The organism is Lysinibacillus fusiformis (genome assembly GCF_003049525.1).
Lineage (GTDB): Bacteria > Bacillota > Bacilli > Bacillales_A > Planococcaceae > Lysinibacillus > Lysinibacillus fusiformis.
The window spans coordinates 1-57,671 of the sequence record NZ_PYWL01000009.1; the positions used below are offsets into that span (position 1 = coordinate 1).

At 38.6% G+C, this 57,671-nt stretch carries 49 protein-coding genes, 1 rRNA gene and 2 riboswitches (1 of these 52 running past the window's edge); of the genes, 46 read left to right on the top strand and 4 right to left on the bottom strand.

The genetic code is table 11. From position 1 onward, the window contains the following. Nucleotides 1-133: 133 nt before the first annotated feature. The 14 genes from rrf (at nucleotide 134) to purD (ending at nucleotide 14,427) form a co-directional block, all read left to right on the top strand. Nucleotides 134-249: ribosomal RNA gene (gene rrf / locus C9J29_RS17740) — 5S ribosomal RNA — on the top strand. A 578-nt stretch (nucleotides 250-827) separates the two neighbouring features. Beyond that, the gene (locus tag C9J29_RS17750; protein WP_107922547.1) at nucleotides 828-1,031 is read left to right on the top strand and encodes an NETI motif-containing protein; all 204 of its coding nucleotides are present in this window, start codon (nucleotides 828-830) and stop codon (nucleotides 1,029-1,031) included. 83 nt (nucleotides 1,032-1,114) lie between these two features. Then, nucleotides 1,115-1,213: riboswitch (purine riboswitch) on the top strand. Nucleotides 1,214-1,421: 208 nt separating this feature from the next. Beyond that, the gene (purE, locus tag C9J29_RS17755) at nucleotides 1,422-1,910 is read left to right on the top strand and encodes a 5-(carboxyamino)imidazole ribonucleotide mutase (RefSeq protein ID WP_008173674.1); all 489 of its coding nucleotides are present in this window, start codon (nucleotides 1,422-1,424) and stop codon (nucleotides 1,908-1,910) included. Continuing rightward, the gene (purK, locus tag C9J29_RS17760; protein ID WP_008173673.1) at nucleotides 1,907-3,031 is read left to right on the top strand and encodes a 5-(carboxyamino)imidazole ribonucleotide synthase; all 1,125 of its coding nucleotides are present in this window, start codon (nucleotides 1,907-1,909) and stop codon (nucleotides 3,029-3,031) included. The genes purE and purK overlap by 4 nt, the downstream gene beginning before the upstream one ends. Before the next feature lie 13 nt (nucleotides 3,032-3,044). Beyond that, nucleotides 3,045-4,340, top strand: a complete 1,296-nt coding sequence (gene purB, locus C9J29_RS17765) for an adenylosuccinate lyase (RefSeq protein ID WP_107922548.1) — start codon at nucleotides 3,045-3,047, stop codon at nucleotides 4,338-4,340. A gap of 130 nt (nucleotides 4,341-4,470) precedes the next feature. Next, the gene (purC, locus tag C9J29_RS17770) at nucleotides 4,471-5,181 is read left to right on the top strand and encodes a phosphoribosylaminoimidazolesuccinocarboxamide synthase (protein WP_008173669.1); all 711 of its coding nucleotides are present in this window, start codon (nucleotides 4,471-4,473) and stop codon (nucleotides 5,179-5,181) included. 2 nt (nucleotides 5,182-5,183) lie between these two features. After that, the gene (gene purS, locus C9J29_RS17775; protein WP_008173668.1) at nucleotides 5,184-5,432 is read left to right on the top strand and encodes a phosphoribosylformylglycinamidine synthase subunit PurS; all 249 of its coding nucleotides are present in this window, start codon (nucleotides 5,184-5,186) and stop codon (nucleotides 5,430-5,432) included. Nucleotides 5,433-5,434: 2 nt separating this feature from the next. Next, entirely contained in the window at nucleotides 5,435-6,118 is a 684-nt protein-coding gene (gene purQ, locus C9J29_RS17780) for a phosphoribosylformylglycinamidine synthase subunit PurQ (protein ID WP_107922549.1), read from the top strand. Next, on the top strand, nucleotides 6,105-8,339 hold the full coding sequence (gene purL / locus C9J29_RS17785) for a phosphoribosylformylglycinamidine synthase subunit PurL (protein ID WP_089986787.1): 2,235 nt from the start codon (nucleotides 6,105-6,107) through the stop codon (nucleotides 8,337-8,339). Before purQ ends, purL begins: the two co-directional genes overlap by 14 nt. Then, nucleotides 8,315-9,739, top strand: a complete 1,425-nt coding sequence (gene purF, locus C9J29_RS17790) for an amidophosphoribosyltransferase (protein ID WP_008173665.1) — start codon at nucleotides 8,315-8,317, stop codon at nucleotides 9,737-9,739. Before purL ends, purF begins: the two co-directional genes overlap by 25 nt. 92 nt (nucleotides 9,740-9,831) lie before the next feature. After that, complete coding sequence (gene purM / locus C9J29_RS17795) at nucleotides 9,832-10,887, top strand: phosphoribosylformylglycinamidine cyclo-ligase (protein ID WP_008173664.1); 1,056 nt, start codon at nucleotides 9,832-9,834, stop codon at nucleotides 10,885-10,887. Continuing rightward, entirely contained in the window at nucleotides 10,887-11,456 is a 570-nt protein-coding gene (gene purN / locus C9J29_RS17800) for a phosphoribosylglycinamide formyltransferase (RefSeq protein ID WP_089986788.1), read from the top strand. Before purM ends, purN begins: the two co-directional genes overlap by 1 nt. Before the next feature lie 114 nt (nucleotides 11,457-11,570). Next, nucleotides 11,571-13,097, top strand: a complete 1,527-nt coding sequence (purH, locus tag C9J29_RS17805; protein ID WP_008173662.1) for a bifunctional phosphoribosylaminoimidazolecarboxamide formyltransferase/IMP cyclohydrolase — start codon at nucleotides 11,571-11,573, stop codon at nucleotides 13,095-13,097. Nucleotides 13,098-13,170: 73 nt separating this feature from the next. Then, nucleotides 13,171-14,427: a phosphoribosylamine--glycine ligase gene (purD, locus tag C9J29_RS17810; protein ID WP_089986789.1), complete on the top strand. Its 1,257-nt coding sequence runs from the start codon at nucleotides 13,171-13,173 to the stop codon at nucleotides 14,425-14,427. A 113-nt stretch (nucleotides 14,428-14,540) separates the two neighbouring features. Here the strand turns inward: purD and C9J29_RS17815 are convergent, their stop codons facing one another. After that, entirely contained in the window at nucleotides 14,541-14,966 is a 426-nt protein-coding gene (locus tag C9J29_RS17815) for a YgaP-like transmembrane domain (RefSeq protein ID WP_089986790.1), read from the bottom strand. A gap of 199 nt (nucleotides 14,967-15,165) precedes the next feature. On the opposite strand from C9J29_RS17815, the gene C9J29_RS17820 reads away from it, so the two are divergent. From C9J29_RS17820 to C9J29_RS17930, 23 genes are all read left to right on the top strand, one after another. Continuing rightward, entirely contained in the window at nucleotides 15,166-16,887 is a 1,722-nt protein-coding gene (locus C9J29_RS17820) for an adenine deaminase C-terminal domain-containing protein (protein WP_008173659.1), read from the top strand. Between the two features lie 58 nt (nucleotides 16,888-16,945). After that, nucleotides 16,946-18,001 (top strand): DUF3048 domain-containing protein, encoded by a 1,056-nt coding sequence (locus C9J29_RS17825; protein ID WP_089986791.1) that lies wholly within the window; start codon nucleotides 16,946-16,948, stop codon nucleotides 17,999-18,001. A gap of 15 nt (nucleotides 18,002-18,016) precedes the next feature. After that, entirely contained in the window at nucleotides 18,017-18,334 is a 318-nt protein-coding gene (locus C9J29_RS17830; RefSeq protein ID WP_008173656.1) for a YerC/YecD family TrpR-related protein, read from the top strand. A 114-nt stretch (nucleotides 18,335-18,448) separates the two neighbouring features. Beyond that, nucleotides 18,449-19,138 (top strand): heptaprenylglyceryl phosphate synthase, encoded by a 690-nt coding sequence (gene pcrB / locus C9J29_RS17835; RefSeq protein ID WP_107922550.1) that lies wholly within the window; start codon nucleotides 18,449-18,451, stop codon nucleotides 19,136-19,138. A gap of 32 nt (nucleotides 19,139-19,170) precedes the next feature. Then, a complete protein-coding gene (pcrA, locus tag C9J29_RS17840) occupies nucleotides 19,171-21,423 on the top strand; it encodes a DNA helicase PcrA (RefSeq protein ID WP_008173654.1) in 2,253 nt (750 codons plus the stop codon). Nucleotides 21,424-21,437: 14 nt separating this feature from the next. Next, nucleotides 21,438-23,441, top strand: a complete 2,004-nt coding sequence (ligA, locus tag C9J29_RS17845; RefSeq protein ID WP_089986793.1) for an NAD-dependent DNA ligase LigA — start codon at nucleotides 21,438-21,440, stop codon at nucleotides 23,439-23,441. A 107-nt stretch (nucleotides 23,442-23,548) separates the two neighbouring features. After that, nucleotides 23,549-24,688: a CamS family sex pheromone protein gene (locus C9J29_RS17850; protein WP_089986794.1), complete on the top strand. Its 1,140-nt coding sequence runs from the start codon at nucleotides 23,549-23,551 to the stop codon at nucleotides 24,686-24,688. Nucleotides 24,689-24,922: 234 nt separating this feature from the next. Beyond that, entirely contained in the window at nucleotides 24,923-25,210 is a 288-nt protein-coding gene (gene gatC, locus C9J29_RS17855) for an Asp-tRNA(Asn)/Glu-tRNA(Gln) amidotransferase subunit GatC (protein WP_008173651.1), read from the top strand. 24 nt (nucleotides 25,211-25,234) lie between these two features. After that, a complete protein-coding gene (gene gatA, locus C9J29_RS17860; RefSeq protein WP_107922551.1) occupies nucleotides 25,235-26,698 on the top strand; it encodes an Asp-tRNA(Asn)/Glu-tRNA(Gln) amidotransferase subunit GatA in 1,464 nt (487 codons plus the stop codon). 1 nt (nucleotide 26,699) lies between these two features. Beyond that, nucleotides 26,700-28,127 carry an Asp-tRNA(Asn)/Glu-tRNA(Gln) amidotransferase subunit GatB gene (gene gatB / locus C9J29_RS17865; protein ID WP_008173646.1) on the top strand — a complete coding sequence of 476 codons (1,428 nt, stop codon included), beginning with the start codon at nucleotides 26,700-26,702 and terminating at the stop codon, nucleotides 28,125-28,127. A gap of 160 nt (nucleotides 28,128-28,287) precedes the next feature. After that, a complete protein-coding gene (locus C9J29_RS17870) occupies nucleotides 28,288-28,851 on the top strand; it encodes a thioredoxin family protein (protein WP_090002987.1) in 564 nt (187 codons plus the stop codon). Between the two features lie 72 nt (nucleotides 28,852-28,923). Further along, nucleotides 28,924-29,838: a diacylglycerol kinase gene (locus tag C9J29_RS17875; protein ID WP_025115774.1), complete on the top strand. Its 915-nt coding sequence runs from the start codon at nucleotides 28,924-28,926 to the stop codon at nucleotides 29,836-29,838. A 431-nt stretch (nucleotides 29,839-30,269) separates the two neighbouring features. Further along, nucleotides 30,270-31,616, top strand: coding sequence for a cytochrome ubiquinol oxidase subunit I (locus tag C9J29_RS17880; RefSeq protein WP_089986797.1), 1,347 nt, complete (start codon nucleotides 30,270-30,272; stop codon nucleotides 31,614-31,616). Then, nucleotides 31,613-32,638 carry a cytochrome d ubiquinol oxidase subunit II gene (locus C9J29_RS17885; RefSeq protein ID WP_090002986.1) on the top strand — a complete coding sequence of 342 codons (1,026 nt, stop codon included), beginning with the start codon at nucleotides 31,613-31,615 and terminating at the stop codon, nucleotides 32,636-32,638. The genes C9J29_RS17880 and C9J29_RS17885 overlap by 4 nt, the downstream gene beginning before the upstream one ends. 14 nt (nucleotides 32,639-32,652) lie before the next feature. Beyond that, the gene (cydS, locus tag C9J29_RS24980) at nucleotides 32,653-32,775 is read left to right on the top strand and encodes a cytochrome bd oxidase small subunit CydS family protein (protein WP_012292033.1); all 123 of its coding nucleotides are present in this window, start codon (nucleotides 32,653-32,655) and stop codon (nucleotides 32,773-32,775) included. Between the two features lie 109 nt (nucleotides 32,776-32,884). After that, a complete protein-coding gene (rlmD, locus tag C9J29_RS17890; RefSeq protein ID WP_107922578.1) occupies nucleotides 32,885-34,249 on the top strand; it encodes a 23S rRNA (uracil(1939)-C(5))-methyltransferase RlmD in 1,365 nt (454 codons plus the stop codon). Nucleotides 34,250-34,362: 113 nt separating this feature from the next. Further along, nucleotides 34,363-35,331, top strand: coding sequence for a tRNA dihydrouridine synthase (locus C9J29_RS17895; protein WP_107922552.1), 969 nt, complete (start codon nucleotides 34,363-34,365; stop codon nucleotides 35,329-35,331). Between the two features lie 207 nt (nucleotides 35,332-35,538). Continuing rightward, a complete protein-coding gene (locus C9J29_RS17900; RefSeq protein ID WP_089986800.1) occupies nucleotides 35,539-37,182 on the top strand; it encodes a glycerol-3-phosphate dehydrogenase/oxidase in 1,644 nt (547 codons plus the stop codon). Between the two features lie 71 nt (nucleotides 37,183-37,253). Continuing rightward, nucleotides 37,254-37,811 (top strand): glycerol-3-phosphate responsive antiterminator, encoded by a 558-nt coding sequence (locus tag C9J29_RS17905; protein ID WP_008173630.1) that lies wholly within the window; start codon nucleotides 37,254-37,256, stop codon nucleotides 37,809-37,811. 162 nt (nucleotides 37,812-37,973) lie between these two features. After that, complete coding sequence (locus C9J29_RS17910) at nucleotides 37,974-38,777, top strand: MIP/aquaporin family protein (protein WP_107922553.1); 804 nt, start codon at nucleotides 37,974-37,976, stop codon at nucleotides 38,775-38,777. A 3-nt stretch (nucleotides 38,778-38,780) separates the two neighbouring features. After that, a complete protein-coding gene (glpK, locus tag C9J29_RS17915) occupies nucleotides 38,781-40,292 on the top strand; it encodes a glycerol kinase GlpK (protein WP_107922554.1) in 1,512 nt (503 codons plus the stop codon). Between the two features lie 534 nt (nucleotides 40,293-40,826). After that, nucleotides 40,827-42,188 carry a trypsin-like peptidase domain-containing protein gene (locus C9J29_RS17925; protein ID WP_043989613.1) on the top strand — a complete coding sequence of 454 codons (1,362 nt, stop codon included), beginning with the start codon at nucleotides 40,827-40,829 and terminating at the stop codon, nucleotides 42,186-42,188. A gap of 313 nt (nucleotides 42,189-42,501) precedes the next feature. Next, the gene (locus tag C9J29_RS17930) at nucleotides 42,502-43,698 is read left to right on the top strand and encodes an MFS transporter (protein ID WP_008173625.1); all 1,197 of its coding nucleotides are present in this window, start codon (nucleotides 42,502-42,504) and stop codon (nucleotides 43,696-43,698) included. A gap of 75 nt (nucleotides 43,699-43,773) precedes the next feature. Here the strand turns inward: C9J29_RS17930 and C9J29_RS17935 are convergent, their stop codons facing one another. Beyond that, on the bottom strand, nucleotides 43,774-43,977 hold the full coding sequence (locus C9J29_RS17935; RefSeq protein WP_008173624.1) for an alpha/beta-type small acid-soluble spore protein: 204 nt from the start codon (nucleotides 43,975-43,977) through the stop codon (nucleotides 43,774-43,776). A gap of 187 nt (nucleotides 43,978-44,164) precedes the next feature. Between C9J29_RS17935 and C9J29_RS17940 the strand changes: the two genes are divergently transcribed. The 6 genes from C9J29_RS17940 to C9J29_RS17965 all read left to right on the top strand — a co-directional run bounded on the left by C9J29_RS17940 (nucleotide 44,165) and on the right by C9J29_RS17965 (nucleotide 50,199). Further along, nucleotides 44,165-44,659 carry a YehS family protein gene (locus C9J29_RS17940; RefSeq protein ID WP_090002983.1) on the top strand — a complete coding sequence of 165 codons (495 nt, stop codon included), beginning with the start codon at nucleotides 44,165-44,167 and terminating at the stop codon, nucleotides 44,657-44,659. A 147-nt stretch (nucleotides 44,660-44,806) separates the two neighbouring features. Continuing rightward, nucleotides 44,807-45,001 (top strand): hypothetical protein, encoded by a 195-nt coding sequence (locus C9J29_RS17945; protein WP_043989610.1) that lies wholly within the window; start codon nucleotides 44,807-44,809, stop codon nucleotides 44,999-45,001. Nucleotides 45,002-45,177: 176 nt separating this feature from the next. Next, a riboswitch (cyclic di-GMP riboswitch) is annotated at nucleotides 45,178-45,263 on the top strand. Between the two features lie 106 nt (nucleotides 45,264-45,369). Then, entirely contained in the window at nucleotides 45,370-47,121 is a 1,752-nt protein-coding gene (locus C9J29_RS17950; protein ID WP_089986802.1) for a methyl-accepting chemotaxis protein, read from the top strand. Beyond that, nucleotides 47,111-47,863 (top strand): SDR family NAD(P)-dependent oxidoreductase, encoded by a 753-nt coding sequence (locus C9J29_RS17955; protein ID WP_008173618.1) that lies wholly within the window; start codon nucleotides 47,111-47,113, stop codon nucleotides 47,861-47,863. Before C9J29_RS17950 ends, C9J29_RS17955 begins: the two co-directional genes overlap by 11 nt. A gap of 21 nt (nucleotides 47,864-47,884) precedes the next feature. Then, complete coding sequence (locus C9J29_RS17960; protein ID WP_089986803.1) at nucleotides 47,885-49,375, top strand: sodium:solute symporter family protein; 1,491 nt, start codon at nucleotides 47,885-47,887, stop codon at nucleotides 49,373-49,375. A gap of 143 nt (nucleotides 49,376-49,518) precedes the next feature. Next, a complete protein-coding gene (locus C9J29_RS17965) occupies nucleotides 49,519-50,199 on the top strand; it encodes a hypothetical protein (protein ID WP_089986804.1) in 681 nt (226 codons plus the stop codon). 62 nt (nucleotides 50,200-50,261) lie between these two features. Here the strand turns inward: C9J29_RS17965 and C9J29_RS17970 are convergent, their stop codons facing one another. Together C9J29_RS17970 and C9J29_RS17975 are read right to left on the bottom strand one after the other, a co-directional pair. Further along, nucleotides 50,262-51,956, bottom strand: a complete 1,695-nt coding sequence (locus C9J29_RS17970; RefSeq protein ID WP_089986805.1) for a methyl-accepting chemotaxis protein — start codon at nucleotides 51,954-51,956, stop codon at nucleotides 50,262-50,264. A gap of 261 nt (nucleotides 51,957-52,217) precedes the next feature. Beyond that, nucleotides 52,218-53,213 carry a M23 family metallopeptidase gene (locus C9J29_RS17975; RefSeq protein WP_089986806.1) on the bottom strand — a complete coding sequence of 332 codons (996 nt, stop codon included), beginning with the start codon at nucleotides 53,211-53,213 and terminating at the stop codon, nucleotides 52,218-52,220. A 215-nt stretch (nucleotides 53,214-53,428) separates the two neighbouring features. On the opposite strand from C9J29_RS17975, the gene C9J29_RS17980 reads away from it, so the two are divergent. The 3 genes from C9J29_RS17980 to C9J29_RS17990 all read left to right on the top strand — a co-directional run. After that, a complete protein-coding gene (locus tag C9J29_RS17980) occupies nucleotides 53,429-55,324 on the top strand; it encodes a PrkA family serine protein kinase (RefSeq protein ID WP_025115792.1) in 1,896 nt (631 codons plus the stop codon). 173 nt (nucleotides 55,325-55,497) lie between these two features. Next, entirely contained in the window at nucleotides 55,498-56,655 is a 1,158-nt protein-coding gene (yhbH, locus tag C9J29_RS17985; protein WP_089986807.1) for a sporulation protein YhbH, read from the top strand. A gap of 45 nt (nucleotides 56,656-56,700) precedes the next feature. Beyond that, a protein-coding gene (locus C9J29_RS17990) for a SpoVR family protein (protein WP_089986808.1) crosses the window boundary here: on the top strand, nucleotides 56,701-57,671 show its 5' portion. The gene runs 433 nt beyond the window's last position; only the first 971 of its 1,404 coding nucleotides appear in the window; the start codon lies at nucleotides 56,701-56,703; the stop codon falls past the right edge of the window.

Below are 57,671 nucleotides of genomic sequence, written 5' to 3' on the forward strand. Positions count from 1 at the left end.
TTTATGAAGGGTTTCAAGATACGAGTAGTTCGAGGAAGCAATAGAGAGAGGGAAGGAGCGTACTCAAGTACGTGACTGACTGAACGACAGCAGCTGACGAAGAAATGCGATGTATATTGAAAGCCGAAAATAGTCTAGTGATGATGGCAAAGAGGTCACACCCGTTCCCATACCGAACACGGAAGTTAAGCTCTTTAGCGCCGATGGTAGTTGGGGGCTTCCCCCTGTGAGAGTAGGACGTCGCTAGGCACTTATGAAGTCATGGATATCTTCCATGGCTTTTTTATTTTATCAACTAAAAAATCATGGTCTCATACACTACATATTAAATTTATACAGATGAAAAGATAACTAACATAGATAGCATTTCCTACTTATACTTGAACAGAATAACGGAGGAATGAAAATGAGGCATACTATTTTTTCGTCTCTTTCGATTTTTTGCCTACTCCTCACACTCTTAATGTTTGGTTATGATTCTACGAAAGGGTATGGGCGTTTTTTAAAATTCCTTAATGACATCAGTATGTTAATGCCATTTATATTAGGTGGAATAGGTATTGTGAGTGCCCTTTTAGGTATTAAAGGAGAGTTTCGTTTCATTCTTGTTGTCCTACATTCATTTTTATTGCTACTATTTCTAGGCATCTATATAAAAGCCTTGTATGGGTTTAGCTGAACGGTAATCCAAACTGCGGATATCCATCCGCAGTTTTTTTATATTTAATAAACAATTAATTTGTTCTTACACACTCCTAAGGCATCTCAAGGTATAATGAAGGAACAAGTGCTAGGAAATAAATTAATGTATTGAAAGGGAGAAACAGTTGGGAAAGAAGCAAATTTGGTATGAAGTAAAAGAAAACGAGTCCATAGAAGAATGTTTAGAAAGAATGCGACACGATGGGTACATGGCTATTGGTCGAAAAGAAGAGCCCCTTTTTCACTTAGTCGATGGTGAACCCACGTTATTACGTCAAAAAATTCAATTTAAAGCTATACCTACTCAAGATACGAATGATTTTAACTAAAATCCGAACGTTTTTTTTGAGCTTATAAAAAATGTTCGCATTTTTGCATTGACGATAATACGATCCCTTGTTAAAATGTGATAAGGAAAAACAAATAAATCCCACATATATGCTAGAGGATTGGCTCTAGTGTCTCTACCCGGCACCGTAAATGCTGGACTATGCGGGAAAGCACTTTTGGCTTTTATGAGAAGATCAATGTACGGTTTGTACATTGACAAATTCTTGCCCTAATAAGTCCTCAAGTAAGCTGCTTTCACGCGTAAAGGTAGAGAGTAGTTTATTTGAGGATTTTCTTTGTAAAAAGGTAAAAAAAATTGCAGAGCTATTCATATAGAGGCTTGCACAATAATTGATCATTTTTCTATCGTTTAAAAGGAGCGACAATTTATGAATCCGAAAATCGGTGTCATTATGGGTAGTTCAAGTGACTGGGAAACAATGAAACATGCATGTGATATTTTAGACGAATTACAAGTACCGTACGAAAAGAAGGTTGTATCTGCACATCGAACACCAGATTTAATGTTTGAGTATGCCGAAACAGCACGCAAACGGGGAATACAAGTAATTATAGCTGGGGCAGGTGGAGCCGCACATTTACCTGGAATGGTAGCAGCTAAAACAACTTTACCTGTAATCGGTGTACCAGTTCAATCACGTGCGCTGAATGGGCTTGATTCACTGTTATCCATCGTTCAAATGCCTGGTGGTGTGCCTGTAGCAACTGTAGCTATTGGGAAAGCGGGAGCAACAAACGCTGGTTTACTAGCCGCTCAAATTTTGTCAACGACAGATGCAGAACTTGCTGAAGCATTAGATGCTCGACGTGAAGCTACAAAGCAGCAAGTATTAGAAAGCACAGGTGACTTAGTGTGACAAAAATTATTTATCCTGGACAAACGATAGGTATTATAGGTGGGGGACAGCTTGGTCGAATGATGGCTCTTGCTGCAAAGGAGTCTGGTTTTAAAATTGCGGTACTTGAACCAGCAATGGACTCACCTTGTGGGCAAGTGGCAGATGTTCGTATTGTAGCTCCATATGATGATGAAGCTGCTTTAGAAGAACTTGCAGAAGTCAGTGATGTTATCACATATGAATTTGAAAATATTGATTATGAAGGCTTAAAACGTTTATCACAAATGGCTTATGTTCCTCAGGGGGCCGAGTTAGTACGCATTACACAAAACCGTATAACCGAAAAAGAAGCCATTGTGAAAGCTGGTTGCCCAGTAGCACCATATATTGTTGCAAAAACTTATGAAGAATTAGTAGCCAATATTGATTCGATTGGTTATCCTTGTATAGTCAAAACAGCAAGCGGTGGTTATGATGGCAAGGGACAGCAGCTGTTAAAATCAACTGAAGATCTTCCATTAGCGAAAGAACTCTTCACGCATTCTTCATGTATTGCAGAAGGATTCGTGCCCTTCGTAAAAGAGGTATCGGTCATTGTTCAAAGAAATGGTAGTGGTGAATCGTATTGTCAGCCAGTTGGAGAGAACATTCATGTTCATCATATTCTGCATGAAACAATTGTGCCTGCTCGCATAACAGAAAGCACAGCTCAGGCTGCGGAACGAGAAGCTTTAAAAATTGCTGATTACTTACATTTAGTAGGAACGTTAGCGGTAGAAATGTTCGTGTTAGAAGATGGTGGCATTGTTATTAATGAATTAGCACCAAGACCTCATAATTCAGGTCACTATTCAATAGAGGCGTGTAATGTTTCACAATTCCATCAGCATATACGAGCTGTGTGTGGTTGGCCATTACGTAAGCCAGAACTTTGGGCACCATCCATTATGATCAATGTATTAGGGCAGCATGTCGTGCCATTGAGTAACTCCATTGCTAAATATCCTGAATGGTCTATCCATCTTTATGGGAAAGCTGAAGCTAAGGTCAACCGTAAGATGGGCCATGTAACGATTATGACAAAAAACTTAGAAGAAACATTACAACAAATCGAGAGTTCTGGCATTTGGTCAGAATAGAAGGAGATACGCAATGATTGAACGTTACACAAGACCCGAAATGGGCGCAATATGGACAGAACAAAATAAATATCAAGCTTGGCTAGAAGTAGAAATCCTAGCTTGTGAGGCGTGGGCAGAAATAGGTGATATTCCGAAAGAGGATGTTGCTAAAATTCGTGAAAATGCTTCATTTGATGTGAACCGTATTTTAGAAATTGAACAAGAAACTCGTCATGACGTAGTGGCCTTTACACGTGCCGTTTCGGAAACACTTGGTGAGGAACGTAAATGGGTACATTATGGACTAACTTCTACAGACGTAGTTGACACAGCACTTTCTTATTTAATCAAACAAGCAAATGATATTTTACGTAAAGATATCGTGAATTTCATTGATATTATTGCTGCTAAGGCAAAAGAACATAAACATACAGTGATGATGGGCCGTACACATGGCGTCCATGCAGAGCCAACAACTTTCGGTTTAAAGCTTGGTTTATGGTATGAGGAAATGAAGCGTAACCTGGAACGTTTTGAAGCAGCCGCTAAAGTTATTGAAACAGGGAAAATGTCTGGCGCTGTTGGAACATATGCCAATATCGATCCTCGCGTTGAGCAATATGTTTGTGATCAACTAGGTCTGGCTGCATCACCAATTTCAACACAAACTTTACAGCGTGATCGTCATGCGCAATATTTAGGTGCATTAGCTTTAATTGCTACTTCCATTGAAAAATTTGCAACAGAAATTCGCGGTTTACAGAAATCTGAAACGCGTGAAGTGGAAGAAGCTTTTGCAAAAGGTCAAAAAGGATCATCAGCAATGCCACATAAACGTAATCCAATCGGTTCTGAAAATATGGTTGGAATGTCGCGTTTAATGCGTGGATACATGGTGACAGCTTATGAAAATGTCGCTTTATGGCATGAACGTGATATTTCTCATTCTTCTGCAGAACGCGTTATTTTACCGGATGCAACAATTACTCTTAACTATATGTTAAGTCGCTTCGGTAATATAGTGAAAAACTTAACAGTATTCCCTGAAAACATGAAACGTAATATGACTCGCACATATGGCCTTATTTACTCTCAGCGCATTTTGTTAGCATTAATTGATAAAGGATTAGTACGTGAGGAAGCGTATGATACTGTACAGCCTTTAGCTATGCAAGCGTGGGACGAACAGGTACAGTTCCGCACATTAGTCGATGGAAGTGAAAAAATCACATCTTATTTAACAAAAGAAGAGCTGGATGAGTGCTTCGATTACAACTACCACTTACAGCATGTCGATATGATTTTTGAACGTCTAGGACTTAACTAATATTTATTTCGCCAATAAAAAAATAAATGTTAGTGCCACCAGTAAATGCTTCAGAATTGAACCGTGGAGAACACGGTTCGATTCTGATCATTCATAAAAGCGTATCTCATAATATCAGGGGGAAAAACGAATGACTAAAGGTCAACTTTTGTATGAGGGTAAAGCAAAAAAATTGTATACAACGGAGGAGCCAAATGTGCTGCTTGTTGAGTACAAGGATAGTGCGACTGCATTCAATGGTGAAAAGAAAGAGGAAATAGAAGGTAAAGGCATTTTAAATAATCGCATTACTTCATTAATTTTCGAAAAATTACAAGGAAACGGAATTGCGTCACATTTCGTAAAACAATTATCTGATACGCAACAACTTGTAAGAAAAGTAGATATTATCCCGATTGAAGTAGTCGTTCGTAATATAGTTGCAGGAAGTTTAGCAAAACGTATTGGACTTGAAGAGGGCACACCTTTAAAACGACCAATCGTTGAGTTTTACTATAAAGACGATGAGTTAGGTGATCCATTCATCACAACAGAGCATATAGACATTCTGGAGCTTGCAACGTCTGCTGAAGTATCGGCTATTTACGAGAAGGCACTAGCTATTAACAAAGTTCTACAGCCAATCTTTGCTGATGTTAATGTGACACTAATTGATTTTAAATTAGAGTTTGGCCGTGATGCAGATGGCCATGTATTATTGGCAGATGAAATTTCACCAGATACATGTCGACTTTGGGATGCAACAACGAAGCAAAAGTTAGACAAAGATGTTTTTCGTAGAGACCTTGGTAATTTAACTGAAGTTTATACTATTATACTTTCTAGACTCGGAGGCAAATAACAATGAAAAAAGTAAAAATCTATGTAACATTACGTGAGAGCATTCTTGATCCACAAGGCTCTGCAGTACAGGGTTCTTTAGCTAAAATGGGCTACGGTGAAGTAGAGGATTTACGTATCGGTAAATATCTTGAACTATCAATTAAAGATTCAGAGCGTGACATTGATACTCTAGTAAAAGAAATGTGTGAAAAGGTTTTAACGAACGTTGTAATTGAGGACTACCGTTATGAAGTCGAGGAGGCTAACTAATCATGAAATTCGCAGTACTCGTATTCCCTGGGTCAAACTGTGATATCGATATGTATCATGCGATTAAAGACGAGCTAGGTGAAGAAGTAGAATATGTATGGCATACAGCAACAGATCTAAGTGGCTTTGATGGCGTATTAGTACCTGGAGGATTTTCATATGGAGATTATCTTCGTTGTGGTGCAATGGCTAATCAATCTAACATTATGGCAGAAGTTAAGAAAGCAGCAGACGCTGGTAAACCTGTACTAGGTGTATGTAATGGATTCCAAATTCTAACAGAAACAGGGCTATTGCCAGGTGCTTTATTACGCAATAAAAACTTGAAATTTATGTGCCGTACAGTGAAGCTAAAAGTGGAGAACAACAATACATTATTCACAAACCAATACGAGCAAGATCAAATTATTCATATCCCAATCGCACATGGTGAAGGGAATTACTACTGTGATGAGGAGACTTTACAATCACTAAAAGATAATAATCAAATCGTATTCACATACTCAGGCGACAATCCAAATGGTTCTTTAGAAGATATCGCAGGGATTATAAACGAGCGCGGCAATGTATTAGGGATGATGCCTCACCCAGAACGAGCTGTTGATGCACTGGTGGGTGGCGCAGACGGTTTAGCAGTATTTAAATCAATTGTGAAGCAGTGGAGGGAAAATCATGTCAACAACTAAGTTTGAGCCAACAGCACAGCAAATTAAAGACGAAAAGCTATACGCTGGTATGGGGATGTCAGACGAAGAATTTGCATTGGTAGAAGGTATTTTAGAACGTCTACCTAATTGGACAGAGACAGGTCTTTTCTCAGTAATGTGGTCTGAGCACTGCTCATACAAAAATTCAAAGCCGGTATTACGTAAATTCCCTACAAAGGGGCCACAAGTTTTACAAGGACCTGGTGAAGGTGCAGGTATTGTTGATATCGGTGACGAGCAAGCCGTAGTGTTTAAAATGGAGTCTCATAACCATCCATCTGCAATTGAGCCATATCAAGGGGCTGCCACTGGTGTTGGCGGTATTATCCGTGATGTTTTCTCTATGGGGGCACGTCCTATCGCCATGCTGAACTCATTACGCTTTGGTGAATTAAAATCAGCGCGAGGTAAATATCTATTTGAAGAAGTCGTAGCTGGGATCGCTGGATATGGTAACTGTATCGGTATCCCTACAGTAGGTGGCGAAATTCAATTTGATCCTTGCTATGAAGGCAATCCACTTGTTAATGCCATGTGTGTAGGCTTAATTGATCATAAAGATATTCAACGAGGTATTGCAGCAGGTGTTGGAAATACAGTTATGTACGTGGGTGCGAAAACAGGACGAGACGGAATTCATGGTGCGACATTTGCTTCTGAAGAATTAACAGAGGAATCAGAAAATCAACGTCCAGCGGTACAAGTAGGGGACCCATTCATGGAGAAGCTTTTACTTGAAGCATGTTTAGAAGTTGTAAAATCTGATGCTCTAGTTGGGATTCAAGATATGGGCGCAGCTGGTCTTACTTCTTCTTCAGCAGAAATGGCTTCAAAGGCTGGTTCTGGTGTAGAAATGAATTTAGATTTAGTACCTCAACGTGAGACAGGTATGACAGCATACGAAATGATGCTATCTGAATCTCAAGAACGAATGCTATTAGTTGTGAAAAAGGGTCGCGAAGATGAAATTAAGGCGATTTTTGATAAATATGATTTAGATGCGGTAGCAATTGGCCGTGTAACAGATGATAAAATGCTTCGTCTTTTACACAATGGACAAGTAGTGGCAGAAGTACCTGCTGATGCGTTAGCTGAGGATGCACCAGTTTACCATAAACCATCTGCTGAACCTGCTTACTATGCTCAGTTCCAAGCAATTGACAATACAGAGCCAGCTGTTATGGATTATAAAGAAACATTAAATGCTTTATTAAAAGCACCGACAATTGCTTCGAAAGAATGGGTTTACGATCAGTACGATTATCAGGTTCGTACGTCAACTGTTGTTAAACCAGGCTCAGATGCTGCCGTTATTCGTGTACGTGGTACAAATAAAGGGTTAGCCATGACAACAGACTGCAACTCTCGCTATATTTATTTAGATCCAGAGGTGGGCGGAGCTATTGCAGTGGCTGAAGCAGCTCGTAATATTGTTGCTTCTGGTGGTACACCACTTGCAATTACAGACTGCTTAAACTTTGGTAATCCAGAGAAGCCAGAAATCTTCTGGCAAATTGAAAAATCTGCTGATGGTATTTCGGCTGCATGTACAGCATTGAATGCACCAGTGATTGGCGGTAACGTATCGCTTTATAATGAGCGTTCAGGTGAAGCCGTTTATCCAACACCAACAATTGGTATGGTAGGTCTAATTGAAGACTTAGCACATGTTACAACACAGGAAGTAAAAGCTGCAGGAGATATCGTATTTGTCATTGGTGAAACAACGACTGAGTTCGGTGGTTCAGAGCTTCAAAAATTATTAAATAATGGCGTTATTTCTGGGAAAGCACCAGCTATCGATCTAGAGGTGGAAGCAGCCCGTCAGCAGGCTTTATTAAAAGCTATAAAAGCTGGTCTTGTACAGTCTGCACATGATGTCGCTGAAGGTGGTCTTGCAGTGGCTATTGCAGAAAAAACTTTCAGTGCAAATGGACTTGGTGTTGATGTTACATTAACGGGTTCTGCTACAACTGTGTTATTCAGTGAAAGTCAATCACGTTTTGTTGTTACAGTTAAAGAAGAACATGCAGCTGCATTTGTCGAAATCATCAAAGATGCTCATAAAATTGGTGTCGTAACAAACGATGCACTTGTTAAAATCAACGGGGACAAAGGTGTGCTTGTAGAAGGTACAGTGGAGGAATTCCGTTCTAATTGGAAAGGAGCAATCCCATGCTTGCTGAACTCAGAGGCTTAAACGAAGAATGTGGGGTGTTTGGCATTTGGGGTAACCCAAATCCAGCGCACCTTAGTTATTACGGGCTTCATGCTCTTCAACACCGTGGTCAAGAAGGCGCAGGTATCGTCGTTTCTGATGGTCAGCACCTTCGCGCGGTAAAAGGCGAAGGACTAGTTAATGATGTTTTCAACGAAGATAAATTAAAGGCAGTGAACGGCAAAGCAGCAATTGCCCATGTTCGTTATACAACTGCTGGTGGTGGTGGTATTGAAAATGTACAGCCATTATTATTCCATTCCTCAACTGGTAGCCTTTCCATTGCCCATAACGGTAACTTAGTCAATGCGACACATCTGAAACAGTATTTAGAGCGACAAGGTAGTATTTTTCATTCTAGCTCTGATACAGAAGTGCTGGCGCATCTTATTAAGAAAAGTTCGCATTCACCATTTCGGGCTAAGGTGAAAAATGCCCTTTCATTATTAAAGGGTGCGTATTCTTGCTTAATTATGACAAAGGATGAAATGCTTGTTGCACGTGATCCACATGGTTTACGCCCGCTCTCTCTTGGAAAGTTAGGAGAAGGCTGGGTAGTAGCTTCTGAAACTTGTGCATTTGATTTAATAGGAGCAGAATTCGTTCGTTCTGTAGAACCAGGTGAATTATTGATTATTAACGATGAGGGCGTTAAGTCAGACCGCTTTGCTGATATGGAAAAGCGTTCTATGTGTGCGATGGAATATGTATATCTGGCACGTCCTGATTCGGATATTGATGGTATTAATGTCCATATGGCACGTAAACGTATGGGGAAACAGCTTGCTCGTGAATGTGCACATATTGAGGCTGATGTTGTAACTGGGGTACCAGATTCTAGTATTTCAGCTGCCATCGGTTTTGCAGAAGAAAGTGGTATACCTTATGAACTTGGTCTGATTAAAAATCGTTATGTAGGACGTACTTTTATTCAACCGACACAGGAATTACGCGAACGTGGTGTGAAAATGAAGCTTTCACCAGTTGTTCAAGTTGTCAAAGGTAAACGCGTAGTTATGGTGGACGATTCTATTGTACGCGGAACAACTTCACGTCGAATTGTCAAAATGTTAAAAGATGCTGGTGCAGCAGAGGTTCACGTGGTTATTTCGTCCCCACCTATGACAAATCCTTGTTATTATGGCATTGATACGTCAACACATGAGGAACTTATTGCATCTAGTCATAAAGTAGATGAAATTCGTGAAGTAATTGGTGCAGATTCTCTGACTTTCCTTTCTGTTGAAGGCATGGTTGAGACCATTGCACGTCCATATGAAGATGAAAACCGTGGACTATGCCTTGCATGCTTTACAGGTAAATATCCAACTGAGATATTCCCGGATACCATCTTACCACATGAAAAGGAACTATTACGTTAAGAAATACATCGCAATGAATGAGTCTCTTCTAGGAGATTATAAAAAGTTCTAGGATACTCGTAGGCGATTTAGATGATAAGGAGGAACTCTGCGTGTCAAAGGCATATGAACAAGCAGGTGTAAATATTGAAGCGGGCTATGAAGCTGTAAAACGAATGAAATCTCATGTAGAACGTACGAACCGACTAGGTGTCATGGGAACGTTTGGTGGCTTTGGTGGTATGTTTGACTTGTCAGAACTAAATCTAAAAGAACCTGTTCTTATTTCAGGAACTGATGGTGTAGGGACAAAGCTAAAGCTAGCATTCATGGTAGACAAGCACGATACTATTGGTGTGGATTGTGTAGCAATGTGCGTGAATGATATCGTTGCACAAGGAGCGGAGCCGCTATACTTTTTAGATTACGTAGCACTTGGGAAAGCAGAGCCTGCAAAAATTGAGCAAATTGTTAAAGGGGTTGCGGATGGCTGTGTGCAATCTGGTGCAGCTCTAATTGGTGGCGAAACAGCAGAAATGCCAGGTCTATATGAAGAAGATGAATATGATTTAGCTGGCTTTGCGGTGGGGGCTTGTGAAAAGTCTGCCATTGTGACAGGAGAAAAAATTGTCGAGGGCGATGTACTTATTGGTATTGCTTCGAGTGGTGTGCATTCAAACGGTTATTCTTTAGTACGTAAAATTGTTTTTGCAGATCATCAATATGCGGTGGATGCCATTGTAGAAGACTATGAAGATTTAGGTCCAATCGGCGAGGCACTATTAGTCCCAACAAAGCTTTATGCTAAGCCTGTATTAGCGGCTTTAAAAGCAGCAGATGTACACGGCTGTGCCCACGTTACTGGTGGAGGTTTCTATGAGAATTTACCACGTATGATGCCTGAAGGATTAGCTACAGAAATTGACTTAGGTTCATGGCCAGTATTACGTATCTTTGAATTCCTAAAGGATAAAGGTCAGTTAGATGATAAGGATTTATATAATGTGTTTAATATGGGGATCGGTTTTGTCATAGCTGTTCCAGCAGTAGAAGCTGATAAAGTTATGGCAGCAGTAGAAGCAAATGGTGAAAAGGCTTATACAATCGGTCGTGTCATTCAAGGCGACGGAGTAGTGTTTAATGGAACACATGATGGGAGTTTAGTGTAATGACTGCACCAACAAAAATTGCCGTGTTCGCATCAGGAAGCGGTAGTAATTTTCAAGCCATTCAAGAGGCTATTAAACGTGGGGAACTGCATGCAAAGGTTGAGCTAGTAGTGACAGATAAGCCCAGTGCATATGTAGTGACACGTGCTGAACACTTTGAAATTCCAGTGTTAGCCTTGAACCCGAAAGATTTTACCTCGAAAGCCGCTTACGAGACAGCAATTGTCGATGCTCTACATGAGTGCGATGTGAAATGGATTGTGCTTGCAGGATATATGCGTTTAATCAGTGATGTATTATTAGCGGCTTTTCCACAAAGAATTGTTAATATTCATCCTTCCTTATTACCAGCCTTTCCTGGGAAGGATGCTATCGGACAAGCGTTGAATCATGGGGTGAAAATAACGGGCGTAACGGTGCATTTTGTTGATGAAGGAATGGATACTGGCCCAATTATCGCACAGGCTGCTGTACCTGTTATTGAAGGAAATCGAGAGGCAACAGAAGCTGCTATCCATAAGCAAGAGCATTTATTATATACAAAGGCTTTACAGCAATTATTACAATAACAGAAGGAGGAGTTAGGTCGAGAACCTTACTCAACACTCAACACCTAACTCTATGAATCTTTGACAGCAAGTTAGTTCGTGCAAGAGCACGATAAAAATTAGGAGGATATTGTTGTGACAAAACGTGCATTAATCAGTGTTTCCAATAAAGATGGTATTTTAGAATTTGCAAAAGAATTAGTAGCATTAGGTTATGAAATTTTATCAACTGGCGGTACTAAAAAAATGCTACAGGACAATGCAGTAGCTGTAACAGCAGTAGATGAAGTAACGAAGTTTCCTGAAATTTTAGACGGCCGTGTTAAAACATTAAATCCTATGATTCACGGTGGTTTATTAGGGAAATTTGATGATGACTCTCATCAGGCACAAATGAATGAGCATGGAATTGAGCCAATAGAAATTGTTTGTGTCAATCTTTATCCTTTCGTTGAAACAATTTCAAAGCCTAATGTAACATGGGATGATGCAATTGAAAACATTGATATCGGTGGCCCTACAATGTTACGATCCGCTGCAAAAAACCATCAATATGTAACAGTCATCGTAGACAGCAATGACTATGCAACAGTATTAGAGGAACTAAAAGCTGGTGGTGCAACAACAATTGAGACACGTCGTAAATTGGCTGCAAAGGTTTTCCGTCACACAGCCGCCTATGATTCGTATATCTCGAACTATTTGACAGAAGAAGAGTTCCCAGAGAGCTTAACAATGACGTATGAATTAAAGCAGAACTTACGCTATGGTGAAAATCCGCACCAAAAAGCGGCATTTTACCAAAAACGTCTTGGCTCTGATTTCTCATTAGCTTATGCAACACAATTACATGGTAAAGAGTTATCCTATAACAATATTCAAGATGGGAATGCAGCTTTGCAAATTGTGAAAGAGTTTGAAATGCCAGCTGCAGTTGCTGTAAAGCATATGAATCCTTGTGGAGTTGGAACAGGTGTCACACTAGAGGAAGCATTTGATAAAGCGTATGAAGCAGATCCAACATCTATTTTTGGTGGAATTATCGCTCTGAATATGGAAGTGGATGCAGCAACTGCTGAGAAGCTAAGTCATATTTTCCTAGAAATTATTATTGCTCCGGCTTTCTCACAAGAGGCACTCGATATTTTAACGAAAAAGAAAAATATTCGCTTATTAACAATTCCGTTCGAGCAAGCGAAGCAAGATCAATTTAATGTAGTATCTGTAGAGGGCGGTCTTCTTGTACAGGAACCGGATCGCTACGGTTTTGCCAATGCAGATATAAAGGTAGTAACAGATCGTGAACCAACAAAACAGGAATGGGAAGCATTGCAACTTGGTTGGTCTGTTGTTAAGCATGTTAAATCAAACGCGATTGTTGTAACGGATTCTCAAATGACACTTGGTGTAGGCGCTGGTCAAATGAACCGCGTTGGTGCTGCGAAAATTGCCTTTGAGCAAGCTGGTGAAAAAGCAAAAGGTGCTGCATTGGCATCAGATGCATTTTTCCCAATGAGTGATACTGTTGAGGCTGCAGCCACAGCTGGTATTACAGCTATTATTCAGCCAGGTGGATCTATTAAAGATCAAGATTCAATCGATAAAGCAAATGAATACGGCATTACTATGGTATTTACAGGCGTACGCCATTTTAAACATTAATTAATAATGACATAAAACAGACCGAGATGTGGGTTCATCTCGGTCTTACTCACAAAGAGGAGGATTCTCTAAAATGAATGTATTAGTAATCGGAAGTGGCGGTCGTGAGCATGCAATCGCTAAACAATTTAGCATTTCTCCATCCGTTAACCAAGTATTTGTAGCACCTGGAAATGACGGAATGCGAGGCGAGGTAGAGGTTGTTAATATTGACACTATGGATTTTGCAGGACTTGCCCAATTTGCCAAGGAAAATGATATTGCTTTAACATTTGTCGGCCCAGAACAACCACTTGCTGAAGGCATTGTCGATTTCTTCACAGCTCGTGGATTACGTATCTTTGGTCCGACAAAGACAGCAGCTCAAATAGAAAGTAGTAAGTCGTATGCAAAAGAAGTGATGAATAAATACAATATACCAACAGCAGCCCATCAAACATTTACTGTAGCAGAACAAGCTATTACTTATATTAAAGAACAAGGCGCACCCATTGTTATTAAAGCGGATGGCTTAGCAGCTGGTAAGGGTGTTGTTGTGGCGATGACAGAGAAAGAAGCTATTGAAGCTGTACAAGATATGATTGGCAATCAACGCTTTGGTGAATCATCTTCTCGCGTTGTCATCGAGGAATTTTTAGACGGGGAAGAATTCTCCTTTATGTCCTTTGTGCATAAAGGACAAATTTATCCTATGGTGATTGCACAGGACCATAAACGTGCGTATGACGGTGATAAAGGACCTAATACAGGTGGGATGGGTGCTTACTCACCAGTACCACAAATCTCACAAGAAGTTATAGATATCGCTTACCAAACGATTGTTGAGCCAACTGTTAAAGGGATGGAGGCGGATGGCGCTTCCTTTACAGGTATTTTATATGCAGGCTTAATTTTAACGAAGAAGGGCCCTCAGGTTATTGAGTTTAATGCACGTTTTGGTGATCCAGAAACACAAGTAGTTTTACCTCGAATGGTTTCCGACTTTGGTGCATTTATGATGGCATTAATGAACGAGCAGCCATTTGAATTACAATGGTCGGAAGATGCTATGCTAGGTGTTGTTATTGCAGCTGAAGGATATCCAGGCGATGTTGAAAAAGGCAAAGCATTACCGAATTTAGAGGAACTATCTAAATCATATGCTGTATTCCATGCAGGTACAAAATTAGTAGATGGTCAATTTGTTGGGAATGGTGGTCGTGTCCTGTTAGTTGGGGCTAAAGCGCCTACTTTACAGGAAGCACAGCAAAAAGTATATGCTGGCATTGCTAAAGAAACATGGGATCACTTTTTCTTCCGCAAAGATATTGGCTGGCGTACATTCAAATAATCATTATTTTCACTAAAATTTAAAATATTTTTACTCCTCTTATGAAACCTCTTAAAGTTTCAAACGTAAGAGGTAAGAGCCGTCTCCAAATTAGATTGGGACGGCTCCTTTGACTAAGAAGGGTTTTGAGCATTATTCGATGTAGAATTGCTCCTTGTTGAGGGATTTTGGGTTGAAGCGCTGCTATCAGATTGCTTTGAAGCAGTAGCTTGTGAACCTGAAGAATTGCCAGCTATTGCAGAAGAGAAATCCTTCATGAGCTTATCGATTTGCTCAGAGGACATAGAATTTTGCCCACTGAACATACTTTGCATAGAGGTATTCATGGCATTTTGCATATTAGTGCTCATGAGAGCCTTGGTTGGACAATATTTAAAGAGTCCCTCTGCCATTTTCATGGCTCCTAATGCAATCATCAATCGACCTTTTGTACAATTAGGATTTCTTGAAACTTTAGCGATACCAAATGCTGTCAAACTTGTACCCATGGCAAAACGACAAAATGCATTTTTTTCGCTTAAATTTGCTTGCTGCATCATAATAGTTCCTCCTTTAGTCATTGTGGAAAAAATAGACGAGGTGCACTTTGCTTTATGAAAGTGCTGTGTTACGATTGAAACAAGATGATTGCATAAAGCATAAATTTTATGAAAGTATGCGATATGCAATAGTAGTATGTGAATCCAAATTGGTTTTACACAATGAAAAATTACGTAATTTTAGGAAGGAGCGAATAGCATGGATCCAGTATGGAAAATAACAAAAATACGTCAGCAATTAGCAGTAATTGATGGAAAAAAGGCACCTGATATTGTGTTGAAAAATACAAGGTATTTGCATAGTATGCTGAAACAGTGGGTAGTAGGAAACATTTGGATTTTAGGGGACCGCATTGTCTATGCTGGTGACAGAATGCCTCCTTTAATAGAAGGAACAGAAGTTGTGGATTGTACAGGGAAAACAATTGTACCAGGCTATATTGAGCCACATGTACATCCTTTCCAGCTGTATCATCCACAATCCTTTGCAGATTTTTGTGGTCAGCTAGGGACAACGACTTTTATTTCCGATAATTTAAGTTTTGTTTTAAATTTAGAAAATAAGAAAGCGTTTTCAATTTTAGATCATTTGAAAAAATTACCGTTTTCTTTTTATTGGTGGACTCGCTTTGATTCGCAAACCGAATTGGAGCAGGAGGAAGAGGTATTCTCTAACACATCTATATTAGAATGGTTAGAGCGAAGTGATGTTTTGCTTGGCGGAGAGTTGACAGGCTGGCCTAAGCTGTTACATGGGGACGATCAAATGCTGTATCGCATGCAAATGGCAAAGGGACTAGGTAAAAAAATCGAAGGTCATTTCCCTGGAGCCTCCGAGAGAACTTTAGCACGTATGAAACTTCTTGGTGCAGATGGCGATCATGAAGCGATGACAGTGGAAGAGGTGGAACGTCGTATCATGCAAGGCTATGCGGTTACATTACGTCATTCATCCATTCGACCAGATTTACCGCATCTATTAAAAGGAATCGTAGAAAAAGAGCTTCCGATTTTTGATCATTTAATGATGACAACAGATGGTTCACCACCTTCGTTCCATGAAGATGGAGTGATGGATAAGTGTATTCAAGTAGCCTTAGATGCGGGAGTTTCTCCAATTGATGCCTACCAAATGGCTTCGTATAATGTAGCACGCTATTATAATATGTCCAATTTACATGGTTTTATCGCGACAGGTCGCTTTGCCTCCCTTAATATTTTACAAGATGAATATCATCCTGTACCAGAAAGTGTCCTATCAAAAGGTGTTTGGCTAAAACGTGATGGAGAACGTGTTCATAGACTGGCAGCCATCGATTATTCTGCTATCCCTGCGTTCAATTTAGATTTTTCCTTAGACTCACAAGATTTCCAGTTTTCAATGCCTTTTGGAATTGAGCTTGTGAATGATGTCATTACAAAACCGTATAATTCATTAATTACTAGAGAAGGGCAACTGGCTAATCACGATGAGTGCTATTTAATGTTAATAAACCGACAAGGTCACTGGCATGTAAATACAATGATTAAAGGGTTTGCAACTGGTGTTCAAGGCTTTGCATCGTCCTACTCAAACACAGGCGATATTTTATTAATCGGAAAAAATAAAGAAGATATGATCAAAGCCTTCGAAGAAATGAAGGCTATGAATGGTGGTATCGTCCTTGTAGAAAAAGGGGAAGTCATTGCAGAAATACCATTATCCATTGGTGGGCTTTTATATGATGGGGATGTATTGACGCTAACAGAGAAAGAAAAAGCTTTAAAGCAAGCTTTAGCAGATCGTGGGTATCAATTAGGGGATGCTATTTACACATTATTATTTTTACAGTCTACTCATTTACCATATATTCGTATCACACCAAAAGGTATTTTCGATGTAATGAAGAATAAGTTATTATTACCTGCTGTTATGCGCTAATGTATGAAAGTGTAAACAGTTGCTTTCATATGTAAATGTTCAAAGGAGAGTAATGCTTGTGTTCAAATCAAGGAAGTTATTAATGGCTATGGCATTTAGCGCTTTAGTGATCGGAGGATGCTCGAAGGATACACCAAAGGTCAAAGAAGAAGATGAGACTGTAGCACAGGAAGAAACCGTAGTTGATGACCAAGTGCAGCAACCTGCATTCGTAGCCCCACTTACAGGAGAGGCAGTGCAAGAAGAAATAACTCAGCGGCCTATTATCGTGACGATTAATAATCATCCAGCCGCACGCCCACAATCAGGGTTAGCTGCAGCTGATATCATTTATGAGATGCTGGCAGAAGGTAATGTCACTCGCTTTTTAGCAGTTTATCAAAGTGAGCTGCCTGAAAATATAGGACCTGTTCGTAGTGCACGCTCCTATTTTATCGATATGGCAAAAGGTTTCGATGCCTTTTATGTAGCTCATGGCTATAGTCCAGAGGCGAAAACGATGCTCGATAATCGTGTAGTCGATAATATCAATGGAATGGCTTATGATGGTATACTTTTTAAACGTTCAAGCGAACGAGTTGCACCGCACAATTCATATATTACATCGGAAAAGATAATAAAAGGTGCTGAAATGGTAGGCGCTTCAATGAATTACAGTGAAAAAGTACTTCAGGCTTTTTATGAACCCGATGAACGTGGTAAAATAGGCATTGAAACAAGTCAAGTTGACATTTACTATGGAAATAATGAAGATTTCCACAATTCGTATGTGTATGATCATCAAAGTAATCACTATGAACGACAATCGGCTGGCGTGGACACAAAAGATATGTTAACCGGCGAAGCATTATCATTGGAAAATGTTCTATTTTTTGAAATGGATCACCAAATAGTGGATGATATTGGTCGCCAAACAATTGATTTAACTTCTGGTGGAAATGCGTATGTATTTCAAAATGGCTATTTGAGGGAAGTCAAATGGGCTAATGTGAATGGAATACCAACGGCTGTTGAGCAATCAGGGGAACCTGTAAAGCTAGTACCAGGAAAGTCTTGGGTCCATTTTGTACCATCTTCACCAGGGTTACAAGCAATGGTGAAAACGCAGCCTTAAAGGGAGGAAAATTGCATGCAAATCGAAAAAATTCGAGGGCATCAAACAGATCAATTATTTAAAGCAGTGTTAGAGCTGAAAGACATCGAAGAATGCTATAAGTTTTTTGATGATTTATGTACGATTAGTGAAATTCAATCGTTGGCACAACGCTTTGAGGTTGCACATTTATTGCGTTTAAAGAAAACCTATGAATCCATTAAAAAGGAAACGGGTGCAAGTACTGCAACGATTTCACGTGTTCGTCGTTGCTTTGATTATGGAAACGATACATATGATGAAATGCTAGGTCGTTTGTATCCTGATGAGAAACCGTTTCAAGCACCAAAATAATAGTTGAAAATGAGACTGGGTAGAAGTTCTACTCAGTCTTTTTCATTTTTTTGTCGTCCATCATAAGCTATACTTGTAAACGAATAGATAGAAAACGATAGGTGGTAAAAATAAATGGATTATTTAGAATGGAGACATGTGTTCAAGTTAGATCCTGCAAAGGACATTTCAGATGAAGACTTAGAAAAAATTTGTGAATCTGGAACTGACGTTATTTTAGTCGGTGGCACAGATAATATTACATTGGATGGGGTATTAGATTTACTAGTTCGTGTTAGAAGATTCGAAGTCCCGATAGCTTTAGAAATTTCCACGATTGATGCGATTACACCGGGCTATGACTATTACTTCATTCCGACGGTCTTAAATAGTGATGATCCAAAATGGATTAAAAATTTGCATCATGCAGCAATTAAAGAATTTGGAGATATCATGGTGTGGGATGAATTAGTTGCAGAAGGTTATTGTATTTTAAATCCTGATTGTAAAGTGGCACAAGTAACAGGTGCTACAACAGATTTATCAATTGACGATATCGTAGCCTATGCACGTATGGCAGAAAATTTCTTTAAACTTCCCGTATTTTATTTAGAGTACAGTGGAATTTACGGGAATCCAGAGGTAGTAAGTGCTGTGAAAAATGAATTAAAGCATACTAAGCTATTTTATGGTGGGGGAATTACATCAGCCAAGCAGGCAGAGGAAATGGCCCAGTTCGCAGATACGGTTGTAGTTGGAAATATTATTTATGATGATTTAAAAGTGGCACTTGCGACTGTTAAGGCTGTTAAAAATACGTTATAATTTTAGAACAAATGTTTGTAAGGCGGTGCGAAATGGAACAGTTAACAAAAAATTTACTAGCAGGGATGAATCCTGAACAAGAAAGAGCGGTCAAAACCACTGAGGGACCACTACTGATCATGGCTGGTGCTGGATCAGGAAAAACCCGAGTATTAACACATCGTATTGCTTACTTAATCATAGAAAAGGAAGTATATCCATCCAAAGTTTTAGCCATTACATTTACTAATAAAGCTGCTCGTGAAATGCGAGAGCGTATTGACGGTATTCTAGGCAATGGAACTGGTGATAGTATGTGGGTATCAACTTTCCACTCCATGTGTGTAAGAATTTTACGTCGCAATATCGATCAACTAGGCATATCTCGTAATTTTTCCATTCTAGATTCTACGGATCAACTTTCGGTGATTAAAAATGTAATGAAGGATGAGAATATCGATCCGAAGCGGTTTGAGCCACGAGCGATTTTAAATGCTATTAGTGCAGCCAAAAACGAGTGCATTACAGCAGATGATTACGCGAGTCAAATGAATGATAAAAACCCTTATGAACAAACCGTTGCACGTGTTTATAAAGGCTATGAAAAAAGATTACGTCGCAACCAATCCCTCGATTTTGATGATTTAATTATGACAACCATTACGTTGTTCAAGCGCGTACCAGAAGTGCTGGAATACTATCAAAATAAATTTCAATATATTCATGTAGATGAATATCAGGATACTAACAAATCCCAATACTTACTTGTGCAATTATTAGCTGAAAAATTTAAAAATATTTGTGTTGTAGGGGATTCTGATCAATCAATATATCGCTGGCGTGGAGCAGATATTGGTAATATCCTCTCCTTTGAAAAGGATTATCCGAATGCTAAGGTGATTATGCTTGAACAAAATTATCGTTCAACTAAACGCATCCTACAAGCAGCAAATGACGTCATTCAAAATAATACAACACGTTATCCAAAAGAACTGCGCACAGAAAATGCAGAGGGTGAAAAAATTGCGCTATACAAAGCTTATAATGAGCAGGAAGAAGCACAATTTGTTGTACAAACCATCCAACAGTTGATGGAAAAGGAAAATCGTACATTTGATGATTTTGCCATATTATATCGTACGAATGCTCAGTCTCGTGTGATGGAGGAAGTACTAGTTAAATCCAATATGGTTTATCAAATTGTTGGCGGAACAAAGTTCTATGATCGAAAAGAAATTAAAGACTTACTTGCTTATTTGCGCCTAATTGCTAATAATGACGATGATTTATCACTTGCACGTATTATTAATGAACCAAAGCGTAGTATTGGTGCCACATCTTTTGAGAAAATGGCCCGCTATGCTATCGAGCAGGATCGCTCCATTTTTGATGCTATGAATGATCTCATTTTCATGGGTCTGTCTGGGAAAGCAGCGAACTCAGCAGAACAATTTTATGCAATGATTAAAGGTTTTACAGGAATGCAAGAATATTTATCGGTCACTGAACTAGTAGAGCAAGTCATTGATAAATCTGGCTACCGCACAATGCTACAAAATGAAAAGACGATAGAGGCTGAAAGTCGTTTAGAGAATATTGAAGAATTTTTATCTGTCACAAAAGCATTTGAGGAGCGCAGTGATGATAAAAGTCTCATAGCGTTTTTAACGGATTTAGCATTAATAGCTGATATCGATGCTCTTGATAAAGAGGATGCATCCAAGGGAAATATTATTTTAATGACGATGCATGCTGCTAAGGGCTTGGAGTTTCCTATTGTTTTTATTATCGGTATGGAAGAAAACATTTTCCCTCATTCACGCTCACTTGATGATCAAGATGAAATGGAGGAGGAACGCCGCCTTATGTATGTTGGTGTGACGCGTGCAGAGGAACGACTATATTTAACATGTGCACAAAGCCGAACGATTTTTGGTCGTTCAAGCTTTAATAATGCTTCAAGATTTTTAGGTGAGATTTCTGAAGATATTACCGAGTCTATTTCTAAAGCTGGTGCTAAAACGAATGTACCGTTTGCTACTAGCAATCGTTCAACAGGTGGTTATCAAAAACGTACACTTGGGTCCGTTCAACAAACTCAGCCTGCCACAGCTCGCTTACAATCAACAGGCGGAGATCAGTATGGCTGGAAGGCTGGAGATAAAGCCGTCCATAAAAAGTGGGGCACAGGTATGGTTGTAAGTGTAAAAGGCGAAGGTGATAGTACTGAGCTTGATATTGCTTTTCCACAACCAATTGGTATTAAGCGATTACTGGCACAATTTGCACCGATTGAAAAAGCGTAAGCGGAGGAACGTAAATGAACGAAATAGAACAGCGAATAGCGGAGTTAAATAAATTATTACATGAATATGGTTATGCCTATTATGTACTAGATAAACCGGTCGTTGCTGACAGTGTTTATGATCAATTATTGCATGAATTGATTGCCTTAGAAGAGGCCAATCCATCACTTATTTTTCCCGATTCACCTACTCAGCGTGTTGGAGGAACAGTTGTAGAAGGCTTTAAAAAGGTGACACATGATTACCCGATGCTAAGTCTATCAAACGCTTTTAACGAAGCAGATTTACAAGAATTTGATCGTAAGGTTCGACAGGCTATTGGGGATCATTTCTCTTATGTATGTGAGCTGAAAATAGATGGTCTTGCCATTTCGTTAAAATATGAAAATGGCGTGTTTGTCCAAGGAGCAACAAGAGGAGATGGTGTTGTAGGGGAAGAAATTACAGCCAATTTAAAGACCATTCATGCCATACCTCTCCGTTTAAAAGAACCGATTACAATAGAAGTACGCGGTGAAGCGTACATGCCAAAAAAATCATTTGAAAAATTAAATGCCCAACGTGCTGACAATGGTGAAGAACTATTTGCTAATCCACGTAATGCTGCTGCAGGCTCTTTACGGCAGTTAGACCCTAAAATTGCAGCAAGTCGCCAACTATCGACTTTCATCTATGCCATTGGTGGTGATGGTGAGGTTTATGGTATCGACGGACATGCAGAAATGCTTGATTATTTAGAGGATCTAGGTTTCCCTTCCAATAAAGAGCGTCAGCGTTGCTCTACAATCGAAGAAGTAATGGCCTTTATTGAGCATTGGACAGAACACCGACCACATTTAGCCTATGAAATTGATGGGATCGTTATAAAAGTCGACCGCTATGCTCAACAGGATGAGCTAGGCTATACGGCAAAAAGTCCACGCTGGGCTATTGCTTATAAATTCCCAGCAGAGGAAGTTGTCACGACACTACTAGATATTGATTTAACAGTAGGGCGTACAGGGGTTGTCACACCAACAGCTATTTTAACGCCAGTTCAAGTTGCAGGGACAACAGTGCAACGAGCTTCATTACACAATGAAGACCTTATTCGAGAGAAAGATATACGCCTCGGGGATACGGTCATTATTCGAAAAGCTGGTGATATTATTCCACAAGTGGTCGGTGTGCTAATCGAGCAGCGTCCTGAAAACTCTGTACCGTTTGAGATGCCCCAAAATTGTCCGGTATGTGATAGTGAATTGATTCGTATTGAGGGTGAAGTTGCTTTACGCTGTGTAAATCCTGCATGCTTTGCTCAAATTGCAGAAAGCATTAAATATTTTGTATCTCGTAATGCTATGAATATTGATGGTCTTGGAGATAAAGTAGTTGAGCAGTTATTACGTGCAGACTTAATACATGATGTTTCTGATTTATATCATTTAACAATAGAGCAATTGGTTGAACTAGAACGGATGGGTGAAAAATCTGCCACCAATTTAGTCAATGCGATTCAAGCTTCGAAGGAAAATTCCATGGAGCGTTTATTGATTGGTCTAGGAATTCGTCATGTTGGTGAAAAGGCTGCAAAAATCGTATCAGAGCAATTTGGTTCCATGGAAGCGGTCATGGCAGCAACAGAGGAACAACTTGTGGCTATTTATGAGATTGGTGATAAAATGGCATCTTCATTAGTTGAATATTTTTCAAATGATGACGCACGTGCAGTCATTGAACGTCTTGCTGAGGTAGGCGTGAATATGACCTTTAAAGGAAAAAAAGTAGAAGTAGTGGTAGGCGATAATCCTTTTGCAGGAAAAACAATTGTTTTAACTGGTAAACTTGAGCAATTGACACGTAACGAAGCAAAGGCGAAAATAGAAGAGTTAGGTGGGACTGTCACAGGCAGTGTCAGCAAAAAAACGGACCTTGTTATCGCAGGCGAGGATGCAGGCTCTAAGCTAGCAAAGGCTGAGCAATTAGGTATTGAAGTTTGGAATGAAGAAAACTTAATTGAACAACTTAACCTTATCTAATAAAAACACTGATGACATACCCTCAAGAAAGGTATGAATTACGCTAATGAATATTATCAGTGATTCGTCGAACCAAATTGATTATGAGTAAAGGAGCACTAAATAAAATGAAGTCTTTTCGACTCATTCCAGCACTTGTAGCAGCTGCAATGTTAGTCGGCTGTGTACCTTCTAATGAAGGGGGAACAGAGCTTACGCAGGAAACACAACAAGATGAAAAAACTGAAACAACTATTATCCCCAGCATACAAATTGATGAATCTTATTATAAGACACTTATTCCTTATAAAGAGAGTGCCAGTAGAGGTCTAGTTGTATCTAATATTTATACGAAATATGATATGAAGGAAGTAGAAGCAGGTTTAATGCGTCTCTCTCACCATGAGTTTGACACTGAAAACTATTACTTTCAAGAGGGTCAATATTTAGCTGAAAGTACAGTCAGCTCTTGGCTGGCTCGAAGCTCTCAGACAGAGGATGGATTAAATCCACCGATAACTGATACAATGACACCCGAAGAGCGAGCAAAAAAGGCACCTATTTACTTATCTCATATTGTTGAGCAAAATTACTTAACAAAAACTAAAGATAATAAAGTAAAATTAGGTGGAATTTCAATAGGACTTGCGCTTAATTCTATTTATTATTATCAAAAAGAACAGTATGGCGAATATTACGAGGAACCAATATCAGAGTCTGAGCTTGTTGAACAAGGCAAAAAAATGGCTGCTGAGATCGTTTCACGTTTACGTACAGGTGATGAGCTAAAGGATATTCCAATTGTAGTTGGCTTGTTTAAGCAACAAGCCCGCAATCAGATTATTCCCGGCGCCTATTTCAGCTATGGTGTAGCAAAAGCTGGACAGAACAACATTGCTGATTGGGAAGGGATAGATGAAAATTATGTATTATTCCCAACAGATGATTCGCAGGATGTTTATCGAGACGTGAGTAAAAACTTCAAAATCTTTAAGCAAGATGTTGATAAATATTTCTCAAATTATACAAGTGTTATTGGTACAGGTTTCTATCGCAATAAAGAAATCCAAAAACTGACGATCGAAATTCCTATTCAATTTTTCGGTAAAGCAGAAATCATTGGATTTACACAATATTTGACAGGTATTCTAATCAATCGATTTAATAATATTCATGTTGAGGTGAGTATTACTTCTGTCAATGGTCCGGAGGCATTAATCAATAAAAAGGCCAATGATACGGATCCTTATGTACATGTCTATGAATAATATAGTCAGCCTTTGTGCTGACTATTTTTTTATGTAGATAGAGATACTTAAAGGAAAACAACTGGTATAGATTAACAACACTTCGTTATAGTAGTGAAAGTTTCTATATTTTTGGTGAAAGTTGTGATTTTTAATAGGAAAAATGTTATGATTATTGGCATGGTTAAAACTTTATCCAACCCTATTGTTATCAATAAAAACAATAAATGGAGCAAGTATTCGGAGGTGTAAAAAATGGCTAAATTAACAAAAGAAGAAGTAAAGCACGTGGCAAATTTAGCACGTCTTGCAATTACTGAAGAGGAAGCTGAGAAGTTTGCTGAACAGCTTGGTAAAATTACTGACTTTGCAGAGCAATTAAACGAACTAGATACAGCGAATGTTGAACCTACAACGCATGTTTTACCATTAGTCAATGTAATGCGAGAAGATGTTGCAGTAAAAGGTCTAGACCGTGAAGTAATGATGTTAAACGTAAAAGAACAAGAAGATGGTCAAGTAAAAGTACCAGCTATCATGTAATACTAAAACATAGGAGGATTCCTCATGACGTTATTTGAACGTTCAGCTAAGGAGTTACAAGCGGAAATTAAAGCAGGTAACTTATCTATCGCTGACTTAACGAAAGAAGCATACGAGCGCATTGCAAAGCTTGATGGCGATGTACAAGCATTCCTTGCTTCAAACGAAGAAAAAGCAACTGCACAAGCTGCTGAAATGGATCATGTACCATTTGAAGAGCGTGGACCGCTATTTGGTCTTCCGATTGGTGTGAAAGACAATATCGTAACAGAAGGCTTAGAAACAACTTGTGCCTCAAAAATTTTGGAAGGCTTTATGCCAATTTATGATGCAACTGTTGTCAACAAGCTACGTGAAGCCGGTATGATTACAGTCGGTAAACTAAACATGGACGAGTTTGCAATGGGTTCATCTAATGAAAACTCATACTACAAAACAACAAAAAATCCATGGAATCTAAATCACGTGCCAGGAGGATCTTCAGGTGCATCTGCAGCTTCTGTAGCAGCAGGAGAAGTTCCATTCTCTCTTGGTTCCGATACAGGTGGTTCAATCCGTCAACCAGCAGCTTACTGTGGAGTTGTAGGGATGAAACCTACATATGGTCGTGTGTCTCGTTTTGGTCTAGTGGCATTCGCCTCTTCTTTAGATCAAATTGGACCAATTACACGCAATGTTGAAGATAATGCGTTATTACTTGAGGCTATTGCGGGCTTAGATCCAAATGATTCTACTTCGGCTGACGTAGAGGTGCCAAACTATGCTGCAGCTCTTACTGGTGATATTAAAGGCTTACGTATCGCTGTACCAAAGGAATTCCTTGGTGAGGGTGTTGGCGAAGCAGCACGTCAATCAGTGCTTGAGGCATTAGAGGTATTAAAAGGCTTAGGTGCGACTGTAGAAGAAGTATCACTTCCTCATTCGAAATATGCGCTTGCAGCGTACTACATCCTTTCTTCATCTGAAGCGTCTTCTAACTTATCTCGTTTCGATGGTATCCGTTATGGTTTCCGTGCAGACAACGTGACAAATTTAATGGACCTTTATAAAGAAACACGTGCACAAGGTTTTGGGGATGAAGTAAAACGTCGTATCATGCTTGGAACTTATTCATTAAGCGCAGGTACGTATGATGCGTATTACAAAAAAGCACAACAAGCACGTACACTGATCAAAGCAGACTATGACAAAGTATTTGAAGACTTCGATGTCATCATTGGACCTACATCACCAACACCAGCTTTCAAAATTGGTGAAAATGTGGATGATCCGATGACAATGTATGCAAATGATATTTTAACAATTCCGATGAACCTAGCGGGTGTACCTGCTATTTCCATTCCATGTGGTTTGGACAACGGACTACCACTTGGTTTACAAATAATTGGTAAATACTTCGATGAAGCTACTATTTACCGTGTAGCTCATGCTTTTGAACAAGCAACGGAGTTCCATAAACAAGTTCCTCAAATGTGGGAGGGAAAATAACATGAACTTTGAAACAGTCATTGGTTTAGAAGTACACGTTGAGTTAAAAACAAACTCAAAAATCTTCTCACCAGCACCTGCTCACTTTGGTGCTGAACCAAATACAAATACAACAGTAATCGATTTAGGCTATCCTGGTGTCCTACCAGTTCTTAATAAAAATGTGGTAGATTTCGCTATGCGTGCAGCTCTTGCATTAAATATGGAAATCGAACAAGAAACAAAATTTGACCGTAAAAACTACTTCTACCCTGATAATCCGAAAGCTTATCAAATTTCACAATTTGATAAGCCAATCGGTAAAAACGGCTGGATTGATATTGAAGTAGATGGCTATACAAAGCGTATCGGTATTACTCGTCTTCATATGGAAGAAGATGCGGGGAAACTTTCACATGCTGGAGATCACTCACTAGTGGACTTTAACCGTCAAGGTACTCCGCTTGTTGAAATCGTATCTGAGCCAGATATTCGTACGCCAAATGAAGCGTATGCTTACTTAGAAAAATTAAAATCAATTATCCAATATACAGATGTGTCTGACTGTAAAATGGAAGAAGGATCACTTCGTTGTGATGCCAACATCTCTATTCGTCCTTATGGTCAAGAAGAGTTTGGTACAAAAACAGAACTTAAAAACCTGAACTCCTTCAACTATGTTCGTCGTGGTTTAGAGCATGAGGAATTACGTCAAGCAGATGTATTATTATCAGGTGGGGTTATTGACCAAGAAACTCGTCGTTTCGATGAAAAAACGGGTAAAACTATTCTAATGCGTGTGAAGGAAGGAACAGATGATTACCGTTACTTCCCAGAGCCAGACTTAGTTCGTCTTTCTATTGATGACGCATGGCTAGAGCGAGTGAAATCAGAAATTCCTGAGCTTCCAGATGCTCGTAAAAAACGTTATGTTGAAGAGCTAGGATTAACACCGTATGATGCAGGAGTTCTTGTTATTTCTAAGGAAATTTCTGACTTCTTCGAGTCCATGATCGTCAACGGTGCAGATGCAAAACTTTCTGCTAACTGGTTGATGGGGGATGTTTCTGCTTATTTAAACGCAGAACAAAAAGACTTAAAGGATACGGCATTAACACCTGAAAACCTTGCTGAAATGGTGAAATTAATCACAAATGGTACTATTTCTTCTAAGATCGGTAAAAAAGTGTTTGCTGAATTAGTTGAAAATGGCGGTTCTGCACAAGAAATTGTAAAAGCTAAAGGCTTAGTTCAAATTTCTGATGAAGGTGCTTTACTAGCCATTGTTACAGAAGTTTTAGATAACAATGCACAGTCTATCGAAGATTTCAAAAATGGTAAGGATCGTGCTATTGGCTTCTTAGTTGGTCAAATTATGAAAGCTACTAAAGGTCAAGCGAATCCACCAATGGTCAATAAATTATTGCAACAAGAAATTGCCAAACGATAATTAATCGTTGTAACATAGTAGCCGAGAGAGCTTAATCGCTTTCTTGGCTATTATTTTTCATAAATGTAACAAAATTGAAATTTGTAACACTTAATAGTTGTTTAAAAGGAGTATTCATAGCAAAATATAGAATAGATAATTATAAGGGGGACGAGAACCAATGAAAACAGAACAACAATATTTTAATGAAGCTATTTCGATTCAACAATATATGGACAATATGACGACTCTTAAAGAAGAGAGCTTCCGCATTTATGACGACTTTGCAGTGCCAACAAACGATGGCTTTATTGAATTATTAAAAGACAAGCAACCAAAAATTTTAACGATTACGGAAGATTGGTGCGGAGATGCTATGTTAAACAATCCAATCGTTCGTCGTGTTGCTGAAGCAGCCGGATTGGACATGCGTACAGTGTTCCGTGATGCGGATACAGATCTAATTGATCGTTATTTAACAAATGGAGGCCGTGCTATTCCAATTTACTTGCTATTAGATAGCACTGGTGAGGTGATTGGAAAATGGGGTCCACGTGCACCTGAATTACAAGAGCTTGTTGTAACGAAGCGCGCAAGCTTACCAGATAAAGAAGATCCAACATTTGAAGAGGCTCAAAAGGCCCTTTATGCGGAGATTCGTGAGGAAAATATAACGAACCAAGTATATTGGACGTATGTCTATGAAGACTTTAAAAAACAGGTGACAAACGCGTTACAAAAGTAACAAACGTAATGCAACATTTTAGCGAGTAAATCGTTGAATGAAATAGAATCTTATGAAGCAGGAAGGTATGTTATGAAACGAGCAAGAATCATTTATAATCCTACATCTGGACGCGAAGCGTTTAAGAAGCATCTACCAGAGGTGTTGGAAAAATTAGAAGTAGCAGGCTATGAAACATCCTGTCACGCAACAACCGGTGAAGGCGATGCAACACTTGCAGCAAAAGATGCAGTAGACCGTGGCTTTGATATAATCATCGCAGTTGGTGGAGATGGCACTTTAAATGAAGTTGTTTCAGGTGTAAGTCCATTTGAAAACCGTCCAAAAGTTGGTCTAATTCCAATGGGCACTACAAATGATTTTGCCCGTGCCGTGCATATCCCGCGAAATATTGATGAAGCGGTAGACATTATTATACAAGGCGATACATTGCCAGTGGATGTCGGTCTATTAAATGGAGAACGCTACTTCATCAATATTGCTGCTGGCGGACGGATTACGGAGCTAACATATGAAGTACCAAGTAAAATGAAAACAATGCTTGGGCAGTTAGCCTACTATTTAAAAGCAGTAGAAATGATTCCATCCATCAAAGCCTCCCATATGCGTATAGAATATGATGGGGAAGTGTTTGACGGGGATGCCATGATGTTCTTATGTGGTTTAACCAACTCTGTAGGAGGCTTTGAAAAACTTGCACCAGATGCAAGTATTAATGATGGATACTTTACATTATTAGTGTTAAAGAAGGTTAGCCTTCCTGAGTTTATTCAACTAGCGGCTATGGCATTAAGAGGCGAACATTTAAATGATGACCGTGTCATTTACAAAAAAGCGAGTGTTGTCAAAGTCACTACTGAAAACGAAGTACATCTTAATCTAGATGGTGAATATGGCGGAGACGCTCCAGCTACCTTTGAAAATTTAAAGCGTCATATCGAAATTTTTGTCCCTCTTGCTGATATTCGCGAAGAGGACCGTATATAATATATGAAAAGCTCATCTTCGTTTTAGCGAGGATGAGCTTTTTTGTATAAAGGAATCAGCATACTCTTGAAGAACACCAAAACGACTAAAAAGATAATAGACTAAAGCAAATAGCCCGCAGCGAAAAATTAAATATGTAGTAAGTCCAACCTTTAGAATTAGGGATTGTGAATGAATTAAGAAAAATGTTTGGCAAATGTGCGTATATTACATGAACAAATTTTGAAACCTTATTAATAGGCTGAAATTTCGGTCCATTATAAAGGTTTTTTTCGTTGTAATAGTGGAAAATGGGGTATGGATAAAGGAAAGGAAGTGTTGCTTTTGTATAAGTCACAGGAGAAGAAGCTTATTTGGCTAAGCTTTGGTGTTGCAATCATTATGCTACTTTCCATTCTTGGAAGAATATTTGGGAACTAGGGGGCAATGAGATGATAAACGAATCAGCAGTCTATTGGAGTCGTGCATTAACTGAGTTAACTTTATCGTTCCACATCATTTATGCAACGATAGGAGTCGGTGTCCCGTTAATGATTATGATTGCTCAATGGACTGGGTATAAAAAGAATGATGAGCATTATATTTTAATGGCAAGACGTTGGGCACGTGGCTTCGTCATTACGGTTGCAGTGGGTGTTGTGACTGGAACTGCAATTGGCTTACAACTATCATTATTATGGCCCAACTTTATGCAACTAGCTGGTCAAACCATTGCATTACCACTTTTTTTGGAAACGTTTGCATTTTTCTTTGAAGCTATATTTTTGGGCATTTATTTATATACTTGGGACCGCTTCGATAGTCAGAAAAAGCATATGCTATTGTTAATTCCAGTTGCAGTAGGTGCATCGATGTCGGCTGTATTTATTACAATCGTGAATGCCTTTATGAATGCCCCGAGAGGTTTCGATATTGTCGACGGGAACCTTGTTAATATTCAACCCTTCTTAGCGATGTTTAACCCTGCTATGCCTACAAAGGTGGCGCATGTACTAGTAACAGCGTATATGACATCTGCATTTGTTCTAGCCGCTATAGCAGGATACCGAATGCTTAAAGGATCGAAACATGTATACCATAAAAAAGCATTACTGTTACTGATGAAAATTGGTTTAATTTTCTCCATTGCAGCAGCTGTGATTGGAGATTTCTCAGGAAAATACTTAGCGGAATATCAACCAGAAAAATTAGCTGCAGCGGAATGGCATTTTGAAACGGAAGGAAAGGCTTCTCTTGTTTTATTTGGCGTGCTAGATGGAGAAGAAGTGAAATATGCCATCAAAATTCCGTATGCTTTAAGCATTCTTGCACATTTTAATCCTAATGCAGAGGTAATTGGATTAGATCAATTCGAGGAAGAGGATCTACCACCACTCTATATTCATTATCTTTTTGATATTATGGTCTCCATAGGTATGTTTATGGTGCTAGTTTCATTACTGTATGTTGTAGGGAAAGCACGGGGCTGGCAGTTTATTCATTCACGCTGGTATCGATGGATCATTGTGGCGGGGGGGCCACTTTCTATCATTGCTATTGAAGCGGGCTGGTGGCTTGCTGAGGTTGGACGTCAACCATGGATTCTTTATGGCTTGATGCGAACTCCAGAAGGGGCCACAACGAGTGATCATGTGGATTTAATGCTGTTGTTGTTTGCAGGTGTATATGCAGTATTAGCGGTAGGAAGCATTGTCGTCTTGGTGCGAATGTTTAAAAAGAATCCCATTGAGCGTGAGATTGAAGATCGCCACTCTGAAAAAGGCGGTGACATCCTATGACATTAGAGATTCTTGGTATTTCAGTATTGTGGATTTTCCTATTTGGCTATGTCATTGTCGCATCGATTGATTTCGGTGCAGGTTTCTTTAACGCCTATAGCCTACTGATTGGGAAGAATCATATTTTAACGAATATTATTAAACGATATTTATCGCCTGTTTGGGAAGTAACCAATGTCTTTTTGGTATTCTTCTTTGTAGGGATCGTAGGATTTTTCCCGCAAACTGCTTTTTACTATGGAACCATTTTACTTATACCAGTCAGCATTTCCCTTGTACTATTAGCCATTCGGGGTTCCTATTATGCCTTTGAATCGTATGGTACAAGAGGACATATTGGTTACACGCTGACCTATGGTGTAGCAGGTTTATTAATTCCTGCATCGTTGTCTGTTGTCTTTGCTATTGCTGGTGGAGGGTATGTGGATCTCGTTAACGGGCAGCCTGTTTTAAACTATTGGACTTTATATACGAGTCCATTTGCTTGGAGCATTGTGGTACTGAGTATTGCCGCTGTACTTTACATTTCCGCAGTATTCTTAACTTGGTATGCTCATAAAGCGAATGACATTGAAGCTACGAAGCTAATGAGAAAATATGCACTTTTATGGGCAGCTCCTTTGATGATCAGCGCATTAGGCATTATGTATGAGATGAAGTCCATTAATCCTGAAAGTTATAGTCACATGGTGAATTTATGGTGGATGTTTGCAATATCAGCCATATTATTTATAATTACAGTGTTCCTCATTGCAATGCGTAAAAAATATGGGCTTGCAGTTGCACTTCTGATTGCACAATTTGCGGTAGCATTTTTCGCTTATGGTATTGCGCAATACCCATATTTACTGTATCCATATTTAACGATTTATGATGGCTTCACAAGTACACAAATGGCAATTGCTTTAATCATTGCCTTTATTTTAGGACTGTGTCTCCTACTTCCATCACTTTATTTATTGATGAAATTATTCTTATTCAATAAAAACTATGTGACCGGAAAAGAAGACAATCACGCATAGGAGGAAATTAGTATATGCAAAGTTTTTTAATTTTTTATGCGCCTTTTATTGTCGTCATTCTTGGAATCTTGTGTGCATTTTGGTGGGCACCAAGGGATTATCATATAACAAAAGAGCAAGGAAAGAGTCGCGAATAGCGGCTCTTTTTTCAAGTTAGTTAGAAGAACCGCATAACGGCCAAGTCTTGTTCTTTTTTCATTCGCCAACACATGCTACAATAAGGAGATTGAAATGGAGGATGTACGAATGTCAGCACCCGTGAAAAAGAATGAACGACTTTCAGTTTATATAGAAGACTTAACACATGATGGCAATGGTGTCGCTAAGGTGGATGGCTATCCATTATTTATACAAGGCGCACTTCCGAACGAAACAGCCGAAATCCATGTGATGAAAACTTTAAAAAATTATGGCTTTGCAAAAGTTGTAGATATTATTAAGCCATCACCCGATCGAGTAAAAGCTCCATGCGATTACTTTACACAATGCGGTGGCTGTCAATTACAGCATTTATCCTATGAGGGCCAGCTCAAATGGAAAGAAAATATGGTGCGCAATGTGATGCAACGCATTGGTAAAATTGATGCACCTGTTCTGCCTGTAAAAGGAATGAAAGAGCCTTGGTATTATCGAAATAAAGCGCAAATTCCTTTCTCTGAAAATGAAGCAGGACAAGCTATTGCTGGTTTCTATAAAACAAAGACGCATAGCATTGTGGATATGGAGCGTTGCTTGATCCAAACAGGAGAAGCAGATGCAATTTTAGCAGGCTTGAAAAAAGAATTAGTAGCGATAGGCATGCGCCCATACAATGAACTTTCCCACGAGGGCATGTTGCGCCATGTTGTCATTCGTAAAGCACGGGCAACAGGTGAGGTCATGGTTGTCCTCGTGACGAAAAAGAAAAAATTACAACAAAAAGAAGCAGCCATTGCAGTAATTCAAAAGCTTGTTCCGAACGTCACTTCAATTATGCAAAATGTGAATCATGAGAAAACGAATGTGATTTTTGGTGATGACACACTGAACCTTTGGGGCAAGGACGTCATTATTGATACAATTGGCGACGTACGCTTTGAAATTTCCGCTCGCTCCTTCTATCAGGTCAACCCAGAGCAAACTGAAGTACTTTATAAACAAGCACTTGATTATGCTAACTTGCAAGGGGATGAACGAGTGATTGATGCTTATTGTGGAATTGGAACAATCTCCTTGTTCCTTGCACAAAAGGCAAAGGCAGTCATGGGGGTTGAAATTGTCCCACAAGCGATAGAAGATGCCAAACGTAACGCGGTCCTAAATGGTTTTACAAATACTTATTTTGAGGCCGGCCCAGCTGAGGAAGTTATACCAAGATGGTATAAGGAAGGAAAGGAAGCAGACGTACTGGTAGTTGATCCACCACGTAAAGGCTGTGATGAAGCACTTTTAAAAACCATTTTAGAGCAACGACCAAAACGAGTGGTCTATGTCTCCTGCAACCCAGCCACACTAGCACGCGACCTTCGTATTTTGGAGGATGGCGGCTACCAAACACAAAAGATTCAACCAGTAGATATGTTCCCGCATTCCACGCATTGTGAAGCGGTTGCGTGGCTAGAGTTGGTATAATAGAAAAGCAGTTGATATAGAAAAACTCTATACCATCTGCTTTTTATAATGTTTCATACAGTTGTTTTTGAGTTAAAGTGAGTTATACAGATAGTGAGAGGATTTGGAATTACATGATAGATAATTTTTGGCGTGATTTGCCGCGTCCATTTTTTGTACTGGCTCCGATGGAAGATGTCACAGATGTTGTTTTCCGTCAAGTAGTCAGTAAAGCCGGAAGACCGGACGTATTTTTCACAGAGTTTACAAATTCGGATAGCTATTGTCATCCAGAGGGACAGAAAAGTGTGCGTGGGCGTTTGATTTTTACGGAAGATGAGCAGCCGATGGTGGCACATATTTGGGGGGATAATCCTGAGTATTTCCGTCAAATGAGTATTGGCATGGCAGAGCTAGGTTTTAAAGGTATCGATATTAATATGGGCTGTCCTGTGCCAAATGTGGCATCGAGAGGGAAAGGTAGTGGCCTTATTCTACGTCCAGATGTGGCGGCAGAATTGATTCAAGCTGCAAAGGCGAGTGGACTGCCTGTCAGTGTGAAAACACGACTTGGCTATAAGGATGTAGAGGAATGGGAGGAATGGTTAACGCATATTTTCAAACAAGATATTGCGAACCTGTCGATTCATTTACGAACAAGAAAGGAAATGAGCCAAGTTGATGCACATTGGGAGCTCATTCCAGAAATCAAAAAATTACGCGATCGTATCGCACCTAATACGCTACTTACGATCAATGGAGACATCCCTGACCGACAAACGGGGCTAGAGCTTGCCGAAAAATATGGGATTGATGGCGTAATGATTGGACGAGGTATTTTTAAAAATCCCTTTGCTTTTGAAAAAGAACCAAAGGAGCATAGCAGTAAAGAGTATCTTGACCTTTTAAGACTTCAGCTGAATCTTCAAGATCAATATGAGGAAGTACTCCCACGCTCCATCACAGGGCTTCATCGCTTTTTCAAAATATATGTCAAGGGATTCCGAGGTGCCGGTGAGTTAAGAAGCCAATTGATGAACACGAAATCAACAGATGAAGTGCGTGCATTGCTTGATCGCTTTGAAGCAAATCATATTGAGTAACAAAGAATCCTACTTCATTAGGGTGAGGTAAGCAGTATCCTGTCACTAAACAGAAACTTGCCTTTTTGGAATGTGCATATTACAATAAAAAGTAAGTTAATAGCAGGTTTGAGTAACTGAGAGACCATTGAAAACATATGTGCCTAGCGTACATATGCTTTTGATGGTCTTTTTTTATCGTTAAAATGATGAGGGAGGAAATAAATTATGAGTACAGCTTCTGCGTTACAACGACAACAAACAATAGAGGAACTTCAAGATAGGGAGTACGATTTATTAGTAATTGGTGGCGGTATTACAGGTTGTGGTATTGCACTGGATGCTATTGCTCGCGGTCTTTCTGTAGCATTAGTGGAGATGCAGGATTTTGCAGCAGGAACTTCTAGCCGTTCCACAAAATTGGTACATGGCGGTTTACGATATTTAAAGCAATTTGAAATAAAAGAGGTAGCAGAGTTAGGGAAGGAACGTGCCATTGTTTATGAAAATGGTCCACATGTGACAACACCTGTTTGGATGTTATTACCTTTTCATAAGGGAGGGACATTTGGAAAATACTCTACAAATCTCGGCTTGCGTGTCTATGATTTTTTAGCGGGCGTCAAACGTGCAGAACGCCGTTATATGTTAAGTACAGGTCAAACCATTGAGAAGGAGCCATTAGTGAAAACAAAGGGATTACTTGGCGGTGGTATGTATGTAGAGTATCGTACTGATGATGCTCGTTTAACCATTGAAGTAGCAAAGGCAGCCATTGAAAGAGGGGCAACATTATTGAATTATATAAAAGCCGAAAACTTTTTATATAATGAACAGCAAAAAATAAGTGGTATTGTTGCGACGGATTTATTAACAAATCATGCAATCGAAATTCGTGCAAAGGCTGTCGTTAATGCTGCTGGTCCATGGGTGGACGATGTGCGCACAATTGAAGGGAAGCAAGCAGGGAAGCATTTAATTTTATCGAAAGGTGTGCATATTGTTTTTGATGAATCCAAATTCCCATTAAAACAAGCTGTTTATTTTGATACACCCGATGGTCGCATGGTATTTGCAATCCCTCGACAAGGAAAAACATATGTAGGGACAACAGATACATTTTATGAGGGTGATGCTCGCGATATGGATATTTATCAAGAGGATCGCGATTATATAATGAACGCTATTCGTTATATGTTCCCAAATGTGAAGGTGACCGATGCGGATATTGAATCAAGTTGGGCAGGCGTTCGTCCATTGATTCATGAAGACGGAAAAAATCCATCTGAAATTTCTCGTAAGGATGAAGTGTGGATTTCGCCATCGGGACTTGTAACAATTGCAGGTGGAAAATTAACCGGCTATCGTAAAATGGCTGAAACGGTATTAAATACGATTGCACAAGAGCTAGAGCAACAGTTTGGTATTAAATCTTCTCCATGTACAACAAAAAATATTCCGATTTCTGGTGGCCATATTGGCGGCTCAAGTAAATTTTATGCCTTCTTATATGACCATACAAGAGTAGGCAAGAAAATAGGCTTATCTGAGGAAGAGGCCAAATTTTTAACACAGCATTATGGTAGCAATGTAGAAATTGTTTTTAATTATGTAAAGGAAGGACACCCTATTTTACCATCATGGCTATATGCGCAATTGATGTATGGTATTCATCATGAAATGGTCGTTCATCCAAATGATTTTATGGTTCGCCGGACAGGGTATATGTTCTTTCAAATGGCAATTGTTCAACAATATGAAGAGGCAATTCTGGATGAAATGGCTAAGCAACTCAACTGGACAGCACAGCAACGGACACAATATGAAGAAGATGTAAAGAAAGAAATAAAACGAGCGACAACTGCGCTATAATGATGTAGTTACTCTCAACATAATATAAGGGTGAGCGTTCACATTGTATTATAAGGGAAGGAGAGAATGGAATGCATTTTGATAATCAACAGGTGATTCCTGCTGCGCGTACCGTCAAGCAATTTGACGAGATAATAGCAAGTCCATTCGATTATATTGTGCTATTGGAGGTGCACATTAGCTTATTGATGTCTTTAAAGCGTGAGGCACAACGACATGGAAAAAAATTAATTATTCATGCGGATTTAATTCATGGTTTAAAAACAGATAATTTTGCAGCGGACTTTTTATGTAATGATATACGTCCAGCTGGCATTATTTCAACGCGTTCCAATATGCTAATGAAAGCCAAAGCGCGTGGAATTATGGCTATTCAACGAGTGTTTTTAATTGATACGATTGCTCTTGAAAAAAGTTATTCGATGATTGAAACAGCACAGCCTGATTATATTGAGCTGTTACCTGGCATTATTCCGACGATGATTCAGGAAATCCATGAGCGTACTCAAATCCCTGTTATTACAGGTGGCTTAGTGCGTACAGTGGACAATATTGAAGAAGCATTAGCTGGTGGTGCTATCGCTGTTACAACTTCTAATAGGCAATTATGGGAAAATTTCAAAAAATAGTTGACTCTGTATGTTTTTTTCTCTAAAATGGACATAAGTTCATACGCACGTGGTTAGGAAAAGGAACCCACATTTGTTCATCTACATGTATTAATGTAGTTTGATTGGATGTGGGTTCCTTTTTGTTTTCTATGGGCTATTATCACAAAGGGGGATTAAACTATGTCTACGTTTACAGCTGAGCTGGTCGGCACAATGATTCTTATTTTATTTGGTGGCGGCGTAGTAGCAGGTGCCGTGCTAAACAAATCAAAAGGCTTTGGTGGTGGATGGATCGTCATTACCTTTGCATGGGGGCTTGGGGTTGCAATGGCAGCTTATGCAGTAGGTGGAATCAGTGGTGCTCACCTAAATCCAGCATTAACAATTGCCCTTGCCACGATTGGAAACTTTCCTTGGGCAGATGTGCCAGCCTATATTGCTGCACAAATAATTGGTGCATTTTTAGGGGCTACACTTGTTTACTTTATGTATTTACCACATTGGCAGGCAACAGCAGATGCCGATGTAAAATTAGCGCCATTTTCCACAATGCCAGCTATTAAGCATCCTTTATCAAATCTATTATCAGAAATGATAGGAACATTTATTTTAGTTTTAGGAATTTTAGCTTTAGGTACAAATACTATTACAGATGGTTTAAATCCATTTTTAGTTGGTATGTTAATTATTGTAATTGGGATGGCTTTAGGGGGTCCAACAGGTTATGCCATAAACCCAGCTCGTGATTTAGGTCCACGTATTGCGCATTTTATTTTACCGATTGCAGGTAAAGGAGATTCTGGTTGGAGCTATGCATGGGTACCAGTTGTAGGTCCAATTATTGGAGGTACATTTGGTGCATTGTTTTTCCAACAAATATTTGAAGGGAAAAATAGTATTGCGTTTTGGATTGTTGCAGTAATTGTGATTGCTATTTTCATAGGAGCACAATTAACGGTTAAGAATGTTCAAGTAGAAGACTAAATTATTTGGAGGGATTTCTATGTCAGAAAAAAATATATTTTAGCGTTAGACCAAGGAACTACAAGCTCAAGAGCTATTCTTTTTGATGAAACGGGTAAAATCGTACACACAGCACAACAAGAATTCCAACAACATTTTCCACATGCAGGCTGGGTAGAGCATCATGCAGAGGAAATTTGGTCATCTATTCTATCTTGTATTGCAACAGTGTTATCAGAAAAAGGTGTGAGTTCAAATCAAATTGCAGGGATTGGGATTACCAATCAACGTGAAACAACCGTAGTATGGGATAAACATACTGGCAAGCCTGTATATAACGCAATTGTTTGGCAATCACGTCAAACGAATGATATTTGTGAGCAATTAAAGGAAAGCGGTTACAATGATTTATTCCGTGATAAAACAGGTTTATTAATAGATGCTTACTTCTCAGGTACAAAAGTGAAGTGGATCTTAGATCATGTTGAGGGAGCTCGTGAAAAAGCGGAGGCTGGAGAGTTGCTATTCGGCACAATTGATACTTGGCTAATTTGGAAGCTATCCGGTGGAAAAGTACATGTAACAGACTATTCAAATGCCTCTCGTACATTGATGTATAATATCCATGATTTAAAGTGGGATGAAGAACTATTAGAAATTTTAACAGTTCCCGCCTCTATGCTACCAGAAGTACGTCCTTCTTCTGAGGTTTATGGCTATACAGAGGAGGCATTATTCTTTGGCTCTGCTGTCCCAATTGCGGGAGCTGCAGGCGACCAACAAGCAGCCCTATTTGGTCAGGCATGCTTTGAGGAAGGTATGGTTAAAAACACATATGGCACAGGTTGCTTTATGTTAATGAATACTGGTGAGAAGGCAGTGAAGTCAGATAATGGCTTATTGACCACATTAGCTTGGGGCTTAGATGGCAAAGTAACATATGCTTTAGAGGGCAGTATATTTGTAGCAGGTTCTGCGATTCAATGGTTACGTGACGGTTTACGTATGTTCCGTAATGCAAGTGAATCAGAGCAATATGCAACACGTGTAGAGTCAGCTGATGGTGTTTATGTTGTCCCAGCATTTGTTGGCTTAGGAACACCGTACTGGGATTCTGATGTGCGCGGAGCTATCTTTGGCTTAACACGAGGAACTGCGAAGGAGCATTTTATACGTGCTACGCTAGAATCATTAGCGTATCAAACAAAGGATGTATTAGCAGCGATGGAGGCAGATGCTAATATTCCGCTAGCCAAATTACGTGTAGATGGCGGAGCTGTGGCCAATGATTTCTTAATGCAATTCCAGGCAGATTTATTGGATGTTCCTGTTGATCGTCCAATTATTAATGAAACAACCGCTTTAGGCGCAGCGTATTTAGCTGGCTTAGCAGTTGGCTATTGGCATTCGACAGAGGAAATCAGCAAATATTGGAATTTAGATCGTCAATTTACACCTAATATGAATAATGACCATCGTGATAAAATTTATGGAGGATGGAAAAAGGCTGTTGCTGCAGCGCAAGTATTTAAGTAAGCAAATCATTTGAGAGCCTGGGACATAACTAGCTTCAGTTAATAGAGAAATCCGAATTTGAATGCATTCAAATTTGGATTTCTCTATTTTTTATGTTGTCTCCAGATAGCTCTTAACTAATGTCCAATGAGTCCTCAATTTTTCAATTATTTGAGCGAGGTCTTCCAATGCTAATTCCTTTTCATTTCCTTTGGCATGAATTCTTTTTCAAACAGCCTATCGTATAGCTGGTTTGACTTTTCAATCAGTCTGTTTTGCCATTTGCATTAACTATTGGTGCTCTAGCTACAGATACTTGTGGCGGGGTTCTTGTTTTTATGCACGGCTTTTTATTTACAAGCCCTACCATTATTCATACTTCTGATAAGTATTTCTTTTTATTTATATTTTTATTTGAGAAAGGTGAAGAAAACGTCCAATTCTTTATAGAGCTGTGTATTTTTGTGGTTAGGAATAGAGGATTTAGAGAGATGTCAGAGAATTGTATATAAGTACCATTATATGTAATGACATGCTTATAGGAGTTGTATGAAAATGGTTGTGACAACGAGACCGTTAAAAATTAAGTATAAAAAGTTAGCTAATCCTTTTCAGGAGTTTATGCAGATCAGTCCTAACAATAATGCCCTTACGAAGGAAGTAGTCTTTCTACGTTATATTGGTATACCTGATTCTGTAGATCTTTATAAAGAAGATATTTTAAAAATGGATGAGTATTTCACAAAGCAAAGCGTATTTTATTTACGACTACATAGGCTTGAGGTCATCAATAATAAGAAAGATGCAGATAGACTGTCGGAGCTTTGGGAGAATTGGCAGGTTGCTGCTGATAGTATGCAATTACTGTATGAGACATCTTTATGCGGTAAATTAGCGAATGATCAACTTGAATGGACAAAAAAGCTTAGCTTTAAAAACATTCTACATCTTTTTAAAGAACAACAGCCGCATGCGAATGACACTTTACTAAAAAACTTTGCAGTTAAATTTTTATATTGGATGGATTATTATTTACCACAAATTTTTTCTAAGGAAAATCAAGCATCCTCTAAAATTGTTTTTATAGGTGACATTACGCAGCATGAATCATTATTCTTATATTTCTTATCGACACTTGGCTGCGATATATGCTATATGAATCCTAAAGGGGATATCACTAATTTGTATCCTATCATAGCAGCATCATCTAATTTGCAGAGTTGTCCTGATTGCTATGAAAAAGAATTCATAATCCCTAAAATGCTTTCGATGAAAAGCATACCACCACAACAACCGACGATTCTTCCAACCCCTAGTTCAAGCATGGTTACTTCAGAAGAGTGTAGTTATGAACAGTTGGCTTCTTTAGCGACGTCTGTTGTCATGATAAAGACATTTGCCGAGGATGGTAAGTTGTTATGTTTTGGCTCTGGAGTTGTTCTCCATCGCGATGGCTATATTTTGACGAACTTGCATGTAGTAGGTGGTGGGAAATATTATTCTGTGCTATATGAAAATGATTCAAATGAATATACTACGCATCAATTTGTGAAATATCATGATATACATGATTTGGCTATTTTGAAAGTGGACAGAACAGGCCAACCTTTACCGGTTAAAATGGATGGTCATTTAGTCAGAGGACAAAAGATTGTAGCGATTGGCAGTCCTCTCGGTTTATTTAATTCGGTCTCTGATGGAATTGTTGCGGGATTTAGAGATATACAAAAAATGTCTATGGTTCAATTTACAGCTGCTATTTCAAACGGAAGTTCCGGTGGTGCTTTACTGGATATGCAAGGGAGGTTGGTCGGTTTAATTACAGCTGGTTTTAATGATGGTCAGAATCTTAATTTGGCTGTACCGGCTCATGTCATCTATCAATTTGCTCAAAACTTTATTGAGTTACCTAGTTAGTTTCCACTATTCAACCATTGCTTTTTTATGCGTAATCTTATAGAATGTAGAGCGGTATAAATGAACGAAATAAATCACCTTTAATACGGTCCAGAGAGGCTGAAAAGGGCTACATGATATTTTTAGGCTTATAATATCTTTGCTTTGGCATGCCCTTTTGTCTTCTCTGACTAAAGGGCTTTTATTTTTGTTCAAATACACCTCTTTTAAAGGAAGTCCCGTGAGGCTTCAAAAGAGAATGGACAAAACAACCATAATCCATTCACTCGAACGCTAAAAGAGAGAGACAACAAAAATCTGGAGGTTAGAAAGAATGGATTATCGAAAAAAAACCGTGGTCGCTTCAGTGGCCGGGTTAACGCTAGAAGGAATGGACATTATGTTTATTTCTTTTGCGATGACAATGATTATTGCAGAATTTAACATTGATCTGGCAACAGGTGGATTAATTTCATCTATCACGAATATTGGTATGCTTTTAGGTGGGATTATTTTTGGTGTGCTTGCAGATAAGTATGGTCGGGTAAAAGTGTTCACATATACCATCATATTGTTTGCAATCGGTACTGCCCTAACAGGAGTAGCAACAAGTATTGAACAAGTTTATGTATATAGATTTATTGCTGGACTAGGCGCTGGTGGGGAGTACGGTATCGGAATGGCGCTTGTCGCCGAGGCTTGGCCAAAGAATAAACAAGGAAGAGCCTCTTCATATGTGAGTGTAGGTGCACAATATGGGGTCATCTTAGCAGCTTTATTAAGCGCCATTATTTTACCGACACTAGGATGGAGAGCACTATTCTTTGTTGGCGTATTACCAGTAATCTTTGCCTTTATCGTACGAAAAAATCTTCATGAATCACCAGAATGGCTGGCGTCACAAAACAACCAAAGTAACAAAGAGAAAAAAGGGAAATTGGCACAGTTATTTGCAACACCTCGTGTCACTATGACGACCTTAACCTTAATATTAATGGCAACTGTTCAAATTGCAGGTTATAATGGCCTGATGATCTGGCTACCATCCATGCTCCAAAAATCGCAAGGCTTATCTGTTTCAAGCTCAGCATTGTGGACAATTAGTACTGCAGTCGGCATGATTATCGGCATGCTTACTTTCGGAAGATTTATGGATCGTTTTGGGGCGAAACGTGCATTTGGTATCTTTTTATTGGCTTCTGCATGTGCCGTATTTCTATACTCCTTTGCGACAGGAGCTGTAGCTATATTAATGGGTGGTGCAATTGTAGGATTCTTCTCTAATGGGATGTTTGCTGGCTACGGTGCATTAATTAGTAGCTTCTATCCAGTGCAAATTCGTAGTACAGCAACAAATACAATTTTTAACTTTGGTCGAGCAATAGGAGGATTTTCACCAATCTTTGTCGGCTATATTTTACAAAGCTATGATATGACAGTCGTTATGATTTACTTAGCAGCGTTATATGGCATTTCCTTTATGGTCATGCTAACGCTAAAAGGCTCGACTGAGGACTTGCAAAAAGCTTAATCCTATCCATTACAAAAGAACGAATTCCACTTCTTCAAAAGGAGAGGGATTCGTTCTTTTCTTGTTAGTTTTTAATTATAATAAACCTTTTGAACGTTTCTCAGCAATTTCCACGAGGCGTTTTGTAATTTCTCCTCCAACGGAACCATTAGCGCGAGAAGATGCTTCTGGCCCAAGCTGAACGCCAAACTCTTGTGCAATTTCATATTTCATTTGATTCACGGCTTCTTGTACACCAGGTACTAGAAGTTTATTTGAGCTACGATTATTATTAGCCATTATTCTCACCTCCTTGCATATAGAATGGTTGCCTACATATTTTTCATACATTTTAAAAGAAGGAAACGCACACGCTAATTGCTAACAGCAACAACTTGTGGAAATCAAGCTAAAATGAGCAAACTGTCTGTTATAATAAAGCCTGGCTCTTTGCTAAAGAAGGTTGATTAAAAGGAGGAATTTATCAATGACGAATAATGATATTCTCATTCGTTTACGCTACGCGTTAGATATAAAAAATGTAGATATGGTGGAAATATTTAAGCTAGGTGGCATGGTTTATACGAAGGAAGAAATATTAAACATGCTTCTTAAGGTTAATGATGAGGAAGAAGCACCAGAAGAATACATCAAATGTAATAACAAAATGGTAGAAGCTTTTTTGAATGGATTCATTACTTTTAAAAGAGGTCCTCAAAAGCCAAAGGATGGACAGCCAGAAGGTCCATTACCTGTCTCGGGGAAAGAAAGCCCAAATAATATGCTTTTAAAGAAAGTGAAAATTGCCTTAGCTTTAACAACGGAGGACATGCTTGAAATATTATATGATGGTGGTATTAAAGTAACAAAAGGTGAATTAGGTGCGATCTTAAGAAACCCAAGTCATCGCAATTATAAAGAATGTGGCGATTCATTTGTTCGTAATTTCTTAAGAGGCTTAACATATAAATATAGAGAATAATGTACTAATATAGCGAGAATCAATCATAAAGTACCATTTTTTTCTTTTAAACTAGTTGACAATTTGTGACGGAATTGTGTACAATCAAATTATCACAAAATGTTCACAAAAAAGATGAAAAATGTTCACAAACAAAGGGGTGCTTGTATGATTTATTTTGACATCTTATTAGTAGCTATTGCATGTGTTACAATGCCTTTTATTGTTGCGGTTATGCTAGATATTTTTTATGCAGAACGAAAAAAAGTTCGTTTTTCATTAAAACGTACTTCATTATGGTATGTGGCTATGTTTGCTCTATCCTTTATACCATCTGTATTACTGATTACACAAAACGTATAAATTATTCAAACACTTAGGGGTAAGTGGAAAAATATGCAGCTGTGACATGAATCCATGTTGTAGCTGTATTTATTTTGTCCAATAAATTCGAATAACTAGTAATGAAGTAGTATAAAATATGTATATTTTAAATTGGTAGCATTGACTACTTTTTCCCATTGTGTTAATTTTGGGAGGGGAAAGATAGGCAAATTTACTAAAAAGTAAAGATGCAAAGCTACAGGTCTAAGGGAATAAGTACTTAGATGGCTAGGTTGCAAAAGAGTGCTAGTTGTATCCTTTAAATTCTAGTTTTAGTTCTTTTTATGCCTATTTCTTTCGGAATAGGCTTTTTATTTGCAAAAAAACGTATAAGGAGGAAAAAAGTCATGAATTTATGGAAAAACATCTCATTAAAAAACAAACTTTTATTGACGGTTTCCATTGTTGTGTTATTGCTTATAGCCGTCATCACTACTCAAAGTATTAAAGAATTAAACAATCGAATGACTGTTGATTTGGAACAAGAATTAAAAAGTGTTGGTTTGTTAACAGCGATGAATTTAGATAGTAATGAAGTGAAGGATTTATTGTCTGAAAAAGGAGAAACGAACGCCAAATTTACGAAGGTACAAAAGCAACTCGATATGATTCAAGAACAACAAGGTATTATGAGTTGGAGTTATATTTGGGATGTACAGGATGAGGGTGGGGTCAATCCGATTGGCTATACATCTAATTTGAATGAGGTCTATGAAGCAGGAGAAATTTTTACCGATTTAGCGAATGAGCATGTAGAAACAGCAAAATTAGCTATTCAAAATAATAGTACGGAAGTAACAGATATATTCGAGGATCCTTTTGGTTCCTGGAGAACAGTTTTCAGCCCCATTCACGATGATAATGGGCAATTGATAGCGCTATTAGGAATTGATTACTCTGCGGACTATATCAATACCATTATTAAAGCAAGTGTTATTAAGCAAATTGTCATTGCAATTATCGGAATTTTAATTTTATTAATATTAGTTTACATAATTATAGATCGTTTATTAAAGCCACTTCAAAAGGTGGTAAATGTAGCAAACCAAGTAGCAAATGGGGAGCTAATAAATGTTGATTTAGATATTACTAAAGATGAAATCGGCAATTTATCAGCATCTATTCAAACAATGGTTGCCAATTTACAACATATTATTTTAAACATCAGAAATACTTCGAATCACGTATCTTCAGCAGCGACTCAATTAACGGTCAATGCTGGTGAGACTTATAACAGCTCTACTAATATTGCCAATGATGTAAAGCAAATTACCCAAAATGCAGAAGCTTCTATGACAATGACAGAGGAAACAGCTGCTGCTATGGAGGAGACTGCAACTGGTATCCAACAAATTGCTGACTCGGCTAATACAGCGGCAGAATCTTCTATTTCGGCATCACAAGCATCTGAACGAGGCAATCAAGTTGTGCATCAAGTTATTGCACAAATGGAATTAATCAATGATTCAGTTGAGCAAATTGGCACTACGATTAACGGCTTACATGTTAATACTAAAAAAATTAGTGACATTGTCAGCTTAATTACGGCTATTGCGGACCAAACAAATCTTTTAGCATTGAACGCAGCCATTGAAGCGGCACGAGCAGGGGAACATGGGAAGGGCTTCGCTGTTGTAGCTGATGAGGTGAGAAGACTAGCTGAGCAATCCTCACAGTCAGCAACTGAAATATATAATTTAATTAGTTCGATTCAGTCAGATTCCAATGCCTCTCTTACTGTTATGGAAAAAGGAAAAGAAGATGTAAAAGTAGGTATGACATTTACTAATGAGGTGGGAGAAATCTTTAAGGAAATTCTTTCTTCCTCAGAAGAAGTGGCAAATCAAATACGTGAAATTTCGGCAGCCTCTCAGCAAATCTCTGCCTCCTCGGAGGAAGTGGCTGCATCTGTTAATAACATTAAACAATCTGCAGAATTATCGGCTGATTTTTCTTCTAATGTTTCCAAATCTACACAAGAGCAGTTAACGACAATGCTGGAAGTGAAAGATGCTTCCTCAGCTCTTGGGCAAACAGCAGAAGAGCTTCAAGCACTTGTGACAAAATTCAAATTGGAGAGTGATCAAGATGAACATTGATTTTACAGGCAAAAATGTTTTAATTACTGGCTCTAGTAAAGGGATTGGCAAAGCCATTGCATTAGGCTTTGCCCAACATGGGGCTAATATTTTAATCAATTATATTGGGGATGAGCATGAGGCAGAGGCAGTTCGTATGGAGGCTGAAAAGTTTGGTGTTAAAGCAATGACCTTCCATGCAGATGTTTCTAAATCTCAGGAAGTGCAAGACATGTTTCAATATATGGACAAGCATTTAGGAGAAATTGATATTCTTGTGAATAATGCTGGGTTTGCACAGGCATCCAGCATTACTGATTTGACGGATGAGCAATGGGACAAAATGATTAAGGTTCATTTATATGGATGTTTCTATAATTGCCGTGAAGCTGCTAAAAGAATGAAAGAACGTGATACAGGGAAAATCATTAATATTTCTTCTGATATAGGGAGCTTAGGCTGTGAAGAATTTACGCATTATTCTGCCGCTAAAGGTGCTATTAATGCTTTTACAAAAGCTTTAGCTAGAGAATTAGCACCATCTATACTTGTTAATGCAGTAGCTCCAAGTGGTACGTTTACGGACATTTTAAAAGAGTTTGGGGACAACTATGTGGAGGAAGAATCGGCAAAATACCCATTAAAACGTTTAGCACAGCCAGAAGAAATCGCCAAAAGTGTGCTATTTCTAGCCTCTCAGCATGCTAATTTCTATACAGGTCAAATATTAACACCTAATGGTGGCGTTGTAATGAACGGATAATGGAAACTAAGGAGTACGAGCATGTTAAATATAATCATCTTTAGCTTATACTTACTATTTATTTATTATATTGGCTATAAAGGGTACAAGCGTGTCAACACAGCAGAGGATTTAATTGTTGCTGGATGGAGTATGCCTCTTTCTGTTGTCACAGGAAGTTTAGTCGCGGCTTTATTAGCTGCTCCATTCTTTTTTGCAGCAGTTGGCTCAGGCTATACGAGTGGTGGCTTTGAAGGTTCAGCAACAATGGGTGGCTTAGGAACTTGTATGATTCTTGGTGCACTCATTTGGACAAAGCCACTACGTCGTTTAAAGGGCTGGACATTAGCAGATTACTATGGCTTGCGCTATGGTAGTAAAAAGCTAGGCGCCTATACAGGTGTTGTAATGGCCATTGCCTTTGGTGTATTTAATGCAGCAGCATTAACAGTCGGTGGTACATATATTATTCAGCAGCTATTACAAATTGACTTCATTCCTGCAGCACTTCTATTTGTATCGTTAACAGCTATCTATTCGGTTATAGGTGGTTTATGGGCAGTCGCTTATACAGAAATTGTACAGGGTGCACTTGCTGTAGCAGGAATTCTAGGAATTACTATCTTTATTTTATTTTACTATCCAGATGTGACCTTTAATCCTGAGTGGTGGAATATTCATACATTGTTTGAGAAAGCGGGAGCCGAGTTTTGGACGCTATATCTTGTCTTAGCACTTGGAGACATTCCAGCAGTTGATCTTGGTCAAAGAGTAGCAGCGGCGAAAAGTCCAAGAGTAGCTCAGCGCAGTATGATCATTGCGGGGACTATAGTTATTGCAATCAGTTGGATTCCAGGAATGTTGGGTGAAGCTTTCAAATCTATTTATCCTAATAGTACTAACCCAGAAACATTAATGCTTACCTTTGCACAAGGTTATTTCCCACCGCTTTTGGCAGCCATTTTTTTAACGGCCATGGCAGCTATGGGGATGTCCACGGTAGCTGCATGCTATGTAGCGACTTCGGGGATTGTCACAAAGAACATTTATTTAGATTTTATTAATCGTAACCCTGATCCTAAAAAGCTGCTAAGATTTTCACGTGCTGTCATTCTATCAAGTGCTTTACTAGGGCTAGTGTTAGCGATTAGCTTTCAAAAGGTTATTGATTTAGCGTATTTAGCATGGGATGTTATTTTTGTAACGATATTCTGGCCAATCGTTTTAGGACCATTTTGGAAACGTGTGAGTACACCTGCTGTATGGGCAAGTATATCCGTTGGCCTAATCTATTACATTGTGACTTCATTGACATTTGTGCCTAGTTTGACCATCCAATCAGAAGGATTCCTTGGTCTATTAAATGAATTATGGCAGGCACCGGTATTTTCCGGCGTTGTTATTACGGGGGTTACTATTGTAGTCGTAAGTCTACTAGTGCCACCATCACAGCATGTACTTGAGATGCACAAAATAGAAAAAGATAAAACGCTAGACGACGTAAGCAGTAAAGAGGAATTAGTCGATCGCTAATAGAGAACATGAGATCCTTGTACATTCATCGATCTCATGTTTTTTATATTGGAGAAATAAGTATGAAAAGATAGATTCATGAATAGATTGCTAGTACATTAAACTATTTTTCTAGCGATTATCTTCATAAAGGCGGGATATGAATGAAAATTATTTTCTTCATTTTGTTAGGGATCATCTATCTTTTTCTAGCAAATGCGATTGAATTAGCCATTATTAAGCAGCTCTTTTTTTTAATTGGTTTAGCTTTAGTGAGTATAGGAATTATTCGTTATATAAAAGAGCGTTATGTGGAATCACAAAAGTATGCGCAAATGAAGGAAGCTAGTGAGGAGGAGATGAAGGCGATCCCACACACTCAATGCTTATTATCAGAGGACGCTTTAAAGGGGTTATTGCTAAATGAACATACAAATATGCTCATCTTCGCTCAAAGAGAAGAATTAGAGGAAGAACTTAAAATAATAGAAATTCCGTTTAGTAAAATCTATGAGGTAGCTATGATGGAGGATGAAATGTTCGTCCTCCGAACTAAAAATTACTTAATGAGCGGCTCGTTGCTAGGCGAAGAGGAAGATTTTGCAGAAGAAGAGGAAGAAGATGATACTGATACTGTTTCACAACTATCATTAAAGTTTGTAGTCGATCATTTATCAGAGCCTATCTTAGAGTATATATTTATGGATCAGGGGGAACATCCTATAGCGAGAGATGAGGAAGAATATGAAGAAGCAATGGAATTATGTGAGAAATGGTTTCAAAAGATAAGTGTTATTATTAAGCGCCATGAGCTGGAAAGAGTGCCAATTAGACATTGGCAATAATGAAAAGATAAAAAGCTATCTCAAATCTAGAAAAAATGGAGATAGCTTTTAATATCGTTGTTCTAAATTTTAAACTGTTTTAATTGGCCACTTAATTCCTCAGCTAATCCAGCGAGCTGATTAGCGCTTCGAGCTATTTCCTCCATAGTAGCGGCCGTTTCCTCCACAGTCGCTGTCGTTTGTTCAACTCCAGCAGCGGATTCCTGTGAAATAGAGGCCATTTCATCAATAGAAGCATTGATCGATTCTGAACCATCAGCTAGTTGATTTAAATTATCGGAAATAGTAGTAATATTATCAATCATATCCTCTACAGCACTCGATATTTGTTCAAATGTATCACTTGTTTGATCAAGCTGTGCTGTTCCTCTTTTGACTTCCTCATAGCCTGTCTGTAAGGCAGTAGTGACAGTACCTGTATCACCTTGAATACGGTTGACGATTGTTGAAATATCAGTCACTGAGAATTGTACTTGTTCGGCAAGCTTGCGGACCTCGTCTGCTACAACGGCGAAGCCCTTCCCATGTTCACCTGCTCGGGCCGCTTCAATAGCTGCATTTAAAGCGAGTAAATTGGTTTGGTTGGAAATATCATCTATCACAGAAACCAGTTTGGAGATTTCAGCAGATTGATCATTCAAATTTTCAACCTTTTTCACAGAATCTAACATGATTTCATTAATAGTGGCCATTTGTTGTGTAGATTGAATCATTAAGTTTTTGCCACTAATCGTTAAATCTTGAACCTGGCTAGAATGCTCTTTTAGCTCGGTACCTTCTTGTGTTGTTTCTTGAATACTACGTTTGAAAGCTGTCATCGTTTCTGCTAAATCACCCGTTGTAGAGGCTTGCGTTTCTGTGCCAGAAGCTAGCTCCTGCATAGTCACTGTAATTTGTTCAGTACCTGCCTGTACTTCATTGGAAGATTGTGCTAGCTCTTCGCTACTTGCTGCTACAGTTTCAGAAACCGTATAGATGGATTGAATGGTTTGCTTTAATTGAACATTCATCTCGTTTGCTGAAGACATTAACGTTCCAATTTCATCGCGTGTTTTTACAGTTAATGGGTCAAGCTGTAAATTACCATCTGCTAGTTCCTTCATACGATTTGCTACTACCTTAATGGGCTTAGAAATCGTACTAGCTGTAACAATGGCGATTAGAATACCAATAATCGTTAAGATAGAGCTGAAAATAATACCGATCGTACGATTGGTAGAGCTCGTTGTTACAACATCATTACCAACAGCTGTAATAGCTTCTTCACGGTCATTAGCGAGCTGTTCATAGCCATTACGTACGTTCGACACGAGATTTTGTGTATCCATTAAATTTTCTAAAGCTAGTTCCTTATTGCCCTTTTGATAGACATCGAATACTTCTGTCTTCACAATTTGGCTCCAATCACGTGCAAGTTCTACAGTTTTAGTGCGTTCCTCGGATGTATCATATTTGTCTAGAAGCGCATTATTATCCTCAGCTATTTGACGATACTCATTAAACGTTTCCTTATATTTTTCATCACCGGTTAACACATAGTTTAAGGCTGCTGACAATCGGACACTCATAGAGAGTGCTAAATTGTTACTTGCATTGAGTACTACTAAATCTTCCTTTACTAAAGCCTTTGCTTGTTTTTCCATAGCTGTATTGGAAGTGTAAGTGTAAGCTGTAAAGCTAACGACTAAAACTAACAAAAGTATAAATGCACTTAAAATTTTTGCTTTAAGTGTTTTAAACTGATAAATGCCTTTCATTTCCCCATCCCTTTACCTAACTCCATATAGAGTATTTTGAATAACAACTTTTATTTTATAACTATTTAGATAGATTAATAAGCCATTTGGTAAAAATAATTAAAAATAGTTTTTTAGTTCAACAGTATAATTATTTTTCTTTTACGAATAGTAAAATATGTATAGTTGACGGATGGTTGATTAAAATAATTATGCGAAATTTCCTAATGGCAAAGAAAAAACACCTGAAGCAAAATGCCTCAAGTGCCTTGAATCATATATTTATTGTTTTTTGCTTTTTGCCAGTCGCTCCCACTGTAGTAAAGAAGGATAAGGATCAAATGCCCATTCAGTTCTTCCATTAAATTTGTAGATGCCATAATGGAGATGAGGTGGGAATTTTCCAGATGTACCTTCTTTGCCGTAACCAGAGCTTCCGACATAGCCGAGCACAGTGCCAGGTTCCACAATTGTACCTACTTCAATATCCTTATGATAACTTCCAAGGTGGGCATAATAGTGATAAGAGTTATGATTATCACGAATGCCGATACGCCAGCCGCCAAATTGGTTCCAACCTTTTACTTCGACCACCCCATAGGAGGTAGATAATACAGGTGTTCCATAATTGGCAAAAATATCGGTTCCCTCATGTATACGACGTCCACCCCAACCTCTATTGGCCCCCCATGTTCCTCGATAGCTGTAAGTAGAGCGGATATTAAGTGGGAAAGTATGGGCATCAAGCTCGATGGTTTTATAATGTCTGTATAAAGTAGAAATGGTAAATATTTGATTCACTGCTTCTTCGCTGCCGTAGTACTCCCATAAGGCTAATTTAAAATCCTCATCAGTTGTTCCATATTTAGCTAAGTAACTGGCCATTGAGAAGATGACATCCTCATCGTCCTTAGGGCTAGCAATGCCATCATTATTACCGTCTAGACCCATTCCTCCAAAATAGCTAATGGTTTCGGGTTTGCTGTCTTCCTTTACAGGATTTAATGCGCCAGACCAATACTCATCAGAAAATTGAATGGACAAATAGCCATCTCGCTTAGGGATATCTTTTCGAACGGATTGTAAATTTCTCTCATATTGATCAATAGCAGCTAAAAAATGCCAAGGAATGAGCAATTCATCAAATTGTACATAATAAGACATACGCTGCTGCATAATTTCTTCTTCCGTCGCCTCCTCCTTTGCAAACGAGGCATTCGGGTAGAGTGTAATTCCTAAAAGTATGAAAGTTAAAAGAAATGTAAAATGACGACGCAATGATGGACCTCCTTTCTAAAGTTTAGAATAACCGAAATTTTTATCTTCATTCCAGAAAGCTTTTTCCTTACGATTTAGACAATGTTTTCCCGGTTTTTTTGGTAATAAAAAAATCAATAATAAGAAGAAACTTCACGAAAGAAAAAGTAATCGGTATCATCATGTCATTTGCTTCATACTATGTTATAAATCAAGCCCTGAATGGAGGGAAGGCTATTAACATTTTAGATAAAGTGAAAAGCTATCGCGAAGAAGAAAATAGGCTGAAGTGGGAAGGCACATTTGCAGATTATTTAAACATTATTAGGGAAAGACCTGAAGTTGCACAAACAGCCCATTCACGCGTCTACAATATGATAAAAAGTGCTGGTGTAGAGGAACGCGATGGGCAAAAAATGTACAAATTTTTCGGACATGAAATTTTTGGGCTTGAAACAGCAATTGAAAGACTGGTGGAGGAATATTTCCATCCAGCAGCACGCAGGTTAGATGTTAGAAAGCGTATTTTATTATTAATGGGACCAGTTAGTGGTGGTAAATCAACAATTGTTACTTTATTGAAACGCGGGTTAGAGCAATATTCTCGAACAGACGAGGGTGCGGTCTACGCAATTAAGGGATGTCCAATGCATGAGGACCCATTGCACTTAATTCCACATCATTTGCGTAATGAATTCTTTGAGGAGTATGGCATAAGAATTGAAGGAAGTTTATCGCCTTTAAATACGATGCGTCTTGAAAAGGAATACGATGGACGTATTGAAAATGTAATGATTGAACGAATTTCTTTTTCAGAAGATAAACGAGTAGGGATAGGAACATTTACACCTTCTGATCCGAAATCGCAGGATATTGCCGATTTAACAGGAAGTATTGATTTCTCCACAATCGGTGAATTTGGTTCTGAATCAGATCCCCGTGCATATCGCTTTGATGGGGAGCTCAATAAAGCCAATCGAGGAATGATGGAGTTCCAAGAGATGCTGAAGCTGGATGAAAAATTCTTGTGGAATTTATTATCTTTAACACAAGAGGGTAATTTCAAAGCGGGAAGATTTGCATTAATTAGTGCGGATGAGTTAATTGTAGCTCATACAAACGAAACCGAATATCGATCCTTTATTTCTAATAAAAAGAATGAGGCATTACATTCCCGTATTATTGTTATGCCTATTCCGTATAACCTAAAGATGAGTCAGGAAGAGCATATTTATGAAAAGATGATTAAAGAGAGTGATATGTCCCATGTTCATATTGCGCCGCATGCTTTAAAGGCCGCAGCAATCTTTTCGGTACTTACAAGATTGGAAGTTCCGAAAAAACAAGGTGTGGATCTGATTAAGAAAATGCGCTTGTACGACGGAGAAAATGTGGAGGGATTTAATTCCGTTGACTTAGAGGAACTGAAAAAAGAGTTTCCTAATGAAGGCATGAACGGTATTGATCCGCGCTATATTATTAATCGTATTTCATCGGCTATTATCCGTAAAGAAGTGCCATCTATTAATGCATTAGATGTTTTACGAGCTTTGAAGGATGGATTGGATCAGCATGCTTCCATTTCTCAAGAGGATCGTGAGAAATACATGAACTATATTGCGGTTGCCCGCAGAGAGTACGATGACATTGCGAAAAATGAAGTACAGAAGGCTTTTGTGTACTCCTATGAAGAATCAGCGAAAACATTAATGAATAATTACCTTGATAATGTAGAGGCATTTTGTAATAAAAATAAATTATTTGATCCGCTTACTGGGGAGGAAATGAACCCAGACGAAAAATTAATGCGTTCGATTGAAGAGCAAATCGGCATTTCAGAAAATGCTAAAAAGGCATTTCGTGAGGAGATTCTCATTCGTATTTCTGCCTATGCACGAAAAGGCAAACGTTTTGACTATAATTCTCACGAAAGATTACGAGAAGCCATTCAAAAGAAATTATTTGCCGATTTAAAAGATGTAGTGAAAATTACAACCTCATCAAAAATGCCGGATGAATCGCAACTCAAGAAGATTAATGAGGTAGTCGCAAGACTTGTTGATGAGCATGGTTATAATACAACTTCTGCTAACGAGTTGCTACAATATGTAGGAAGCCTGTTGAATCGATAAACAACTTTTATTGTTCCAAGTCAGATAGGAGTGTCCCAATTTGGGCACTCCTTTTACTATCAAAATGAGGGGTTTTTATGGAATGAATTATTGAATTTATAAAAAACGTTCAAGAAAGTACTTCTCAAGCATAGTATAGAAAAAGCGAATTTGATAGATGGGTGAGGATAAAAATGACTGAACACGAAAATAAACGCTTTGTTATCTCTCAGGAAAATTGGTCCCTCCATCGTAAAGGACACCAGGACCAACAAAGACATATGGAAAAAGTGAAAGATGCGATTAAAAACAATTTACCTGATTTAGTTAGTGAAGAAAGTATTGTGATGTCTAATGGCCGCGAGGTTATTAAAATACCTATAAGGTCACTTGATGAATTTAAAATTCGATATAACTATGATAACTCTAAGCATGTAGGGCAAGGACAAGGAGATAGCAATGTTGGTGATGTAGTGGCACGAGATGGCAGTAAAGCCAACCAGGCTCAAGGTAAAGGAAAAGAAGCAGGTGACAAGCCTGGCCAAGATTATTATGAAGCAGAAGTCAGTCTTGAGGAAATTCAAAATGTCTTATTCCACGAGCTGGAGCTACCTAATTTGCAGCAGAAGGAAAAGGCAGAAATCGTCACTGAAAAAATAGAGTTCAATGATATTCGCAAAAAAGGGTTAATGGGTAATGTGGATAAAAAGCGCACCATTTTAAATGCATTAAAACGCAATGCGATGCATGGAAAAGCTGAAATTACACCTATTCATAATGATGATTTACGTTTTAAAATATGGGATGAAGTAGTAAAGCCAGAATCAAAAGCAGTAGTGCTTGCCATGATGGATACGAGTGGCTCAATGGGAGCATTTGAAAAGTATTGTGCTCGCAGTTTCTTCTTTTGGATGACAAAGTTTTTACGTTCCAAATATGAAACGGTTGAAATTGAGTTCATTGCCCACCATACAGAGGCAAAGGTAGTTACCGAAGAGGAATTTTTCACAAAGGGAGAAAGTGGAGGAACTATTTGTTCTTCGGCTTACAAAAAAGCACTGGAATTAATTAAGGAAAAATACTCTCCATCACGCTACAATATTTATCCTGTTCATTTTTCAGATGGTGAAAATATTTCAATGGATAATGAAAAGTGCTTGAAACTAGTGGCTGAATTGATGGATGTATCCAGCATGTTCGGGTATGGAGAAGTCAATCAACATAATCGTTTCTCGACACTTATGTATACCTATAAAAAAATTGATGATCCGAAATTTAGACATCATATTTTGAGAAAAAAAGGCGATGTCTATGATGCTTTAAAGAGTTTTTTCAAGAAAAATGAGGAATGATAGGGAAGTTGTATTAGTATCAACGTTCAAGGGAGGGGGCGTAAAATGGACACAAAAGAGCTTCAGCGAGCAATAGATGAAATTACCGAAATTGCCTCAGGCTTTGGCTTAGATTTTTATCCAATGCGCTATGAAATTTGTCCAGCAGATATTATTTATACATTCGGCGCCTACGGAATGCCTACTCGTTTTTCCCATTGGAGCTTTGGTAAGCAATTTCATAAAATGAAGCTTCAATATGATTTAGGGCTTAGTCAAATTTATGAGCTCGTAATAAATTCTAACCCATGCTATGCATTTTTACTTGATACAAATACGTTAACGCAAAATAAATTGATTATTGCCCATGTTTTAGCACACTGTGACTTCTTTAAAAATAATGTGCGTTTCTCCAACACAAGAAGAGATATGGTAGAGAGCATGACAGCTACGGCTGAACGAATTGCCGGCTATGAAAGAGAATACGGTAAGGATGAGGTTGAGCAGTTTTTAGATGCCGTTTTAGCGATTCAGGAACATATTGATCCATCTATTTTAAGACCGAAGTTATCTTGGAGTGAGGAAGATGAGCAAGAGGAAGAAAAGGCTCCAATAAAATCGCCATATGATGATTTATGGAGCTTAGAAGAAAAAGATAAAGTGTATAAGCCAATTAGACGGAGATTAAAGCAGTTTCCACCAAAACCAGAAAAGGATCTTTTATTATTTCTAGAGGAACATAGCCGCGAGCTGGAAGATTGGCAACGAGATATATTAACAATGATGCGTGAAGAGATGCTTTATTTTTGGCCACAATTAGAAACGAAAATAATGAATGAGGGTTGGGCATCTTTTTGGCATCAACGAATTATGCGGGAGTTGAACCTAACAACTCCAGAAACCATCGAATATGCCAAGTTAAATGCAGGAGTTGTGCAGCCCTCTAAAACATCCATTAATCCATATTACCTTGGCATTAAAATTTTTGAGGATATAGAAAATCGCTATAACAACCCGACTGATGAGATGAAGCGGTT

Coding starts and splice junctions, on each gene's coding strand:
- C9J29_RS17950 (WP_089986802.1), top strand. CDS start 45,370: ATGAATTTATGGAAAAACATCTCATTAAAAAACAAACTTTTATTGACG.
- C9J29_RS17930 (WP_008173625.1), top strand. CDS start 42,502: ATGGATTATCGAAAAAAAACCGTGGTCGCTTCAGTGGCCGGGTTAACG.
- gatB (WP_008173646.1), top strand. CDS start 26,700: ATGAACTTTGAAACAGTCATTGGTTTAGAAGTACACGTTGAGTTAAAA.
- gatA (WP_107922551.1), top strand. CDS start 25,235: ATGACGTTATTTGAACGTTCAGCTAAGGAGTTACAAGCGGAAATTAAA.
- C9J29_RS17905 (WP_008173630.1), top strand. CDS start 37,254: ATGCATTTTGATAATCAACAGGTGATTCCTGCTGCGCGTACCGTCAAG.
- C9J29_RS17820 (WP_008173659.1), top strand. CDS start 15,166: ATGGATCCAGTATGGAAAATAACAAAAATACGTCAGCAATTAGCAGTA.
- purB (WP_107922548.1), top strand. CDS start 3,045: ATGATTGAACGTTACACAAGACCCGAAATGGGCGCAATATGGACAGAA.
- C9J29_RS17870 (WP_090002987.1), top strand. CDS start 28,288: ATGAAAACAGAACAACAATATTTTAATGAAGCTATTTCGATTCAACAA.
- ligA (WP_089986793.1), top strand. CDS start 21,438: ATGAACGAAATAGAACAGCGAATAGCGGAGTTAAATAAATTATTACAT.
- C9J29_RS17955 (WP_008173618.1), top strand. CDS start 47,111: ATGAACATTGATTTTACAGGCAAAAATGTTTTAATTACTGGCTCTAGT.
- pcrA (WP_008173654.1), top strand. CDS start 19,171: ATGGAACAGTTAACAAAAAATTTACTAGCAGGGATGAATCCTGAACAA.
- purF (WP_008173665.1), top strand. CDS start 8,315: ATGCTTGCTGAACTCAGAGGCTTAAACGAAGAATGTGGGGTGTTTGGC.
- C9J29_RS17880 (WP_089986797.1), top strand. CDS start 30,270: ATGATAAACGAATCAGCAGTCTATTGGAGTCGTGCATTAACTGAGTTA.
- purD (WP_089986789.1), top strand. CDS start 13,171: ATGAATGTATTAGTAATCGGAAGTGGCGGTCGTGAGCATGCAATCGCT.
- C9J29_RS17815 (WP_089986790.1), bottom strand. CDS start 14,966: ATGATGCAGCAAGCAAATTTAAGCGAAAAAAATGCATTTTGTCGTTTT.
- yhbH (WP_089986807.1), top strand. CDS start 55,498: ATGACTGAACACGAAAATAAACGCTTTGTTATCTCTCAGGAAAATTGG.
- C9J29_RS17945 (WP_043989610.1), top strand. CDS start 44,807: ATGATTTATTTTGACATCTTATTAGTAGCTATTGCATGTGTTACAATG.
- C9J29_RS17970 (WP_089986805.1), bottom strand. CDS start 51,956: ATGAAAGGCATTTATCAGTTTAAAACACTTAAAGCAAAAATTTTAAGT.
- C9J29_RS17965 (WP_089986804.1), top strand. CDS start 49,519: ATGAAAATTATTTTCTTCATTTTGTTAGGGATCATCTATCTTTTTCTA.
- gatC (WP_008173651.1), top strand. CDS start 24,923: ATGGCTAAATTAACAAAAGAAGAAGTAAAGCACGTGGCAAATTTAGCA.
- purQ (WP_107922549.1), top strand. CDS start 5,435: ATGAAATTCGCAGTACTCGTATTCCCTGGGTCAAACTGTGATATCGAT.
- pcrB (WP_107922550.1), top strand. CDS start 18,449: ATGGATTATTTAGAATGGAGACATGTGTTCAAGTTAGATCCTGCAAAG.
- purN (WP_089986788.1), top strand. CDS start 10,887: ATGACTGCACCAACAAAAATTGCCGTGTTCGCATCAGGAAGCGGTAGT.
- C9J29_RS17940 (WP_090002983.1), top strand. CDS start 44,165: ATGACGAATAATGATATTCTCATTCGTTTACGCTACGCGTTAGATATA.
- C9J29_RS17875 (WP_025115774.1), top strand. CDS start 28,924: ATGAAACGAGCAAGAATCATTTATAATCCTACATCTGGACGCGAAGCG.
- C9J29_RS17850 (WP_089986794.1), top strand. CDS start 23,549: ATGAAGTCTTTTCGACTCATTCCAGCACTTGTAGCAGCTGCAATGTTA.
- purE (WP_008173674.1), top strand. CDS start 1,422: ATGAATCCGAAAATCGGTGTCATTATGGGTAGTTCAAGTGACTGGGAA.
- C9J29_RS17895 (WP_107922552.1), top strand. CDS start 34,363: ATGATAGATAATTTTTGGCGTGATTTGCCGCGTCCATTTTTTGTACTG.
- C9J29_RS17885 (WP_090002986.1), top strand. CDS start 31,613: ATGACATTAGAGATTCTTGGTATTTCAGTATTGTGGATTTTCCTATTT.
- C9J29_RS17935 (WP_008173624.1), bottom strand. CDS start 43,977: ATGGCTAATAATAATCGTAGCTCAAATAAACTTCTAGTACCTGGTGTA.
- C9J29_RS17830 (WP_008173656.1), top strand. CDS start 18,017: ATGCAAATCGAAAAAATTCGAGGGCATCAAACAGATCAATTATTTAAA.
- C9J29_RS17900 (WP_089986800.1), top strand. CDS start 35,539: ATGAGTACAGCTTCTGCGTTACAACGACAACAAACAATAGAGGAACTT.
- cydS (WP_012292033.1), top strand. CDS start 32,653: ATGCAAAGTTTTTTAATTTTTTATGCGCCTTTTATTGTCGTCATTCTT.
- purL (WP_089986787.1), top strand. CDS start 6,105: ATGTCAACAACTAAGTTTGAGCCAACAGCACAGCAAATTAAAGACGAA.
- purS (WP_008173668.1), top strand. CDS start 5,184: ATGAAAAAAGTAAAAATCTATGTAACATTACGTGAGAGCATTCTTGAT.
- C9J29_RS17960 (WP_089986803.1), top strand. CDS start 47,885: ATGTTAAATATAATCATCTTTAGCTTATACTTACTATTTATTTATTAT.
- rlmD (WP_107922578.1), top strand. CDS start 32,885: ATGTCAGCACCCGTGAAAAAGAATGAACGACTTTCAGTTTATATAGAA.
- purC (WP_008173669.1), top strand. CDS start 4,471: ATGACTAAAGGTCAACTTTTGTATGAGGGTAAAGCAAAAAAATTGTAT.
- C9J29_RS17910 (WP_107922553.1), top strand. CDS start 37,974: ATGTCTACGTTTACAGCTGAGCTGGTCGGCACAATGATTCTTATTTTA.
- C9J29_RS17925 (WP_043989613.1), top strand. CDS start 40,827: ATGGTTGTGACAACGAGACCGTTAAAAATTAAGTATAAAAAGTTAGCT.